We start from the raw sequence: 54,679 nt of genomic DNA, 5'->3' as shown, positions 1-54,679 counted from the left end.
AGCACAAGGCCCATTCCGACGCCATGTTCGATGGTGACGACAGCGAAATCCGACAGCCTGCGCCCGGCGCCGAACCAAAGCTCGGCCAGCGTCACGAGGTTTGCATCATTGTCGACATGAACAGTGAGACCGATGCGCGCGGCGACCGCCTGACCGAGCGGCACTTCGCGCGCGGAGAGAATCGGCGACCAGTGGACCACGCCGCTTTGACTATCGACAAAGCCCGGTACGCCGAGGCCAACCGCCGTCAGGGCGGCGCGATCGACGCCTGCCTTGGCGCAGACTTCAGCCAGCAGCGTCTCTGTCGACTCCACGATTGCCGCCAGCTCCAGCGGTCCGGGACGGCGCGGAACGGCGACATCGGCCAGCAGGTTTCCGGCGAAATCGACGATCACGGCGGTATGTTCGCGGTCCGACAGCTTGATCCCGGCAACGTGATGCGCGTCGGCCCGGACGCCCAGGGCCACGGCGGGTCGGCCACGTCCGCCGTCGCCGCCCCCGGCGGTGGTTTCCTCGAGCAGACCGAGGTCGATCAGTTCCGACGTCAGGGTCGTGACGCTCGCCGGGCTGATCGCCAGTTCGCGCGCCACCTGAACGCGCGGCATCGAGCCTGCCGCACGCACCCGCTCGAATATCTGCTGGCGCAGCGGGCGACCGGATTCGGAGAGGGGTGGAATCAGCGGGCCGCAGCCGGCCTTTTCCGTTCCCATCCGCTTGCGGCCGACTCGCTGCGCTGTCATTTGTTCTTCTCCCGAAGAAAATTTATGCCGATTGGCGTCCGACCAGCCGTTCCGACGGGCCTGACCGCATGAATCTTCGGCCCTCAGCCCCACAAACTGACATTGTGCGATGTTTTTTAATTTGACAACTGAATTTATTGACGCCAACTTTGCTGCATTCGGCCAGTCGCCGAACGGGCAGTTGCCCGAAAACGGGAGGATCATATGCACAAGACTGTTCTGGCCGCCGTAATGGCGGTCGTCGGGTTTTCGTCCTCGGCACTTGCCGAGGGCAAGGTTATCGGCGTCAGCTGGTCGAACTTCCAGGAAGAGCGCTGGAAGACCGACGAGGCGGCGATGAAGGCCGCGATCGAAGCCGCTGGCAACACCTATATTTCGGCTGACGCGCAGGCTTCGGCCGCCAAGCAGCTGACGGATGTGGAATCGCTCATCGCCCAGGGCGCCAACGCGCTCGTCATCCTCGCGATGGACAAGGACGCGATCGGCCCGGCCGTCGACAAGGCCGCTGCCGAGGGCATCGCGGTCGTGGGCTATGACCGTCTGATCGAGGACGAGCGCGCCTTCTATCTGACCTTCGACAACAAGGGCGTGGGCCGCATCATCGCCGAAACCGTCAAGGCCGCGAAGCCCGACGGCAATTACGCGATCATGAAGGGCGACCCGGGCGACCCGAACGCCGCCTTCCTTCTGGAAGGGATGATGGAAGTCATCGGCGCCGATGTCGACGCCGGTACGATCAAGATCGTCGGCGAAGCCTTCTCGGACGGCTGGAAGCCGGAGAATGCCCAGGCGAACATGGAGCAGATCCTGACCGCCAACAACAACGCCGTTGACGCCGTTCTGGCCGAAAACGACGGCATGGCCGGTGGCGTCATCGCCGCACTCTCGGCTCAGGGCCTGAACATCCCGGTCGGCGGCCAGGACGGCGACCTTGCCGCGCTGAACCGCGTGGCGCGCGGCACCCAGACCGTGTCGGTCTGGAAAGACTCGCGCCAGCTGGGCGACGCGGCGGGCAAGATCGCCTCGGCGCTGGCCGAAGGCACCGCGATGGACGCGGTCGAGGGCGCGACCAAGTGGTCGGGCGGCGAGAAGGGTGTTGAAATGAACGCGATCTTCCTTGCGCCGACCCCGATCACCAAGGACAACCTCCACATCGTGATCGATGCCGGCCACATCTCGAAAGAGCAGGCCTGCGAAGGCGCGATGGAAGGCGTCGCTGCTTGCCAGTAAGGCGAACAACGCCCGGTGCCGCCTGTGACGGCGCCGGGCATCCCCCTGCGCGATCCGGCCGCCAAACTGCGCCGACGCCTGACCCCTGAAAAGCCGGTTCCGCCCCTGGTCGCAGGCCTTTGCCTGTCGGCACCGTCTCACCCCGACAAAGCTGGATGAGGACATGACCCAGACAACAAGCCCCCATACCCCCACCAATCCCAATGCCGGGATTGTCGAACGCTTCCTGAGAGCGACCGAAATCGACACGCGCCTTCTTGGCATGGTCGGAGCGCTGTTCCTGATCTGGGTCGGGTTCGAACTCTACGTCGCCTTCTGGCTTGGCCGCGCGTCGATCTTCTCGGGCTTTGCCGCGATTGAATCGACCGGCTTCCTGACGCCCCGGAACCTGTGGAACCTGTCGGTTCAGGTCACGTCGATCGCGATCATGGCCACGGGAATGGTGCTGGTGATCGTCACCCGCCACATCGACCTTTCGGTCGGGTCGGTCCTGTGTGTCGTGGCCGTGATCATGGCGATGCTGCAGTCCTGGGTGCTGCCCGGCTGGCTTGGGCTTGGTCATCCGGCGATCTGGATCATCACCGTCTTTGCCGGGCTTCTCTGCGGCACGCTGATCGGCGCCTTCCACGGCACGCTGATCGCCTACCTGGGCATTCCGTCCTTCATCGTGACGCTTGGCGGGCTGATGGTCTGGCGTGGCGTCGCCTTTCTTCTGTCGCGGGGCGAGACGATCACGCCGCTCGATTCGACCTTTCTACTGCTTGGCGGCGGGCCGCTTGGCGCCATCGGATCGGTCGGCAGCTGGATCGTCTGCCTTCTGGCCTGCGCGGGCATCCTGTGGATGCTGGTCTCAGGCCGTCGCAGCCGGGTGAAGCATGGCTTCCCGCTGCGCCCGATGTGGGCGGAATATACGCTTGGCGCCATCGGTTTCGCGCTGGTGGTCGGGGCGACGCTGGTGGTGAACGCCTATCCCTGGCCCAAGGGCATCGTCGAGAAATATGCCAGCGAAAACGGCATCGCCGTCCCCGAGGAGGGCCTTTTCATCAGCCATGGCTGGGCTATCCCGGTGATGATGCTCATCGTCGTGGCGCTGGTGATGACCATCCTGATGACGCGGACCCGTTTCGGGCGCTATGTCTACGCGATCGGCGGCAACCCCGACGCGGCGGAACTGTCGGGCATCAACACCCGCTGGATGACCGTCAAGATCTTTGCGCTCATGGGCTTCCTGGCCGGGCTTTCGGCCATCGTCTCCTCGGCCCGTCTGACTTCAGCCTCGGCCCAGCTTGGTGAACTTGACGAACTGTTCGTCATCGCCTCGGCCGTCATCGGCGGCACGTCGCTTGCGGGCGGCGTCGGCACGATCCACGGCGCGATCCTTGGCGCCCTGATCATGTGGTCGCTGCAGCAAGGCATGGTGCTGATCGGCTTCGGGGACGGGTCTTACCAGAAGATCGTCGTCGGCGCGGTTCTCGTGCTCGCCGTCTATCTCGACATCCTCTACCGCAAGCGCGTGAAGTAAGGAGACCGGACCATGAACCCGACAAAGGGAACCCCTCTGGTCGAGATGCGCGACATCTCGATTTCCTTCGGCGGCATCCGCGCGGTGGACCACGTCACGGTCGATCTTTACCCGGGCGAGGTCGTCGGGCTGCTGGGCCATAACGGCGCGGGCAAGTCGACGCTGATCAAGTGCTTGTCGGGTGCCTATCGGCCCGACAGCGGCGACATCTTCATCAACGGTGAAAAAGCCACGATCACCAATCCCCGCGATGCGCGCAGCTACAATATCGAGACGATCTACCAGACGCTGGCGCTGGCCGATAACCTGAATGCCGCCTCGAACCTGTTCCTCGGGCGCGAACTGGTGACATCGGCAGGCTTCGTCGACGATGCTGCGATGGAGGCGGAGACGCGCAAGATCATGGCGCGTCTCAATCCGAACTTCCGCAAGTTCAACGTTCCGGTCTCGGCGCTTTCCGGCGGTCAGCGCCAGTCGGTCGCCATTGCGCGGGCGGTCTATTTCAACGCCAAGATCCTGATCATGGACGAACCGACCGCCGCCCTTGGGCCCCACGAAACGCAGATGGTGGCCGAGCTGATCCAGGAGCTGAAGGCCCAAGGGATCGGCATCTTCCTGATCGAGCATGACATCCACGCGGTGATGGACCTCTGCGACCGGGCGAGCGTGATGAAGAACGGCCAGCTTGTCGGCACGGTGAATGTCAACGAGGTGACAGACGAGGACATCCTCGGGATGATCATCCTTGGCAAACAGCCCGGAAAGGCCGCCTGATGTATCTGGGGCTCGATCTTGGAACATCGGGCCTCAAGGGCGTGGTGGTGGACGCGGCGCAAAGGATCGTCGCCGAAGCCGCCGCGCCACTGACCGTTTCGCGCCCGCACGATGGCTGGTCGGAACAATCCCCAGCCGACTGGATTGCGGCGGCAGAGGCGGTGTTTGCCGCCCTGCCCGCCGAGGTTCGGGTGGGCGTGAAAGCCATCGGGCTTTCGGGTCAGATGCATGGCGCGACGCTTCTGGATGCGGCGGACAATGTGCTGCGCCCGTCGATCCTGTGGAACGATACGCGCGCGCATGCCGAAGCCGCGATGCTGGACGCGGACCCGCGCTTTCGGGCGCTGTCTGGCAATATCGTCTTTCCCGGCTTCACCGCACCCAAGCTTCTGTGGGTCAGGGCGCATGAGCCGGAAATCTACGGCCGTGTGGCAAAGGTTCTGCTGCCGAAGGATTATCTGCGCCTGTGGCTGACAGGCGAGCACGTCGCCGAAATGTCGGATGCCGCCGGGACGAGTTGGCTTGATACCGGCGCGCGTGACTGGTCGGACGATCTGCTGGCGGCGACCGGGCTGGGCCGGGACCACATGCCCCGGCTGGTCGAAGGGTCGGAGGTTGCAGGCAGGCTAAGGCCCGAAGTCGCGGGACGGTTCGGATTTGCCCCCGGGATCGTGGTCGCGGGCGGGGCAGGCGACAATGCGGCGGCCGGGATCGGGGTTGGGGTGGTGAAGGCCGGGCAGGCCTTCGTTTCGCTTGGCACCTCGGGTGTTCTGTTTGCGGCGAACGACGGCTACCACCCGGATGCGGCGACGGCAGTGCATACCTTCTGCCACGCGCTTCCCGGCGCCTGGCACCAGATGGGCGTGATCCTGGCCGCGACCGATGCGCTGAACTGGTTCGCGCGGCTTGCGGGGGCGTCGGCTGCCGACCTGACCCAATCGCTCGGCCCGCTTCAGGTGCCCGGAAAGACCCGTTTCCTGCCCTATCTCGGCGGCGAACGGACGCCGTTGAACGACGCCTCGATTCGCGGCGCCTTCATCGGGCTGGAACATGCGACCGACCGCGACGCGGCGGTGCGTGCGGTGCTGGAGGGCGTGACCTTCGCGATCCGCGATTGCCGTGATGCGCTTGCGGCGACCGGCACCCGGATATCGCGGCTTTTGGCAGTGGGTGGCGGGTCGCGTTCGGATTACTGGCTGAAGGCCATCGCAACCACACTTGGAACGCCCGTTCAGGTGCCGGTCGCGGGCGATTTCGGCGGCGCATTCGGCGCGGCGCGGCTTGCCATTATGGCCGCGACCGGCGCGGGCGCCGAGATCGCCACGCTTCCGGCCATTGACCGGACCATCGACCCGGACCCCCGGCTTTCCGCGGCCTTCGATGAGGGCCACGCCCGTTACCGCGCCGCGCGCGATGCGATCAGAGGACTGACATGAGCGACTTCTTCAAAGGCATTCCGCAGGTCCGCTACGAGGGGCCGGACAGCACAAACGAATTCGCCTTCCGCCATTACAATCCCGACGAACTTATCATGGGCAAGCGGATGGAGGACCATCTGCGCTTCGCCGTCGCCTATTGGCACTCCTTTGCCTGGCAAGGCGGTGACCCGTTCGGCGGCCAGACGTTCGAACGTCCCTGGTTCGGGCCGACGATGGCGGATGCGAAACTGAAGGCCGATGTGGCGTTCGAGATGTTCGATATCCTGAACGCGCCCTTCTTTTGCTTCCACGATGCCGATGCCCGCCCCGAAGGGGCGACCTTTGCCGAAAGCCTGCGCAATCTGGAAGAGATCACCGACCATTTCGCGCAGAAGATGGAGACATCGCGCACCCGGCTTCTTTGGGGGACGGCAAACCTTTTCTCGCACCGCCGCTTCATGTCGGGCGCCGCGACCAACCCCGACCCGGAGGTTTTCGCTTACGCCGCCGCGACGGTGAAAAGCTGCATCGACGCCACGCACAAGCTTGGCGGGCAGAATTACGTCCTGTGGGGCGGGCGCGAGGGGTATGAAACGCTTCTGAACACCGACCTGTCGCGCGAGGCGGAGCAGGCGGGCGCCTTCCTGCGCATGGTCGTTGATTACAAGCACAAGATCGGCTTCAAGGGCGCGATCCTGATCGAGCCCAAGCCGCAGGAACCCTCGAAGCATCAGTATGATTACGATGTGGCGACCGTCTACGGATTCCTCAAGCGCTTCGGGCTGGAAGGCGAGGTGAAGGTCAACATCGAACAGGGCCATGCGATCCTGGCGGGTCATTCCTTCGAACATGAACTGGCGCTCGCCGCCTCGCTGGGCCTTTTCGGGTCGATCGACATGAACCGCAACGATTACCAGTCGGGCTGGGACACCGACCAGTTTCCCGACAATGTGCCGGAAATGGCGCGCGCCTATTACGAGGTGCTGAAGGCGGGCGGCTTTACCACCGGCGGCACGAATTTCGATGCGAAGATCCGCCGCCAGTCGCTGGACCCGGCCGACCTGATCCTGTCGCATGTCGGTGGCATGGACGTCTGCGCCCGGGCACTGAAGGCAGCGGCGGCGCTTTTGCAGGACGGATCGCTCGAACGGGCGCGTTCGGATCGTTACGCGGACTGGGACAGGCCGGCGAATCGGCAGATGCTGTCGGCCTCGCTGGAAACTGTCGCACAACGTGTGCTGGACGAGACTATCAACCCGCAGCCGAAATCGGGGCGCCAGGAACGGCTGGAGAACCTCTGGAACCGGTTCGTCTGACAAGACCTGCGGCAAAAAGGCGTCAAAGCGCCCGAATCTGGCAAAATTCGGAAACGATCATCACGATTGGGCCAAACAGCCGTCGTGGTTTGAACAAGCCTTTTTGCAAGATGCAGCTAAGGGCGTCTGTTTACGAACAGTTTACCAAGCGCCCGTAGCTTGCCTGTGTCGGCCTGGGGGCGGGGTCCGGCGATTGAGTTAGACCGGAGTTCCGCATCGTGACTGTTCCCTATGCCGACTTCTCAGCCCCCCTACAGGTTCGCGCCGGGCGCACATTCTATGAGACCGCGGGTAAACGCTGTTTCGATATTTTCTTCGTCGTTCTGTCGCTTCCGGTGGTCCTGCCGGTGCTTCTTCTGATTGCCGCGCTGATCTGGGTCGAAGGCGGACGGCCCTTCTATATGCAGGAGCGCGTCGGGCATGGCGGCCGGACCTTCCGCTTCTGGAAGATCCGCACGATGGTTCTCGACGCCGACGCCGCGCTCGCGCGGCTGATCGCAGAAGACCCGGCGGCAGCGGCGGAATGGGCAGCGAACCAGAAGCTCGCGCGCGACCCCCGCATCACCCGGTTGGGTCGTTTCCTGCGCCAGACAAGCCTTGATGAGCTGCCCCAGATCTGGAACGTGCTCAACGGCACCATGTCGCTCGTGGGTCCGCGGCCCTTCACGCCCGACCAGCGCGCGCTTTATCCCGCTGACAGCGCATCGGCCTACTACCGGCTGCGGCCCGGCCTGTCCGGCCTGTGGCAGATCAGCCGCCGCAATGCGGGTTCGTTCGTCGAACGGGTGCATTATGATGAAGATTACGGTATGCGGGTCAGCCTGATGCTCGACCTCAGGATCATCTGGCGGACATTCTGGGTGATGATGCGGGCGACCGGTCTTTGACGGCAGCCCGGGTTCAGCCGAACCGCTTCCACAAGGATTTTTCGCCAAGCCCCTCGACGAAGGCTCGGTGCGCGGCTGCCTCCTCCTCGGTGATGCGCGGAGCCAGGGGTGCGGGCCTGCGCGGCGCGGTCCAGGCGCCGGTATCCACCCCGGCGCCGTCGCCCGACTTGTGATCCAGCGTCGAGAGGCCGAAGTCGGGCTGACGGCCGCCGATCAGTTCCAGATAGACCTCTGCCAGCAACTCGCTGTCGAGAAGCGCGCCGTGCTTTTCGCGGGCGGAATTGTCGATGCCGAACCGGCGGCAGAGCGCGTCGAGCGAGGCGGGGGAGCCGGGAAACTTGCGCCGTGCAAGCGCCACCGTGTCGAGCGCGCGTTCCGGCCCCAGGGTCGGAAGATTGGCCCAGTTCAGCTCGGCATTGAGGAATTTCATGTCGAAGGCGGCATTGTGGATCACCAGCTGGGAATCCGTGCCGATGAAATCGAGGAAAGCCGCGCCGATTTCCGCGAAGCGGGGCTTGTCGCGCAGGAAGTCGTCGCCAAGGCCGTGCACCTCGAACGCCTCGGGCGGCATGCCGCGGTCGGGGTTGATATACTGGTGGTAGGTCCGCCCGGTGGCGACGTGATTGAAAAGTTCCACCGCGCCGATTTCGACGATCCGGTGACCTTCGGCCGGTTCGAAGCCGGTGGTTTCGGTGTCGAGCACGATCTCACGCATGGTCTGACCTCAGGTCCTTCAGCAGTGCCCTGACGGCGGCGCGGGCGCCCTCTTCCGTCAGCGTCTCTATCACATAAGTCGCGCGACGGCGCTTTTCTGTATCCGGCATCTGGCGGGCAAGGATCATCTCGAAGTCAGCCGAGCTGACGCCGCGCGCCAGCACGCGGGCGCGCTGAACTTCGGGCGGCACGGAAACGACGAGCGTCGCATCGCAAAGCGCATCAGCCCCGGTCTCGAACAAGAGCGGAATGTCGAGGAGCAGAAGCGGTGCGGTGCGGTGCGCCGCGATGAAAGCCGCGCGGTCGGCGGCGGTCAGCGGGTGGACGGTCGCATTCAGCCAGTCGAGCGCCGCCGGGTCTGCGGCGACCAGCGCCCTGAGCCGGGACCGGTCGACGCCGCCATCCGGCGCCATCACTTGGGGAAATCGCCCCGCGATGGCCTGCGCCGCCGGTTGGCCTGCGGAATAGAGCCGGTGAACCACGGAATCCGCGTCCCAGACCGGCACGCCTTCGGCGGCAAACATCGCGGCGGTCGTCGATTTTCCCATACCGATGGAGCCGGTGAGGCCGAGAAGGAACGGGCGCGTCATGCGCCCAGAACCGCGTCGCGCAGCGCCTGATCGACCTCGGGCCGCAAGCCGAACCAGCGTTCAAAGCCAGGAACCGCCTGGTGCAGCAGCATGCCAAGGCCATCGACGGCCGTGCAGCCCATTGCCTCGGCCGTTTCCAGAAGATGGGTGCGCAGCGGCGCGTAGACGAGGTCGGTCACCACGGCCTTCGGCGACAGGGCATCGAGCGGGATGCGGAAATCGGGCTTGCCGACCATGCCAAGCGCGGTGGTGTTCACCACGGTCGCCGCATCCTCGAGCATGTTCGCGGCCTGCACCCAGTCATAGACCACGACACGCGCACCAAACTCGGCGCGCAGCGCCTCGGCCCGGGCCTTGGTGCGGTTGGTCAGCCGGATTTCCGGCGCGCCAACCTCGAGAAGCGAGGCGATGACCGCCCGCGCCGCGCCGCCTGCGCCGATCACGGCCGCCGGTCCGGCCTGCGGCTGCCAGCCGGGGGCGTTCTGGGTCAGGTTGGCGGTAAAGCCGTAGCCGTCGGTATTGTCGGCATGCACCCGGCCATCAGGTCTGAAGATCAAGGTGTTGGCCGCCCCGATCAGCGCGGCACGGTCGGTCACGACATCGGCCAGTGCGAGTACGCTTTCCTTGTGCGGGATCGTCACATTGGCGCCGACGAACCCGGCCTTCGGCAAGGCGCGGATCACGTCGGGCAGATCCTTCTGTGCGACATCAAGCGGGATGTAATGCCCGGCGATCCCGTATTTCTTCAGCCAATAGCCATGCAGCCGCGGCGATTTCGAATGCGCCACGGGCGAGCCGATCACACCGGCGAGCGGAATGCGGGGATTGTCCGTCATGGGGCGATGTCGCCGCGAATCCGAAGCCAGGTCAAGAGCTCGATCAGGGGCAGGCCGAGGATGTGAAAGAAATCTCCCTCGATCCGGCTGAAAAGCCGCACACCTTCTTCCTCGATCTTGTAGCAGCCGACGGAATGGCGGACGGACTCCCATGTCCGGGTCAGGTAAGTGTCGATTTCGCCGGGGCCGAGCGCGTGCATGGTCAGGCGCACCTGGCCGGTATGGCGCCAGACAGGTTTGCCGCCCTCGACGACGACGGCGGCCGAAAACAGGCGGTGTTCCTTGCCGGAAAGGAAGGAAAGCTGCGCGCGCGCCTCCTCGATGCATTCGGCCTTGGCGAAGATCCGGCCGTCGCATTCCAGCACCTGATCGGCGCCGATGATCCGCGCCTCGGGCCGCCGGTCGGAGATTTTCGTGGCCTTCAGCTCTGCCAGCAAATCGGCCAGATCGCGCGCCTTGCCGCCTTCGGCGATCAGGCTTTGCCGCACCGCTTCCTCGTCGATCCGGCCGGGGAGGATTTCGAAGGCAAGGCCGGCATCTCGAAGCAGCCGGGCGCGGATGTCAGAGGCGGAGGCCAGGATCAGGGAAGGGGTCATGGGGACGGCTCTGTGGACAAGCGGGGCCGAGGGCGCCGGATGATCCGGGGGCTGATCGGCATGGCGCCGAGGAGTGTGGGAAAGGGCGGGGTTGTCAAGATGCAGGGGGCGGCTCTTCCCGATGTGCATGGCATCGGCGTGGGGCTGTGAAAGATGCGACGATGCGGCGCATTTGTGGACAACGCCAGAAGATCACATGCATATCACATTTCTTATCTTATTGAATTTAAAAGATATACTATTGTTCATCCCGGATTGTTCGCCTTATCCCCAGGCTTGTCCCGCTGGGGAAACTGGCAGGGATAAGATGCGATATCCCGATCTCCACAGGGCCAAGATCATCATCATCTTTTTCTTTGTCTTAATCTTGTTTAGGGAAGAGGCGGAGACGTGGAGCATGCGCGATGGGTGATTTTCTGGCCTCGGTCTATCTCTGGACCAAAGCTTTTCACGTGATCTCGGTCATCGCCTGGATGGCTGGCATCTTCTACCTGCCGCGGCTGTTCGTCTATCACGCCGAGAGCGTTGAGCAGGGGTCTGCAACCGACCTTCTGTTCCAGACGATGGAAAGGAAACTTTTGCGGCTGATCATGAACCCGGCGATGGTGGCGACCTGGGCCTTCGGCCTGGCGCTGGTCTTCACGCCGGGGATTGTCAGCTGGTCGGAAGTCTGGCCCTGGACCAAGGCGGCGGGCGTGATCGGCATGACCTGGTTTCACCATTGGCTGGGCTACCGGCGGAAGGACTTCCTTGCCGGCGCCAACCGGCGGTCGGGGCGAACCTACCGGGTGATGAACGAGGTGCCGACGGTGTTTCTGGCGCTGATCGTGATTTCGGCGATCGTGAAGTTCTGACCCGATGCTGATTGACTCCGGGCGGTTCGCGTTGATAATGCGCGGCAACCTTCCGTCCGGAAGGATCTTTCCCTTCTTACATCGCGATCACGCCGACCGCAGGATATGCCCGCATGACCAATGAGCGTCTGAACCTTGCCGATCTGAAACTCAAGAGCCCCGCCGACCTTCTGGCGATGGCGGAGGAGCTGGAGATCGAGAATGCCTCGACCATGCGCAAGGGCGAGATGATGTTCTCGATCCTGCGCGAATATGCCGACGAGGGCTACGAGATCGGCGGCGATGGTGTGGTCGAGGTGCTGCAGGACGGGTTCGGTTTCCTGCGGTCGGCGGCGGCGAACTATCTGCCGGGGCCGGATGACATCTACCTCAGCCCGGAAATGCTGCGGCAATACTCTCTGCGAACGGGCGATACGGTCGAAGGCGTGATCCGGGCGCCGGGCGAGAACGAGCGCTATTTCGCTTTGACCAAGGTCACCAAGATCAATTTCGAGGATCCGGAGAAGGCGCGCCACAAGGTCGCGTTCGACAACCTGACGCCGCTTTACCCCGACGAACGGCTGAAGATGGAGATCGAGGATCCGACGATCAAGGACCGGTCGGCCCGGATCATCGACCTCGTCAGTCCGATCGGCAAGGGCCAGCGCGCGCTGATCGTGGCGCCGCCCCGGACCGGCAAGACGGTGCTTCTGCAGAACATCGCCCATTCGATCGAGAAAAACCATCCGGAGTGTTATCTGATCGTTCTTCTGATCGACGAACGGCCCGAGGAGGTGACCGACATGCAGCGGTCGGTGAAGGGGGAGGTTGTATCCTCGACCTTCGACGAACCTGCGACGCGGCATGTGGCGGTTTCGGAAATGGTGATCGAGAAGGCCAAGCGCCTGGTCGAGCACAAGCGAGATGTTGTGATTCTACTCGACTCGATCACAAGACTTGGTAGGGCTTTCAACACCGTCGTGCCGTCTTCGGGCAAGGTGCTGACCGGCGGTGTCGATGCAAATGCGCTGCAGCGGCCAAAGCGGTTCTTCGGTGCGGCGCGGAATATCGAAGAGGGCGGGTCGCTGACCATCATCGCCACCGCGCTGATCGACACCGGCAGCCGGATGGACGAGGTGATCTTCGAAGAGTTCAAGGGCACGGGTAACTCCGAGATCGTGCTCGACCGCAAGGTCGCCGACAAGCGCGTCTTCCCGGCGATGGATATCCTGAAGTCCGGGACGAGGAAGGAAGACCTGCTGGTTGACCAGAAGGATCTGCAGAAGACCTATGTGCTGCGCCGCATCCTGAACCCGATGGGCACGACGGATGCGATCGAATTCCTGATCTCGAAGTTGAAGCAGACCAAGACAAATTCCGAGTTCTTCGAGTCGATGAACGCCTGATTGTTCATGTAGAACAAGAGCTTGCCATGGATACGATCTTCGCGCTCGCTTCTGCGCGCGGCAAGGCCGGTGTCGCTGTCGTGCGGCTTTCGGGGCCGGGGGCACATGGTGCGGTTTCGGACCTGTGCGGATCGCTGCCAGAGGCGCGTCGGGCGTCGCTTCGCCGGCTGAACTGGCGAGGCGAGGTGCTGGACGAGGCGCTGGTACTGGTCTTTGACGCGGGGGCGAGCTTTACCGGTGAAGCGTCGGCCGAGCTGCATCTGCATGGCGCGACAGCAGTTGTCAGTGCGGTCTTGAGGGCGCTGGGCACACGGCCGGGCCTGCGTCTGGCGGAGCCGGGAGAGTTCACGCGCAGGGCGCTGGAGAACGGGCGGCTTGATCTGGCGCAAGTCGAAGGGCTGGCCGATCTGATCGAGGCGGAGACCGAGGCGCAACGTCGCCAGGCGCAGCGGGTCCTGTCGGGCGCGGTGGGTCGCCGGGCCGAAGGCTGGCGGCGCGACCTGATCCGGGCGGCGGCGCTTCTTGAGGCGACCATCGACTTCGCCGACGAGGATGTGCCCGTGGATGTGGCGCCGGAGGTTCTGCATCTATCGGAACGGGTCTTGCAGGAGGTGCGACGCGAAGCGGAGGGAGTCGGCGCGGCCGAACGGATTCGCGATGGGTATGAAGTGGCGATAGTGGGGAGGCCGAACGCCGGAAAGTCTACGCTTCTCAATGCTTTGGCCGGTCGCGAGGCCGCGATTACCTCGGAGGTCGCCGGCACGACGCGGGATGTGATTGAGGTCCGGATGGATCTTGGCGGCTTGCCGGTGACGCTGCTGGATACAGCGGGATTGCGCGACAGCGACGATCGGATCGAGGCGATCGGGATCGAGAGGGCGTTGGAGCGGGCGCGGGCGGCGGACCTGAGGGTGTTTCTTCTCGACGGCGAGGACGTACCGCTCTTGCCGCCAGAAGATGCGGACCTGCTGGTTCACGGTAAGGCCGACCTGTCCCCCGCGAAGGGGGTTGCGGTGTCGGGCAAGACGGGCGCGGGCATTGATCAGCTGATTTCGTTGGTGACAGAGCGCCTGGGCGCGCGGGCCCATGGTGCCGGGCTGATGATCCGGGAGCGGCATCGCATCGCGGCGGTTCGTGCGATCGAGGCTTTGGAATCGGCGCGAAATGAGGTAAGGGCAGGGTCCGGGCGGACGGAGCTTGCGGCAGAAGATTTGCGGCGGGCGATCCGGGCGCTGGATTCATTGGTCGGAAGGGTGGATGTCGAGGATCTTCTGGACGAGATATTTGCCAGCTTCTGCATCGGGAAATAGGCGATGTTTCACGTGAAACATTTCGACGTGGTGGTGGTCGGTGGCGGCCATGCGGGCGCCGAGGCGGCGCATGCAGCGGCGCGCATGGGCGCGCGGACCGCCCTGCTGACCATGCGCGCTGACACGATCGGCGTTATGTCATGCAACCCGGCGATAGGCGGATTGGGCAAGGGGCACCTGGTGCGGGAAATCGACGCGCTGGACGGGGTCATGGGCCGCGTTGCCGACCGGGCGGGGATCCAGTTCCGGTTGCTAAATCGCCGCAAGGGGCCGGCTGTTCAGGGGCCGCGCGCGCAGGCCGACCGCAAGCTGTATCGCGAATCAATGCAGGCAGAGATGGCAGCGTCGCCCCTGCTAGATATTGTTGAGGGAGAGGTTGCTGACCTCATGATGGAGGGCGGGGCTCTCTCCGGCGTTCGTCTTTCAGACGGGTCGGAGGTGCGATGCGCCGCCGTTGTCCTGTGCACCGGAACCTTCCTGCGCGGCGTCATCCATGTGGGCGACCAACGGCGCGAGGGCGGCCGAGTTGGCGACCGGCCATCGGTTCCGCTGGCCGAGCGTCTGCGCGCGCTCGACCTGCCGATCGGCAGGCTGAAGACCGGGACGCCGCCGCGCCTTGATGGCCGGACCATCGACTGGGGCTGTCTGGAAAGCCAGCCGGGCGACGACGTACCGACGATGTTTTCCTTCCTGCACGACCACCCGTTCGCGCGCCAGATCGCCTGTGGCATTACCCACACCAACGAACAGACGCACGAGATCGTCCGCGCCAACCTGTCTCGGTCGGCGATGTATGGCGGCCATATCGAGGGCGTCGGGCCGCGCTATTGCCCGTCGATCGAAGACAAGATCGTGCGATTCGCGGACAAGTCTTCGCACCAGGTGTTTCTGGAGCCTGAGGGCCTCGATGATCCGACGGTCTACCCGAACGGCATCTCGACGTCTCTGCCCATCGACGTGCAGGAGGCCTATGTCCGTTCGATCGCCGGGCTCGGATCGGTCACCATAACGCAACCGGGCTATGCGATTGAATATGATTATGTCGACCCCCGAGCCCTGACCCTGTCGTTGGAGCTGAAGGCGCTGCCTGGTCTATATCTTGCAGGTCAGATCAACGGAACCACAGGATATGAGGAGGCGGCGGCCCAGGGGCTGGTTGCCGGGCTTAACGCGGCGCGGCGGGCGCTGCAGGGCGAGGCGATCACCTTCAGCCGGACTGACAGCTATATCGGCGTGATGATCGACGATTTGACGCTCCGCGGTGTGTCGGAGCCGTACAGGATGTTCACCTCGCGCGCGGAATATCGCCTGTCGCTCAGGGCCGACAACGCCGATCAGCGCTTGACCGAGCAGGGGATTGCGCTGGGTTGTGTGGGGGAGGTGCGCCAGCGCCGTTTTGCGGAACGTATGGAGGCGCTTGACGCCGGGCGTAAACTTTTGGAATCAATCAGCTTTTCGCATAGAGATGCCGCCGCGGCGAATATACATCTGAATCAGGATGGCAAGCGCCGGACCGCCTATCAGCTGCTATCCTATCCCGACGTGACCTTCGATCAGCTCTGCGATTCGCAGGCCGAACTCTCGTCCATCGAACCCGTGATTAGGGACCAGCTGTGCCGCGACGCGCTTTATGCCCCCGTCATCGACCGCCAGGCAGAGGATGCGGAACGTCTGCGTCGCGATGAGGGACAGGCGATTCCGGAGCGCTTCGACTATGAGCGGCTCGACGGACTTTCGGCTGAGCTGAAAGCCAAGCTCGGTCGCATCCGACCTGCGACATTGGCCCAGGCTGGACGGGTCGAGGGCATGACGCCAGCGGCGCTTACGCTGATTCTCGCGGTCCTGCGCCGCGATGCGCGCGTCCGGGCCACCGGATGACCGAAATGGTCGCGGGGATGGGCGATGTTTCACGTGAAACATCGGAGCGGCTGCAAGCCTTCCAGGCGCTGGTCCGCAAATGGAATTCCGCGATCAACCTCGTCTCGCGCAGTAGCCTCGACCAGATTTGGGAACGTCATATCGTTGATTCCGCACAGATATTTGTATTGAGCGACCAGAAGTCCGGCCTTTGGGCGGACCTTGGGTCTGGCGGCGGCTTCCCGGGGTTGATCGTCGCGATTCTTGCCGCCGAACGGGCGCCCGATTTGCGCGTGGCGCTGGTGGAAAGCGATCAGCGCAAAGCGGCCTTCCTTGCGACAGCCGTGCGCGCGCTTGGACTTCAGGCCGCGGTCCATGCGGCGCGAATCGAATCGCTCCCCGCGCTCGACGCCGATATCCTGTCCGCCCGCGCCCTGGCGCCGCTCACCGACCTGCTCGCCCATGCCGAACGCCATCTCGCCCCGCCGGGAACCGCGCTGTTCCCGAAAGGCGCGAATCATGCGGCAGAGCTGCGTCAAGCCCTTGAAAGCTGGCGCTTTTCGTACCAAACACATGCCAGCGCGACCGATCCGGACGCGGTCATCTATTCTATCCGAGGGCTTTCCCGTGCCTGATCCGACGCGCCCTTCCGGCCCCCGCATCATTGCCATTGCCAACCAGAAGGGCGGGGTGGGCAAGACCACGACCGCGATCAACCTCGCGGCCGCGCTGGTCGAGCAGGGCAAGCGCCTGCTGCTCGTCGATCTCGATCCCCAGGGCAACGCCTCGACCGGGCTGGGGTTCGAGCCGCAGTCGCGCGGGCTGACGACCTACGATCTGCTGATCGAGGATGCCGACATTCTCGACGTCATCCGCCCCTCGTCGATCGAGAATCTCTATCTCTGCCCGGCAACGACCGATCTGTCTTCGGCGGATATCGAGCTGGTGGCGAACGAGAAGCGCTCGTTCTTATTGCATGACGCTCTGATCCAGCCGGCGATCGACGCCTATGAGTTCGATTATGTGCTGATCGATTGTCCGCCGTCCTTGTCGCTTCTGACCGTGAATGCGATGATCGCCGCGCAATCGGTGCTGGTCCCGCTGCAGGCGGAATTCTTCGCCCTGGAAGGGCTGTCGCAGCTGATGCTGACGATCCGCACCGTGCGCCAGTCGGCGAACAAGGACCTGCGCATCGAAGGTGTTGTGCTGACCATGTATGACGGCCGCAACAACTTGTCACAGATGGTCGAATCGGATGCCCGGAGCAACCTTGGCGAACTGGTCTTCAAGACCGTGATTCCGCGTAACGTTCGTGTGTCTGAGGCGCCGAGCTATTCCGTTCCGGTGCTTGCCTATGACAGCGCCTCGAAAGGGTCGGCGGCCTATCGGGCGCTGGCGCGGGAGCTTCTGGCGCGGCATGAGAAGAAAGAAGGAAAGGGCTGAACCTTGGCTGACAAGAAATCCGAACGTCGCGGTCTTGGCCGGGGTCTGTCCGCCCTGATGGCCGATGTCGCGCCGGCCGAAGAGGCCAGGCCCCGCCGCCCGGACCTGATGGTTCCGGTCGAGCTTGTCGAACCGAACCCCGACCAGCCGCGCCGGGATTTCCCGCGCGACGCGCTGGAGGAACTGGCCGCATCGATCCGCGAGAAGGGCATCATCCAGCCACTGATCGTCAGAGAAAACCCAAGAAAATCAGGTGGTTATGAAATCGTCGCAGGCGAAAGGCGCTGGCGCGCGGCGCAGCTCGCGCAGCTGCATGAAGTGCCGGTCCTTGTCCGCGAGGTCAGCGATGGCGAACTTCTTGAGCTTGCGATCATCGAGAATATCCAGCGCGCCGACCTCAATCCGGTGGAAGAGGCGATGGGCTACCGCCAGCTGATGGACCGGTTCGGCCATACGCAGGAACGCCTCGCCGGGGCGCTCTCGAAGAGCCGCAGTCATATCGCCAACCTTCTGCGCCTTCTGTCGCTTCCCGATCAGGTTCAGGTCTGGCTGCGCGAGGGCAAGCTGACCGCCGGTCATGCGCGCGCGCTGATCACCACGGAAAACCCGGTGGCACTTGCCCGCCGGGTGATCGACGAGGGCTTGTCGGTACGCGAGATCGAGCGGCTGGCGCAGGCGCCCAAGACGAAGGTCGGGCAGGGCACCAGCACGACGCAGACCCGCCGCGCGCCGGAAAAGGATGCCGATACCAGGGTGTTGGAGCAGGATCTGTCCGCCAATCTCGGCATGAAGGTGGTGATCGACCACAAGGGCCACGACGGCGGCCATCTGACCATCACTTACAAGACGCTCGACCAGCTTGACGAGCTTTGCCAGCTTCTGTCGCAGCTCCGCTGATCAGCGGTCCGGCCGCGTCCAGATGAAAAGGCTCACGCAGACGAGCGTGATCGCCTGGATGACCAGCACACGCGCGCCAAAGCCCATGAACCAAGATATTGAAAAGGCAGCCAGAATAGACAGGCTCGCCAATAGTTTGGCCCTGCGCGAAATCGCGCCGCGCTCGTTCCAATCGTGAATCGGCGGCCCGAGCCGCGGATGCGCCAGAAGCCAGCGATGCAGCCGCGCCGAGGATTTGCCGAAGGCAAAACCGGCGGCCAGCAGGAAGGGAACCGTCGGTAGAAGCGGCAGGAAGATCCCGACGACGCCGAGCGCCAGTGCCAGAAAACCCACAACCATCCAGATCGCCCGAATCACGCCAGAAGCTCCCTGAGAAGCGCGTTCAACACCGGTCGTCCCGCGCGTGTCGCGCCGATCCGGCCGCAGCTTTGCCAAAGGACGCCCAGGTCAACCAGTGCATCGATCCGTGCCGAAGGAAGCTCGGACCCCCGCAGCGCGCGCCAGCGATCAAGCGCGACGCCCTCCGACAGCCGCATCCCCATCAGCAGGAACTCCGTTGCCTGATCGGCGCCGGAAAGCCGCTCGCGCGCTGCTTCACCGTTTCCCCCGGTTTCCACCCGCGTCAGCCAGTCTTGCGGACCGCGCGGCGCCTCGGTTGCATGGCGCCCCGTCGGGCCGGTCACGCGGCCATGGGCACCCGGGCCGATCCCTGCGTAATCGCCGTAGCGCCAGTAGATCAGGTTATGGCGGCTTTCCGCCCCCGGCCTTGCATGGTTTGAAACCTCATAGGCGGGCAGGCCCGCAGCCTCGCAAATCTCTTGCGTTATCAAATACATATCCGACGCGCGTTCCTCATCTGGCAGGCCTTTCAGATGCCCGGCCGCCGCGCGCGCGCCGAAGACGGTGCCCTCCTCGACCGTCAGCTGGTAAAGCGAGAAATGATCGACCGCCATCGACAGGGCCTCGGTCAGCTCCCGCCGCCAATCCTCGACGCTCTGATCTTGCCGGGCGTAGATCAGGTCGAAACTCACACGTCGGAAGGCGTCGCGCGCGATATCGAAGGCCCGGCGCGCCTCGGCCACCGAATGCATCCGCCCCAGCCGCCTGAGGTCGCGGTCGTTCAGCGCCTGAACACCCATCGACAGCCGGTTCACCCCCGCCGCGCCATAGGCCCGGAAGCGCCCGGCCTCGACCGAGCCGGGATTGGCCTCAAGCGTCACCTCGAAATCGTTCGCACGCCGCCAGCGCGCGCCGATCCGCTCAAGGATCGCTGCAACCAGGTCGGGGTCCATCAAGGATGGCGTGCCACCCCCGAAGAAGACCGTGTTCAGGACGCGGTCGCGGGTCTCCTCCGCAATCCGGTCGATCTCGGCCAGATAGGCGCGCTGCCAGCGGGCCTGATCGATACGCGCCGCGACATGGCTGTTGAAATCGCAATAGGGGCATTTGGACGTGCAGAACGGCCAGTGCAGATAAAGGCCGAAGCCGCCGTGACGCCAATCGTCCATATGCCCACTTTCTGCAGGAACAGTCTCTATTCCTTAAGCGCCGTGACCTCGATCTCGATCTTCATCTCGGGACGGATCAGCCCGGCCACGACCATGGTCGCCGCCGGCCGTATCTCGCCGAGGAACTCGCCCAGGACCGGGGTGATCGCATCGACGAAGGCAGTGTCGGTGATCGTATATTGCACCCGCACGATATCGGTGAGCGCAAAGCCCCCCTCGTTCAGCGCCCATGTGATCGTTTCGAAACAGTTGCGCGCCTGTTCGGCGACGTCGGTCGGAATGGTCATCGTGCCGTAGTCATAGCCGGTGACGCCTGAGACAAAGCACCAGGGGCCCTTCACCACCGCGCGGCTGTAACCCATCTTCTTCTCGAAAGGGGATCCGGTGGAAATCAGCTTCATGTCCTGCCTCCGAAAGCGGCTGAGAGTTTGCGGAACGCATCCGCGCGGTGGGATATCCGGTTCTTCTCGGCCGGATCCATCTCTGCAAAGGTAATCTCATGGCCGTCGGGCTGGAACATCGGATCGTAACCATGCCCCTGAATGCCGCGCATCGGCCAGACGACCTGCCCCTCGACCTTGCCCTCGAACACTTCGTCATGCCCGTCGGGCCAGGCCAGAACCATCGTCGCGCGAAAGCGCGCGTGACGCGGGTAGGGGGCCGAAACAGTCTCTAATTCGGCCCAGGTCCGGCGCATCGCCTGCACGAAATCCCGCCCGGTGGGCGTCATCGCCCAGTCGGCGGTATAGACGCCCGGCGCGCCATTCAAAGCGTCAACCTCGATACCGCTGTCGTCGGCCAGCGCCGGCAGGCCCGTCGCCCTGGCCGCCGCATGTGCCTTGATCCGCGCATTGCCGACGAAGGTCGTCTCGGTCTCTTCAGGCTCCGCCAGCCCCATCTCGCCCGCGCTCACGCAAGTGATGCCGAACGGCCGAAGCAGCGCGGCGATCTCTTCCAGCTTGCCAGCATTATGTGTCGCGACCAGAAGCCGGTCGCCAGCAAAGCGCCTCATACTGCCGCCTTCTGCGCGGCGACCAGCGCGGCGATGCCGCCCTCGGCGAGGTCGAGCAAGCGCCCCATCTCATCGCGCGAGAAGGTCGCGCCCTCGGCCGACATCTGAACCTCGATCAGCCGCCCGCGCCCGGTCAGGATGAAATTGCCGTCCGTCCCCGCTTCGCTGTCCTCGGCATAGTCGAGATCGACAACCGGCTGGCCCGCATAGATGCCGCAACTGACCGCCGCCACATGATCGACGATCGGATCGCTGGTCACGAGTCCTGCCTTGATCAGCTTGTTGACCGCGAGCCTCAGCGCCACCCAGCCGCCGGTGATCGAGGCGCAGCGCGTGCCGCCATCGGCCTGGATCACATCGCAATCGACGACGATCTGTCGTTCGCCCAGGGCCACGCGATCCACGCCCGCCCGCAGCGCGCGCCCGATAAGCCGTTGAATTTCCTGTGTCCTGCCAGATTGCCGCCCGGTTGCCGCCTCTCGCTTGTTGCGGGTATTGGTCGCGCGCGGCAGCATGCCATATTCCGCCGTCACCCAACCAAGCCCGGTACCCTTCAGGAACGATGGCGCCTTGTCCTCGATCGTCGCGGTACAGATCACCTGGGTTTCGCCGCAGCGGATCAGGCATGAGCCTTCGGCATGTTTCGTAACGCCAACCTCGATCGAGATCGGGCGCATTTCGTCGAGTTTCCGGCCAGAGGGGCGCATCGGCGGTCCTTCCTAGAGTGGTTGCGCCAATTAGAGGGGGCGACTGCCCCGATGCAACCCCGATTGACGCAGCACTCGCCCGCTCTTTATTCAAGGGTATGAGCGACGGCCACAAAATCCTGTCCCAGATGAACGACCGCTCGCGCGAGGTCTTCCGGCGCGTGGTCGAAGGCTATCTGGAAAGCGGCGATCCGGTCGGCTCGCGTTCGCTCACCCGCACGATGAGCGAGAAACTGTCGGCCGCCACGATCCGCAACGTGATGCAGGATCTGGAATTCCTCGGCCTTCTCGACAGCCCGCACATCTCGGCGGGCCGCATCCCCACGCAGCTTGGCCTCAGGATGTTCGTCGACGGGATCATGGAGGTTTCGGCCGTCACGCTTGCCGACCGGCAGGCGATCGACGCCACGCTCGGTGCGCCCGAACAGGATGTGGGCACGATGCTCGACCGGGTCGGCGCGGCGCTTTCGGGCATCACCCACGGCGCGAGCCTGGTGCTGACGCCGAAGCGCGAGGCGCCGATCCGCCATATCGAATTCGTGTCGCTGGCGCCCGACCGGGCACTTGTGGTGCTCGTCTTCGCCGACGGACAGGTAGAGAACCGGCTTTTCTCCCCGCCTCCGGGCCAGACGCCCGCCTCGCTGCGCGAGGCTGCGAATTTCCTCAACGCGCTTGCAGAGGGCCGGACCCTGTCGGAACTGCGCGGTCACATCGCGCGCGAGATTGCCGCGCGGAGGCAGGAGCTGGACCAGCTGGCCCGCGACCTTGTCGAAAGCGGCTTCGCGCTCTGGGATGCGCCGGGCGATTCGCAGGAAAGACTGATCGTGCGCGGCCAGTCGAACCTTCTGGATGCGGCGACCGAGATGGACCTTGCACGCGTCCGCAGCCTTTTTGACGATCTCGAACGCAAGCGCGATATCGCCCAGTTCCTCGAACTGGCGGAAACCGGCGAAGGGGTGCGCATTTTTATCGGGGCAGAGAACAAACTTTTCTCACTTTCGGGTTCCTCTCTGGTGGTTTCTCCCTATATGAACGCGGATCGTAAGATCATCGGCGCCGTGGGCGTGATCGGACCGACGCGGCTGAACTACGGGCGCATCGTGCCGATCGTCGATTACACGGCGCAGCTTGTGGGCAAGCTCCTGTCCGGCGAGCGTCAAGGGTAGAACTGATGAACGACATGAAGAAAGACGAACTGGCCGAAGACCAGGCCCTGATGGGCGACGAGTTTCTGGACGACCCGCTTCTGGCAGAGGTCGAGGCGCTGAAGGCCGAGCGCGACGAGATGAAGGACCGCTTCATGCGGGCCCTGGCGGACGCCGAGAACATGCGCAAGCGTAGCGAGCGTGACCGGCGCGAGGCGGAACAATATGGCGGCTCGAAGCTCGCCCGCGACCTCCTGCCGGTCTACGACAATCTCAGGCGCGCGCTCGATGCCGCGGGCGATGAACAGCGGGCAGCCGCCCAGGCCTTGATCGAAGGGGTGGAACTGACGCTGCGCGAGCTGACGAATGTGATGACGCGGCATGGCGTCACGCCGATCTCGCCCGCCGTGGGCGACGCCTTCGACCCGCAACTGCATCAGGCAATGTTCGAGGCGCCGCTGCCCGGTACCAAGGCCGGCGACATCATCCAGGTGATGACCGAAGGTTTCATGCTGCACGACCGGCTTCTGCGTCCCGCGCAGGTTGGCGTGAGTTCCACGCCGAAATCCTGATCCCGGCTACGGAGCGGGGGTTTCACACCCCCGCGCCCCCGTGGAGTATCTTGACGACACTGAAAGCAGGTAGGCAGGATACATTTCCCTTGCCGCGCCTCTCGGCGCATCAGGCGACAGAAACCGACTCCGCAATCATGTGACGGCGCAGCAGCCGCCTCAGCTCTGACTGAACCGAAGCGCGCCGTGGTGACGTGGTCTTGATCAGGAGCTCGTTGGAACCCCCGTCGACAGCGGCGAGGTCGACCGTCACGGCCGGATTTTCCAGAAAAGCGCGTGCGACATCTTCGGCGAAATTGCCGAACTTGTGGCGCTCAGCGCCGTTTCCCAGGTGGAGGCAGGTTATGACAATGTCCCGGGCCATGTCAGTCGGATTTCAGCGCCCGCTTCAGATCATAAAGCGCCGCCAGCGCCTGCAGGGGCGTCATCTCGTCGGGATGCAGCGCGCGGATCTGGTCTTCGAGCGGTGAGGGGCCCTTGGGTGCCCGGACCGGCGCCGGGGCGGGCGTGGTGCTGAAAAGGGGCAGGTCGTCGATCAGCGCATGTTTGCGTGTGCCGCCTTCGCGCTCGCCTTTCTCCAGCGCCTCCAGCACGATCTTCGCCCGCTCGACCACCGCCGCGGGCAGCCCGGCAAGGCGCGCAACCTGCACGCCGTAGCTGCGGTCGGCGGCACCCTTGCGGACCTCGTGCAGGAAGATCACCTCGCCCTGCCATTCCTTCACCGTGACCGTCGCATTCTCGACGCCCGCAAGCTTCGCGGCGAGCGCCGTCATCTCGTGATAATGGGTGGCGAAGAGCGCCCGGCAGCGGTTCATGTCGTGAAGGTGCTCCAGCGTCGCCCAGGCGATGGAGAGGCCGTCATAGGTCGCGGTCCCGCGCCCGATCTCGTCCAGGATCACCAGGGCCCGGTCGTCGGCCTGATTGAGGATCGCCGCGGTTTCCACCATTTCGACCATGAAGGTCGAGCGGCCGCGCGCCAGATCGTCGGCGGCGCCGACACGGCTGAATATCTGGCTGACAAGGCCGATATGGGCGCGGGTCGCAGGCACGAACGACCCGGCCTGCGCCAGAAGAGCGATCAGCGCGTTCTGGCGCAGGAAGGTCGATTTCCCCGCCATGTTCGGGCCGGTCAGAAGCCAGATCGCCGGTGTGGCGCCACCGGTCAGCGCGCAATCGTTGGCAACAAAGGGCTCGCCCGCACGCCTGAGCGCCCGTTCCACCACCGGATGCCGCCCACCCTCGATCTCGAAGGCACGGCTGTCGTCCACTTGCGGTTCGCTCCAGTCATCGCCCCGGGCCAGATCGGCGAAGGCCGCCGCCAGATCAATCTCGGCCAAGGCCCGCGCCGCGCCGCCGATCAGGGCGGCCGCATCCAGAATCGTGGCTTTCAGGCCGTCATAGAGCCTTTTTTCAATCTCCAACGCCCGGTTTCCGGCATTGAGGATCTTCGTCTCCATCTCCGACAGGGGCACAGTGGTGAAACGGATCTGATTGGCAGTGGTCTGCCGGTGGATGAAGGTTTCGCTCAAGGGCGGCGCCAGCATCCGCGCCGCATGCGTGTCGGTCGTCTCGATGAAATAGCCCAGCACATTATTGTGCTTGATCTTCAGGCTCGGCACCTGGGCGAGGTCTGCATAGTCCGCCTGCATGCCCGCGATCACTGACCGTCCGTCGTCGCGCAGCGCCCGCGCCTCGTCCAGGGCACTTTCATAGCCGCGCGCGATGAAGCCGCCGTCGCGGGCGAGCAGCGGCGGTTCCTCCACCAGCGCCCGGTCGAGAAGCGCGACAAGATCGTCGAAGCCGATCAATCGCTCGGCCGCGTCCTTCAGCCGCTCCGGCGCATCCTCCGGCAGCCGCTCCGCGATTTTCGCCGCACCTTTCAATCCGGCCCGGATCGCCGCCAGATCGCGCGGCCCGCCGCGGTCGAGCGCGAGGCGCGACAGCGCCCGGTCCATGTCCGGCACCGTTTTCAGCGCGGCGCGCAGGTCCTCGGTCAGGCGGGACGTGTCTGCGAGATAGCGCACCGATGCCAGACGTGCGTGAATTTCGGCAAGGTCGCGCGAGGGCGCGGACAACCTGCGGTCCAGAAGCCGCGCGCCCGCCGCCGTCACCGTCCGGTCGATGGCCGCGATCAGCGACCCGTCGCGCCCGCCCGACAGGCTTTGCGTGATCTCCAGATTGCGCCGGGTCGCCGCGTCGATTTGCACCTTGCCGCCCGCAAGTTCCCGCACCGGCGGGCGCAGGAGCGGCAGCTTGCCGCGCTGCGTCAGATCGAGGTACTCGACAATGCCGCCCATCGCCGACATCTCGGCCCGGCCAAAGGCGCCAAACGCATCGAGAGAGCCGACCGCGAACAGGTTGCAGAGACGTTTTTCCGCCCCTTGGCTGTCGAACGACGCGCGCGACATAGGTGTCAGCGCGACGCCCAGATCAGAGACTATTCCGGTGCAATCCGCTTCCTTCGCCTCGCTTACCACAAGCTCGCGCGGGGCCAGCCGCGCCAGTTCCGGCGCAATCCGCGACAAGGGGCAGGGCACCACCCGGAACTCGCCGGTCGAAATGTCGGCCCAGGCCAGCGCCGCCTCGTCCCGCACCTCGGCCCAGGCGGCGAGGAAGTTGTGGCGCCGCGCCTCCAGCAGCGAATCCTCGGTCAGCGTCCCCGGCGTGACCAGCCGCACCACGTCACGCGCCACGACCGATTTCGACCCGCGCTTCTTCGCTTCGGCCGGGTCTTCCATCTGTTCGGCGATGGCGACGCGAAAGCCCTTGCGGATCAGCGTCAGCAGATAGCCCTCGGCCGCATGGACCGGCACGCCGCACATCGGGATGTCCTCGCCCAGATGCTGGCCTCGCTTGGTGAGAGCGATGTCCAGCGCCGAAGCCGCCGCCTCGGCATCGGCAAAGAACATCTCGTAGAAATCGCCCATCCGGTAGAAGAGGAGCGCGTCCGCATAGCGCCCCTTGATCTCCAGATATTGTGCCATCATCGGCGTGACCTGCGGGTCGTTCTTGCTCACACCAGCCTCCGAATTCCGGCGCGACCCTAGCGAAGCCGGTCCTTCAGGAAAAGCCGCAAGTGCCGCGGCAGCTTTAGTCACCTGCTCCTCCGCGGCCACGAATTGTGTGACCAAACTAGCCGATTTCCTGATGGTCTTTAGTCCACCGCAAGCCGACAAAGCAGGCAAAGGCAGCTCTCTCGGCTGAATCGGCTTTCCAAAACGCTTGCAGCCTCGACTCAACTTTTTCGAGATCATTCCTGACGATCGAGACGGCGAACTTGTCGAGAGGATCGTAATCGGCGCTCTCCCGCTTGTTTTTTAGTTCGATGAACAGCTTTGCAAAGCGCGCTATTTCGGCGGAGAACTCACCGCCTTGCGCAACCGCCTTGCAGCGCCGCTCTGCGTAGCCGTGATTCAACTGTCGATAAAGCTTAGTGTAAGTCTCGACAAACGCCTTGTTCGCCGGGCCGGCACGAAACATAGGCTCTACCAATGCTTCGCAGATCGTATGAAAAGCCACATAATAAAGATCGCTGGTCGCGCGTCTCAGACTTGCTTCGTTACGGACGGCTTTGTCGCCGATCCTCGCCTTGGCGACAAGAAGAAGCTGTTCACTCAGCCGCGAGGAACTCACGGTCGGTATCCGCCTGGAAATCTATGACGGGGAAAGGAGCCGCGCCGTCGTTCTGCGACCAAATGGCATCGGCAGTTCGATCCATGTCCTCGACGCTCATCCCCTGTGATGCGTCATAGACAACCCTCACCCTGACAATAGCCGCGCCATCATCGTTGGTCCGCAGCTCGCTTGAGACCGAGCGGACGCGAATTGCTCCAAGAGCGTCGTGCACCGCGCGTTCAATTGCCTGTGCGTCTATCGAACGAACACTGTCCATGACTCACTGAATCACAGGCTGGAGCATATTGGAATCCCTTATTTCAAAGAATGATCGCCGTTGTGGGCCGCAGGCCATGTCGCTATGACGACCGAAAGCGAGAGGAAAGCGACATGGCCCCGAAGAACCGCGTCACGCCGGAAGAGGCGCTGGCCTATCACCTGAACCCGGTGCCGGGAAAATATGAGATCAACGCGACAAAGCCGATGGCGACGCAGCGCGATCTGTCGCTGGCCTATTCGCCCGGTGTGGCCGTCCCGGTCGAGGCGATCGCCGCCGATCCGGGAACGGCATACGATTATACGGTGAAGGGCAACATGGTTGCCGTCGTGTCGAACGGCACGGCGATCCTCGGCCTTGGCAACCTCGGTGCGCTGGCGTCGAAGCCGGTGATGGAGGGCAAGGCGGTTCTCTTCAAGCGCTTCGCCGATGTGAACGCCATCGACATCGAGTTGGATACCGAGGACCCGGACGCAATCATCCAGGCGGTCCGCCTGATGGCGCCGACCTTCGGCGGCATCAACCTGGAAGACATCAAGGCGCCCGAATGTTTCATCATCGAAAGTCGGCTGAAGGAAATCTGCGATATCCCGGTCTTCCATGATGACCAGCACGGTACGGCGGTGATCTGCGCGGCGGGTCTGATCAATGCGCTGGAACTGTCCGGCAAGCGCATTCAGGATGTGAAGATCGTGCTGAACGGTGCGGGTGCCGCCGGGATCGCCTGTCTGGAACTCCTCAAGACCATGGGCGCGCGCAATGAAAACTGCATCATGTGCGACACCAAGGGCGTCATCTGGCAGGGCCGCACGGAGGGGATGAACCAGTGGAAGTCGGCCCATGCGGTCAAGACCGACCTCAGGACGCTCGAAGAGGCAATGAAGGGCGCGGACGTGTTCCTCGGCGTCTCGGCGAAGGGCGCGGTGACGCAGGACATGGTGCTTTCCATGGCGGAAAACCCGGTGATCTTCGCCATGGCCAACCCCGACCCCGAGATCACGCCGGAAGAGGCGCATGCCGTGCGCCCCGACGCGATCGTCGCCACGGGCCGCAGCGACTACCCCAACCAGGTGAACAACGTCCTCGGCTTTCCCTATCTGTTCCGTGGCGCGCTCGACATCCATGCGCGTGCGATCAATGACGAGATGAAGATCGCCTGTGCCGAGGCACTGGCGAAACTGGCGCGCGAGGATGTGCCGGACGAGGTTGCCATGGCCTATGGCCGCAAGCTGACCTTCGGGCGCGATTACATCATTCCAACGCCCTTCGACCCGCGCCTGATCCATGTCATTCCGCCCGCCGTCGCCAAGGCGGGGATGAAGACCGGTGCCGCCCGGCGCCCGATCGTCGATATGGGCGCTTATGAGCTGAGCCTCAAGGCGCGGATGGACCCGACGGCGACCATCCTGCAGGGCATCCACGCCCGGGCGCGCGCCGCCCAGGCACGGATGATCTTTGCCGAAGGCGACGATCCGCGCGTGCTGAAAGCGGCCGTCGCCTACCAGCGCGCCGGCCTCGGCAAGGCTTTGGTCGTCGGCCGCGAGGCAGACGTGACGGAAAAGCTCGTCGCCGAGGGCCTTGCCGATGCGGTGCGCGAGATCGAGGTGGTGAATGCGGCGAACACCCGCCATCTGAGCGCTTACAAGGATTTCCTCTACCAGCGCCTGCAGCGTCAGGGCTTCGACCGGACGGACATTCACCGGCTTGCCGCGCGCGACAGGCATGTGTTTTCGGCACTGATGCTCGCGCACGGTCACGCGGACGGGATGGTAACCGGCGCCACCCGGAAATCGGCGCATGTGCTGCAGCTCGTGAACCATGTCTTCGACGTGAAGGCCGCCGACGGCGCGGTCGGCATCACCGCTGTCGTCCATCGCGGGCGGATCGTCTTCATCGGCGATACTCTGGTGCATGAATGGCCCGACGAGAACGATCTCGCCGACATCGCGATGCGCGGCGCCCATGTGGCGCGCGGCCTCGGGATCGACCCGCGCGTCGCCTTCCTGTCCTTCTCGACCTTCGGCTATCCTGTCTCGGAACGCGCCACCAAGATGCATCAGGCGCCGCGCGTCCTGGACGAGCGCGGGGTTGATTTCGAATATGAGGGCGAAATGACCGTCGATGTGGCGCTGAACATGGACCAGATGGCGCATTACCCCTTCTGCCGCCTCACCGGCCCGGCAAACGTTCTGGTGGTCCCCGCCCGCCATTCCGCCTCGATCTCGGTCAAGCTCATCCAGGAAATGGCGGGCGCCACTGTCATCGGCCCGATCCTGACCGGCGTCGACCGACCGATCCAGGTCTGCTCCACCGGCTCGACGGTGAACGATATCCTGAACATGGCAGTCATCGCCGCCTGCAAGCTCGGCCAGACGGCATGATCTACAATCTCGGTTCGATCAATATCGACCATTTCTATTCCGTCCCGCACCTGCCCGGCCCGGGCGAGACGCTGGCGGCGACCGCCTACCGCATGGGCCTCGGCGGCAAGGGCGCCAATCAGTCGGCCGCCGCCGCGAAGGCGGGCGCCCGCGTTGCCCATATCGGCGCCGTCGGCCCCGAGGGCGGCTGGACGGTCGAGCGGCTGGCGGGCTGGGGCGTCGATACGACGCATATCGCGAAACTCGACACCGCCACCGGTCATGCGATCATCAATGTGGACGCCTCGGGCGAGAACAACATCGTTCTCTTCCCGGGCGCGAACTGGGCCATGCCCGCCGCATTGGTCGAAACGGCACTCGCCGAAGCGCAGGCTGACGACCTGCTGATCCTGCAGAACGAAACCGCCCATCAGGTCCTTGCGGCGAAGATCGCCCGCGCCCGGGGCATGTCGGTCCTCTATTCCGCCGCACCGTTCGATCCGGGCGCCGTCCGCGCCATCCTGCCCCATGTCACGATCCTCGCGCTCAACGCCGTCGAGGCCGCGCAGCTTGCCACTGCGCTTGGCAGCGATCTGGCCGCGCTCGACGTGCCCGAAATTCTCGTGACCCGCGGCGCGGAAGGCGCGGACTGGCGCGCGAAATCGGGTGAAACCGCCTTCACCCCCGCGCTTAAGGTCACGCCCGTCGACACGACCAGCGCAGGCGACACGTTCACCGGCTACTTCGCCGCCGGGCGCGACAAGGGCCTCGCACCCGCGGCCGCCCTCGCCTGGGGCGCCCGCGCCGCTGCCCTGAAAGTCACGCGCCGGGGAACTGCGGATGCAATCCCCTCGGCGGACGAGGTCGAAGCATTCCGGACCTGATCTGTCTTCCGTTCGCAAATATCCCGGGGGAGCGCGAGGGGGCAGCGCCCCCTCGCACGGGTCGACACGCGAAGCGTGGCGAAAATCAGTGGGCGAATTCCGCCTTCGCCCCCCAAAGCGCCTCCACCCGCTGATCGCGTCCGCAGGCATTGCGGTAAAAGGCATAGGCCGAGGCCTTCGATTTCGGCCCCCGCCGCGTCAGCACGATGGAACTGCCCTTGTAATAATCCTGGTGATACTCCTCGGCGGGCCAGAACTTCACCGCGTCGCGAACGGGCGTCACGATCTTCCGGCCCAGTTCCTTTTCGGCCTTCGCGACCTCCGCTTCCGCCGCCGCGCGCTGGGCGGCGTTTCGCACGAAGATTGCGGACGTATAGCTTTCGCCCCGGTCGCAGAACTGCCCGCCCGCATCCAGAACATCGGTCGAATGCAGGAACAGCCGCACGATCTCGGCATAGCTCACCTTGCCCGGATCGAAGGTGATCTTCACCGATTCGAGATGGCCTGACGTTTCCGAGGTCACATCGTCATAGGTCGGGTTCTGCAGATGCCCGCCGGTATAGCCGGAGACGACCGCGCTCACCCCCGGCACGCTTTCGAAATTCGACTCGACGCACCAGAAACAGCCACCCGCGACGATCGCGGTTTCGGCCCGGGCCGTCAGCGGGGCGAGGAAGACAGAAATGAAGACAAGGAACGCGCGCATGAAACCCTCCGTTTGCCAAGCGATGCCCCGTGGCACCGCTCACGGGCAAGTCAGTTTCCCGTGAGCGGCACGAACAGCTGCCCGCTGCCAAGGGGACGCGCGGCGGGAGGTCAGCCCAGAAGCTTCGCCAGCCCCATCGCGACAGTCAGATCGCCCGAGACCTTCAGCTTTCCGGTCATCACTCCGACCATCGGATTGAGCTTGCCGGTCAGAAGCTTCACCAGATTGTCCTCGCTGATCTTCAGCGTGCAATCGGTCGCGCGGTCGGCGGTGGTCGCCGTGCCGTCGGCCAGCACGATCACCCCCGCCGCGCCGCAATCGAACTTGAGCGAACCGGTGAAGGGCCGCGTCTCCAGCGTCCTTGCGATATCGGCGGCGATGGCATCCAGCGGCATAAGGTCCTCCCTTGTGCCGACCGGGCTATGCGGCATTCATCGCATCGGCAAGACTGGCGTTGCGTCACTCGCCTGGTTGATTCTCCGAGGTTCGGAAGGGTTGGAAATGATAGGTTCACTCGTCCGGGCGGTGCTTCTGCCCATCGCGGTTGCAGTCTTGGCGGTTTCGCTGATGTTCCTCTTCTACGGCTATCGGTCGATCCGCAGCGATATGACAGGTGAGGGGCGCGTCACGGTATCCGACGCCCTCAAGGCAGCCGCAAAGGCTGAACCTGCCCTCTATTCCGTTGCAGCGAAACCGGGCAATGGAGCCGACAGGACGGAATACCTCCTGAGATGGACGAGCGGCGCCGCGTGGCTGTGGTTGTTCTGGTCGCGCGACGAGGTTGCCGAGCTGGCGGTCAACAGGCTTTGGTACTTGCCGAACGCGACGACGGTGGCGGATGTGACCGAGACTTGCTTCGGCGTCGGACCCGCCGAGGTCGATTATCCTCAGGCAGCAACCCTTTTGGAGATCGCGCGCGCGCCGTCGCGTTATGCGCGGGGCGCCAATGCCGACAGGCTGTTGGAGGCGCGCAATCGCCTGCTTGAAAGATTGTCCTCGGCGGGCGCCGTTGGCCCGGGCCGCCTGCAGGATTTGGCGGCGCAGCCCCTTGATAGCTGTTGGGACTGAGCCGGTCTTGGATCACTTGACCCGCGCATTCCGCGTGGCGATCAGCTTCAGCCTCAGCGCGTTCAGCTTGATGAAGCCTTCGGCATCCTTCTGGTCGTAGGCGCCCGCGTCCTCCTCGAAGGTCACGTGCTTTTCGCTGTAGAGCGAATGGTCCGACCAGCGGGCCACGGTGCGGGCAGAGCCCTTGTAAAGCTTCACGCGCACGGTTCCGGTGACATGTTCCTGGCTCTTGTCGATCAGCGCCTGCAGCATCTCGCGTTCGGGGCTGAACCAGAAGCCGTTGTAGATCAGCTCCGCATAGCGCGGCATGATCGAATCCTTCAGATGCCCCGCGCCCGCATCGAGCGTGATCTGCTCGATGCCGCGGTGCGCTTCCAAAAGGATCGTGCCGCCGGGGGTTTCGTACAGGCCGCGCGATTTCATGCCGACGAAGCGGTTTTCCACCAGATCGAGGACGCCGACCCCATGCCTGCCGCCGAGTTCGTTGAGGCGGGTAAGGATCGTCGCGGGCGACAGACGTTCGCCGTTGATCGCGACCGCATCGCCCTTTTCGAAGGTGATTTCCACCATCTCGGGCGTGTCGGGCGCCTTTTCCACCGGCACGACGCGCTGATAGACGAACTCCGGCGCCTCTTCGGCGGGGTTTTCCAGAACCTTGCCTTCCGAGGACGTGTGCAGAAGGTTTGCATCGACGCTGAACGGCGCCTCGCCCCGCTTGTCCTTGGCGATCGGGATCTGGTTTGCCTCGGCGAATTCCAGAAGCTTCGTACGCGATGTCAGGTCCCACAGGCGCCAGGGCGCGATGACCTTGATAGACGGGTCGAGCGCCAGCGCCGACAGTTCGAACCGCACCTGATCGTTGCCCTTGCCGGTCGCGCCATGGGCGACCGCATCGGCGCCGGTTTCATGCGCGATGCGGACGAGGTGCTGCGAGATCAGCGGGCGGGCGATCGAGGTGCCGAGAAGGTAGAGCCCTTCGTAAAGCGCGTTCGCCCGGAACATCGGGAAGACGAAATCGCGCACGAACTCCTCGCGCACATCGACGATATGGATGTTTTCAGGCTTGATCCCCAGAAGCTCTGCCTTCTTGCGCGCCGGTTCAAGCTCCTCGCCCTGGCCGAGGTCGGCGGTGAAGGTCACCACCTCGCAGCCATATTCGGTCTGCAGCCATTTCAGGATGATCGAGGTGTCGAGACCGCCGGAATAGGCGAGAACGACTTTCTTCGGGGCGGCGGGCGCAGGCATCGGGTTCCTCCGGGTCAGCTGTCGCGCCGGGGGATAGTGCGAAACGGCCTTCCCCACAAGCCCGTGCCCGGATTAGGGTGCGCCCAGCAACAAGGAGGGCCCATGAAAGGCTGGCAGATTTTCACCCATTCGGTCCGGCAGGTGTTCGGCAACCTGGACGCGGCGCTGAGAATATCGGGACCGCTCTATCTGGTTCAGATGGCTGTCGCCCTGTTCTTTGGCTTCAACGTCTTTGCGGGCGTCGATCTGACCGATCCGGGCGCGGCTATCCCATGGGGGCCGCTGCTTCTGGTGATTGCTATCGTCTGGACGACCAGCCTCTGGATTGCCGTCGCCTGGCACCGTTTCGTTCTGCGCGTCGAGCGGCCAAGATCGCTCTTGCCGGACTTCAACGGCGAACGGATCATGGCCTATTTCGGCCGTTCGGTGATCATTGCGCTTCTTCTGATCCCGGCGGCGCTTCTGATGGGGGTGGCTGCATCCATCTTGTCCTATGCCTTCATGCCTTTTGGTGTCGGCGTGATGGGGTTCGCGGCTACGATCCTGCTGCTGGTTCCGACGATCTACATGGCGCTCAGGCTCTCGGTTTCCTTGCCGGCGGCCGCACTGGGCGAGGCGCCGGGTATCGGCGACGGCTGGCGGGCCACGATGGGGCAGGCCGCTGACCTACTGGTTCTGGCGGCGATCCTGTTGTTCGCGGGCAGTCTGCTTGCGCTGCCCGAAAAGCTTCTGCTGCCGCAGGGTAGCGTGATCACAATGGTCTGGACCGCGCTGACCGGCTGGGTTCAGATGATGGTGGGCGCAAGCGTGCTGACCACGCTTTATGGCCATTACATCGAGGGCCGGGCTCTCGGCTGACCTCAGGCGTCGAACGGCCCTGCTGGCTCGGCGCCGACGCGCCCGCGGCGGGAATGGTGGACCTGCAGCCGCTCGGCCCGGTGAGGGGCAAAGCGGACGAGGGTGGCGCCGCGTGGGAGAGGCTGCACCGTGCAGTCGAGCTGCCGCCCGCCCGCAAGCGTGACGGCGCCTTCCCAGTCCACCCGGTCCTCGTGGTTGCGCACGAACGCACGGATGTCGGCCCAGAGGCCGGTGGGCAGGCAGCGGTCCTGCCAATGACCGGTCGCATCCGCGATCGTAAGGATCCCGAGTGTCGGGCGGGGATCGACCTCCCACAGATCGGCATAGGCGCGGTTCGACATGATCAGATCACCGCTTTGGGCAAAGACCGCCACCGCATCGTCAAGCGCGTCGACAACCGATTGCGCCAGCTCGATTTCTGCCCGGAAGCGCCGCGTCAGCGAAACCTCGGCGCTGATATCCTCGAAGAGGAAGGCCACCGCCCCCTCGGGGTGCGGCCGCCCGGTGATCCTGTAGGTCAGGCCGGAGGGCAGCGTCCAGGTTTCCTGATATTGGCCGCTTGAGGCTGCCTTTTCCAGATCGACCATCTCCTGCCGCCAGAGCGCATAGTTCTTCGGCTCGGGCAGAAGCCGCACATCGCGCAGCCGGTCGAGGAAGGCGAAAAGCGTGGGCCGCCCGATCAGAAACTCGCTGTCGAGCGTTGTCAGATCGACAAGCGCGGGGTTGAAGAGCGCGAGCTGGCGGTTGCGGTCGAAGATCGCCAACCCGATCGGCAGGTCGGCGAAAGTCTTGGTCAGCGTCTGGATGAAATCGCGCAGCGACCGCTCCGCCCTGACCACCGCATCAGCGGGAATGGCGAAACCGAGGCTGCCGTCGCCCGACGGAATATGCTGGCAATCGTACCAATGTTCCTGGCCGGATGTATCGCGGATGCTTTGACGCCGCGACTGGCGCCCGGGCCCGCCGCTGGGGTCCTGCGGGAACAGGTCGGGCAGCGGCCAGACCAGATCGGGCTCGCCCGCCGTGCTGGCGGCCAGCGCCAGATAGGTCGAGTTCGACCAGGCAACCGTGCCATCGCCGCTGCGCCGCCAGGCCGGGACCGGCAGGCTGGCGAGCATATCCCTGAGCGCCGAGAGCTCCTCTTCCTGTGCATGCTGGCTGAGGCTGTCCATCATCACGAACTGGCCTTCGGCCTTCAGATCGACGAGCGTCAGCCGCAGCCTTTCGCCCAGATGCTCGGCCACAAGCGACAGGCTCCCATCCTCGCCGCCGGACAGGGCCACGCTGCCAGCACTTTCAGCCTCTGCCTCGATCCGGTCGAAGCCGGGAATGCGGGGACCGAGATAGGCGGCCAGGCGGTTCCACTCCTCCCCCGGGCCGGGCAAGAGCGACAGAAGCGCGCGGGCGGGTGCGGTGGCATCCACAAGGTCGCGATGTTCGAAGAGGAAAATCGTCGGCTCCGCTTCAAGAAGCGCCTCGGCCCGGGCCTGATGGCGTGCCGCCGCCCGGCGATGCAGCAAGGTCAGAGCCAGAAGCACCAGCAGGGCCGAAACAACCGACGCCATCGCGTAAATCGCCGCAAGAACCAGTGTTGCCAGCATGGCAAGACCTTTCCCGAACGTATCGCCCCGGGACCGATCCTTCGCCCAACTGGTTAATCCGAAGTTAAGCGAATCCATAAATGTCAAACGGTTGGCCGCTTGCCCTTGCGTCAGAACCGCTGGTTCTGCCCGGATATGTCATGTTGGGCCATTTCGACCCGGTCGCGCGGCCAGCTTACCCGCACACGCGCACCGCAGCGCGCCGGGCGTTCCTCGGCGGCGAGAAAGGGGTCGGAGGCGTTGGTGAACTCAAGCCGCGCGCCCGTCCGTTCCAGAAGCGTCTTGGCGATGAAAAGGCCAAGGCCCATGCCTTCATATTGCGGCCGACGTTCGTCGGAACGGGCGCGGTCGCGCACGAACGGGTCGCCGATCCGGCCGAGGAGCGCGGGCGGAAAACCCGGCCCGTCGTCGGTTATGACAAGCGATACGCGCTCCGCCGCCCAGTCGAGGTCGATCCAGACGGCGCCGTTCGAGAAATCGACGGCATTCTGGATCAGATTTCTGAGCCCGTGGATGATCTCCGGGCGGCGTGCCAGCACCGGCTGCGGGCGCCCGCCACCCCTGGTCGCGACGGTGATCCTTGCCTTGCGGTCGCGGTGGGGTTCGGCCGCCTCTTCGACAATGGCCTGAAAGGGCGCAGCCCGCATCTGCAGATCATCCTTCCCCGCCCGGCCCATGGACCGCAGGATGTCGCGGCAGCGGTCTGCCTGCGCGCCGATCAGCACCGCGTCCGCCTGCTGGTCCGGCCGGTCGGACAGATCGTCGGCCAGCTCGCCCGCGGCGAGCTTGATCGTGGCGAGCGGCGTGCCCAGTTCGTGTGCCGCCGCGGCGACGACGCCGGACAGGTCGGTCAGCGTCTGTTCGCGAGCCAGCGCCATCTGGGTGGCCAGAAGCGCATCGCTCATCGCATGGAGCTCGCCGCTGACCCGCCGCGTGTAGAGCGCCATGAAGGCGACGCCGATCACGATGGCCAGCCAGAAGCCGTTGGCGAGGATCGCGGGAACCACGATCTCGGCCCCGTTCAGATAGCGCAGCGGCAGGTGAAGTACCGCGAGGAGCGAGACGAGAAGAACCGTCAGCCCGCCGAGGATCGCGATGGAAAGCCCGTTCAGCGCCGTCGCCGCGATGGTCGCGGGCACAAGGAGGAGAAGCGCGAACGGATTGCCCAGGCCCCCGGTCAGATAGAGAAGTGCCGTAAGCTGGCAACTGTCGAACGCCAGAAGCGTCAGCGCCTCGCCCTCGGTCAGGCGGTGGTTTTCGGCGTAGAGGAGGCTGGAGGCGAGGTTCACCGCCACCGACAGGCCGACGATCGCCAGGCAGGGAGCGGCGGGAATGTCGATCCCGTAGAAGCGCCAGGCGGCGAACAGCGCCGCAAGCTGGCCCGCGACCGCCGTCCAGCGCAGGATCACGAGCGTCCTCAGCCGCACCCAGTCGCTGCGCGAGGCGAAGGCGTCTTCCGCCGCCGACCGGACGGATATGTCGCTCATGCCTTCCATCCTTCCTGCGGCTACATGCCCCGCTTCACGTTCAGGCGATCCGATTGAACCCGGTGCCAAGATAGGCGATCTATGGCACAGACGAAAAGCGCAACGGGATGGTGTGATCATGGCGGCATCGGGCAGACTGGCAATCGCGGCGACCGCGACCGTGGTGATCGCGCTTGTCGCAACCTACAGCCTGACCCGGAAGCAGGAGCTGGACGGTTTTGCGAGCTGCCGGGCGACGAATGTTATCGGCGGGTCGGGCGCGATCGGCGGTGCATTCACCCTGACGGATGAAAACGGCAGCCGCGTTACAGACAAGGAGGTGCTGGCGAAACCGGCGCTCGTCTATTTCGGTTATACCTATTGCCCCGACGTCTGCCCGACCGACAGCGCCCGCAATGCCGAGGCTGTCGATATTCTCGAGGAGAACGGCCATGAGGTGACGCCGGTCTTCATTTCGGTCGATCCGCGCCGCGATACGCCAGAGGTGTTGAAGGAATGGACCGATTATCTGCATCCGCGCATGATCGGCCTGACCGGCAGCGAGGATGAAATCAAGGCCGTCGCGAATGACTACAAGACCTATTACAAGGTGCCCGATGCGCCTGCCGACGACAGCTATCTGGTCGACCACATGACCCAGACCTATCTCATGCTGCCCGGGTACGGGTTCGTCGAATTCTTCAGCCGGGATGAGACGGCCGATCAGGTCGCCGAGCGCACAGCCTGTTTCATGGATGCGGCGCAGTCGGAAAATTGACCCTGCCGCCAGCCTTGTCTAGGGTTCCGTCCCAAGAAAATGCGCGAGGATTGTGATGGCGGATATTGATATGGCCGAGCTTGGGCCGGACCGGACGCTTCTGCTTGTCGATGACGATGCGCCCTTCGTTGCCCGGCTCGCGCGCGCCATGGAAAAGCGTGGCTTCCTGCCCGAAACCGCCGAAAGCGTCGCCGCCGGAAAGGCCGTCGCTTCAAGCCGCCCGCCCGCCTATGCGGTCGTCGATCTCAGGCTTGAGGACGGCAACGGGCTTGAGGTCGTCGAGGCGCTGCGCGCGAGCCGCCCCGCCTGCCGCATCGTCGTGCTGACCGGATATGGCGCGATCGCAACGGCAGTTGCGGCGGTAAAGTTCGGCGCGACCGATTATCTGTCGAAACCCGCCGATGCCAACGATATTACCAATGCGCTTCTGTCGCGCGGCGAAGCGCCGCCGCCGCCGGAAAACCCGATGTCGGCTGACCGGGTTCGTTGGGAACATATCCAGCGCGTCTATGAATTGTGCGACCGGAATGTATCGGAAACCGCGCGGCGATTAAGCATGCACCGCCGCACGCTTCAGCGAATATTGGCCAAGCGCAGCCCTAAATAAGAATTGCCCGGCCTGCACTAAAAGCCAGCCCAATACGGGCTTGTGGCCTTTGGTGTTTTGTGCTGTTTATTCTGGGGAACCAAAAACAGGACAGGCATATGAAAATCAATCTCGACGCGATGTCGCTGAAAGAGCTGAAGGATCTTCGCTCTCAGGTCGAAAAGGCTATTTCCTCGTTCGAGGCGCGCAAGAAACAGGAAGCCCTGTCGGCGCTGGAAGAAAAGGCGGCCGCGCTTGGGTTTTCGCTGAGCGAGCTTATGGCCGCCGCGCCGGTCCGCAAGCGCAAGCCCGCGAAGGCAAAATATGCCAACCCGGCCGACAAGTCGGAAACCTGGACCGGTCGTGGCCGCAAGCCGCGCTGGGTCGAGGCGGCGCTGAAGGCCGGCAAGAAGCTGGACGATCTTCTTATCTGATCCTTTCGACCGGGTGCCCCCTGGCGTGCCCGGGCGTGGAACCAGAGAAAACGCGCCGTGTCAGCGACTGCTGCGCGGCCCGTTTTCCTCGATGAACTCCGCCTCATAGACAGCGCCGGTCTGCGGCTCTGCCGCCGCGTCCGGCGGATCGGCTGGCGCGGCAGGTTCAGCGGCGGCTGCTCCGCCGACAACCAGCGGCAAGAGATCGGTTGCGGTTGGCCCCGAGGGGGTCTGCGACTGTTCACGCCAGGACAGGGTGTCGAAGCTGCCGCAATTGTCGCAAGTGGGTGACCAGACGGCATTCACATGCTGGCACTTGTCGCAGATCCATTGCGGCCCCCGGCTTGCCGACAGCGCGCGGGTCAGCCAGCCGCGCACCACCGCATCCTCTTCGCCCTCGCCGCGTTCGATCGCCGCCATGATCGTCAGGGCGCGCGTGGTCGGATGGCGTTCGGGCAGATCGCCAAGCGCCCGGCGCGCCGCCGGAAATTCTTCGGCCGCGATGTTCAGCTCTGCCTTCAGCAGACGGGTTTCCTCGTGCTCGGGACTGGCAGAGAAAAGCTGGTCGAACCGTTTCAGCCGCTCGCGAGGGGTCTCGGTCGGCTCCAGCGCCGCAAAGGCTGCGGCGAGGTCGGGGTGCGGTTGAACCTCCCAGGCCTTCTTCAGGATGCGCACGGCATACTTGGCCTTGCCCTGGGCCTGATAGCCGTGGGCTGCCAGTACGGCTGCCGGGATGAGATCGGGCGACTGCTTGTTCGCCGCAATCGCAGCCTCGCGCGCCTCGACCGGCAGGTCATCCTCGAAGACCGCCCGCGCCTCCTGCAGCGCCAGGATCGCATCGCGGCGGCGGTGGACATCCTTGGGCAGGTGACCGTGTTTCAGCTTCGCGCCCAGAACCTTGCGCGCGCCCGCCCAGTCGCCGCTTTCTGCCTGCAGATCGAACAGCGCATCCTGCACCTCGGGGCTCGACGGCCGCATCAGGAAGGCCTTCTCGGCCAGCTTCAGCGCTGTCGCGCGGTCCCCCTCGGCCAGCTTCTGTTTCAGAAGGCCGCGCACCCCGGCGAACCGGGTCCGGTCGTCCGCCAGAAGCCGCTTGTAGGCCTCGGTCGCCTTGCGCCCGTCGCCCGCCGTCTCCGCCGCCTGGGCGGTAAGGAGGTTGGTCAGCGCCGGCCGGTCGAGGTACTTGCCCGCCCGCGCGGCGTGGGAGAGCGCCGCCGTCCCGTCGCCCGCCGCCAGGGCCATCATGCCCTCGGTCAGCGCCTCATAGCCCTTGCGTTCGCGGTTGCGGTCGAAATAGCGGCTGATCGCGGTTTCATCGCCATTGATGAAGCGCAGGATGGCAAGCGCGAAGCCGATGATCTTGAGCGTGAGCCACAGTGCCAGCAGCGCCAGCAGGATGCCGACGACCGACTGCACCGGGCCAAGCGTGAATTCCTGATGGGCAACCGCAATGCGGATGCCGCCGCCCTGATCGGCGAAATAGCCTGCCGTCAGCGTCAGCCCGGCGACAAGCGCAACGAAGATCGCGATCTTTGCGAAGGACCAGATCATTGGCCGACCTCCGCCCTGAGGGTGGCAGCGGCCTTCAGCGCCTCGGACCGTCTCGTCGCGAGCCCGACCCACTCGCTCATCCGCGCCTGCCCGGCTTCCGGCAGAGCGGATATTTCGGCAACCGCCGCCATCAGGTCGCCCGCACCAAGTGCTGCCTCGGCCCGGCTGAGGATCGCGTCAGGATCATCGCCTGCGCGCGGCGACAGCGACCGGGCGCCGGTCTGGCTGCGCAGGAAGGCAGAGACGCGATCCCAGGTGCTGCCCTTCGGCAGGGCGGCAAGCGAAAGGGACAGGGCATCGCGCGCCGCTGCCGGGAAGCTGTCGCGCAGCGCAGCGAGCGTCGGCGCCCCCTGATCGACGGCGGCGAGCGCCTCGGGGATTGCAATACCCAGATCGCTGAGCGCCTTGAGCGACGGCGCAAGCGCTGCGCCGCTTTCAAGACCCGCATCGATCTGACCAAGTGCGGAGCCGATGGCGGCCTTGCGGGCGATCACCTCGGCTTCCTGCCTGAGGCGCGCGGCCTCCGCCTCTGCCGCTTTCGCGGCGGCAACCGCTTCGCTCGTCGCGGCGCTGGTTTCGCCAGGAGCTGCAACCGGACGGCTTTCCACTGCCGCAAGGCGGGCCTGCAGATCGGCAAGCGCGCTCTCCAGCTGATCAAGGCGTGCGGTCAGCGGGTCGATCAGCGGCTGGACGTCTATGGTGGCCGCAGGCGCGTCGGCTGGGGCGGCGGCGAGTTTGCTGGCAAGGTCCGAAAGCCGCTTGTCCTGATCCGACAGGCGTTGCTCCAGCCCGGCGGTGCTAGGCGGCGGCATGAGGCCGGGATTGGCCCTAAGAACAGCGATCGTGCCACCTGCCCCGAGGGCCGCAGCGACCGCGCCGCCAAGCGCCAGGGGCCAAAAACGCGGGCGGCGCGGGGCTTGAGGCGCCGCCTCTGCCTGCGGCTCCGGCGGCTTTGCCTGCGGCTCCGGCTCAACCGTCTCGTCGGCGCCCGGCATGGCCAGCGCGACGGGTTCGTCTGCCAGAGCCTCAGGCCCGTTTTCCTGGGCTTGCGCCAGGCCTTCGTCCTGGGATGCACCGGCTTTGCCTCGTCGCGCCATGTCGCCCCCTCCGGACCAGACAGAATCTTCTCAAGGACCAATCTAGTGACCCCGGGCCGCCGCCTCAACCTTCCGGCGCCGTTCCCAAAGTCGCAGCCAGACAGGCGAGCAGGCTTTCGCCGTCGGGTCGCGCTGCAACGCAGATCGTTGCACCCTCCGCCTCGACCAGTTCTGCGGCGATGGCCGGGCTGAGTGCCGCGAGCCGGAGCGGTGCCCTGTGCCCCCCGGCAGCCGCAAGGAAAAGCCGCGCCGAACGGGGCGAGAAAATGGGAACAAGCACCGGTCGGTCGGCGGCGAGCAGTGCCTGTGCCTCCGCCGAAAGCGGGACGGGGTCCTGACAGTAGGTTTCCACAGAAATCGTCTCTATTCCGGCAGAAACCAGCAATTCCGGCAGATCGACCGCCCGCTCGCGACCATGTGGCCAGAGCAGCCGCCGACCGGCGGCTTCCTTGCGCAGGACGGCGGCAAGGCGCTGGGCATCGCCGGGGCCCGGGTGCGCGTCGAAGCCATGTTTGACAGCAACCTCGGCCGTGCGTTTGCCTACACACCAGGCGGGCAGATCGCGTGCGGGGCTGATCCGGCAGAAGGCCTCGACCGCGGTCTCGGAGGTGAAGATCACACCGTCTATGGCGCTCAGGTCGATCCTGGGCGACAGGTAGCGAACATTCATCAAAGGCGCGATCACCACGGGCCAATCCGCCCCGAACCGCGCGCGGAAGGCCGCAGCGAAGCGGCGCGAGGCGGCTTCGGGCCGGGTCAGCAGCACTGTCGGGCGTGGCCGCTCTGTCATCCTAGTGGGTCATCCATTGCGCGATGGTTCGGCATTGTCGGATCGCCGCCCCGGTGTTACCTGCCGGGGGACCGGCTTGCAACGATGGAGCCATGGCAGAGACGCTGACATATCTCGGCATCGAAAGCAGCTGCGACGATACCGCGGCGGCTGTCGTGCGCCTTGAGGATGACCGTGGTGCGGTTCTGGCGTCGGTCGTGCAGGGCCAGACCGCGCTTCATGCCGATTTCGGCGGCGTGGTGCCTGAGATCGCGGCGCGCGCGCATGCCGAGCGGCTGGATCTGGTAACCGCCGAGGCGCTGGAAGCGGCGGGCGTGAGACTGGCGGATCTGGACGGGATCGCGGTGACGGCCGGGCCGGGGCTGATCGGCGGGGTGATGTCGGGCGTGATGTTCGCGCGCGGGCTTGCCGCCGGGTCTGGCCTGCCGCTTCTGCCGGTCAACCATCTCGCGGGCCACGCATTAACCCCGCGCCTGACCGACGGGCTGGCCTTTCCTTATCTGATGCTTCTGGTTTCGGGCGGGCATTGTCAGTTTCTGATCGTCCGGGCGCCGGACCAGTTCACGCGCCTCGGCGGCACGATCGACGATGCGCCGGGCGAGGCGTTCGACAAGGTGGCAAAGCTTCTGGGCCTTGGCCAGCCGGGCGGACCACTGGTCGAGGCGGAAGCCTCGCGCGGCGACCAGGGCCGCTATGTCTTTCCGCGCCCGCTGCTGGACCGGCCGGGGTGTGACATGTCCTTTTCCGGCCTCAAGACCGCGATCCTGCGCGCCCGCGATGCGATCGTGGCCGACAAGGGCGGACTGACCCTTCAGGACCGCGCCGACCTGTGCGCCGGTTTTCAGACGGCTGTCGCGGCGGTCCTGACCGAAAAATCCCGCCGGGCGCTGGCGGTCTATCTGGCCGAACAACCCGCCCAGCCCGCTTTCGCGGTTGCGGGCGGCGTCGCCGCCAATGGGGCGATCCGCATGTGGCTGACCGATCTGTGCGCGGGCCTCGGCGTCCGCTTCACGGCGCCGCCCTTGTCGCTGTGCACCGACAATGCGGCGATGATCGCCTGGGCGGGGATCGAACTGCACCGAATTGGCCAGCGTCCCGCGGGCGAGATCACGGCCCGTCCGCGCTGGCCGCTCGATGACAGCGCGCCCGCGATGCTCGGGTCCGGCAAGAAGGGGGCGAAGGCATGAGGATCGCGGTTCTGGGGGCGGGGGCCTTCGGCACGGCCCTGGCGGTGGCGCTGGCGCGGGGCGGTGAAAGCGTGGGCCTCTGGGCGCGGAATGAGGGCCAGGCGGCGGCGATGAAAGCCGGGCGCGAAAACGCGGGCCGCCTGCCGGGGGTGAAAATACCAGAAACAGTGTCTGTTTCTGCTGAAATCGCCGATTTTCGCGCCGCGGATACCCTGCTGTTGGCAGTTCCGATGCAGTCGCTCGCGGGCTTCGTGGGCCGCCATCGAGATGCACTTGCCGGACGCGCGCTGGTGGCCTGCGCCAAGGGGATCGACCTGACGAGCCTGCGCGGGCCGACCGCGATACTGGCCGAGCGCTTCGCGGGCAGCCACCCCGCCGTCCTGACCGGGCCGAGCTTTGCCGCCGACATTGCGCGCGGCCTGCCCACCGCGCTGACGCTCGCCTGCGCCGATGAGGTGCGGGGCGCGGCGTTGCAGGACCAGCTTTCGACCCCGGTCCTGAGGCTCTACCGCACGACCGACGTGACCGGGGCGGAACTGGGCGGCGCCCTGAAGAACGTCATCGCCATTGCGGCGGGGGTGATCGCGGGCGCGGGGCTGGGCGATAGCGCGCGCGCCGCCCTGATGACGCGCGGCTTTGCCGAGATCGTGCGGCTGGCCGAACGGCTGGGGGCACGGGGCGAAACTTTGATGGGTCTGTCCGGGCTTGGCGACCTGATCCTGACCTGCACCTCGGATCAGTCGCGGAACTTCCGCTATGGCCGGGCGCTCGGCGCCGGAACCGCCTTTGACACGCGAACCACCGTCGAGGGGGCGGCCACGGCGAAAGCTGCGCTGGCATTGGCGCAAAAGCTCGGCATCGACGTACCCGTGACTGCGATGGTCGCGGCGCTGGTTGACGGTCGCGTAAGCGTCGGGGAAGCTATGGCGGCGCTGATGGCGCGCCCGTTGAAGAAGGAATGATGATGCGTTTCGCCGTGATCTGCCGCGACAAGCCCGGTGCGCTTGAGCTGCGCCTTGCCAACCGCGCCGCCCACCTTGCCTATATCGAGGAAACCGGCGTGGTCGAGATGGCCGGTCCGTTTCTGGACGGTGGCCAGATGGTCGGTTCGCTGGTGATCCTGACGACCGACAGTCTTGAGGCAGCGAACGCCTGGGCGGCGGGCGATCCCTATGGCAAGGCAGGGCTTTTCGACAGCGTCGCGGTCATCGAATGGAAGAAGGTGATCGGCTGATGGCCTACTGGCTTTTCAAATCCGAACCCGACACCTGGAGCTGGGACCAGCAGGTCGCCAAGGGCGCCGCGGGCGAGGAATGGCACGGCGTGCGCAATTATCAGGCCCGCAACAACATGCGGGCGATGAAGGTGGGCGAGCGCGGCTTTTTCTACCATTCCAATATCGGGAAAGAGATCGTCGGCGTGGTCGAGGTCAGCGCGGAAAGCGCGCCCGACAGCACCACCGATGATCCGCGCTGGGACTGCGTCCATATCCGCGCGGTGAAACCCTTCGCGCGGCCGGTGACGCTTGAGGATTGCAAGGCGCATCCGGGTCTGTCGCAGATGGTGCTGGTGAACAACATGCGCCTGTCGGTCCAGCCGGTTACGGACGAGGAATGGCACATCATCTGCGGGCTGGGCGGGATCGAGGCCTGAGATTTCGCTTGGCCGCGCGGCGGTTGCAGGCCATCCTCCCGCCCGCGTGAACCGAGGGAGGACGCGATGGAACTTCTCAATGTGCTGGCGGCGGCGGTCGGCGCCTATGTCTTCGGTGCGGTCTGGTACATGAGCCTCAGCAAGGCCTGGATGGCGGCCTCCGGCGTTCAGGCCGGGCCGGACGGACGGCCCGCGAACGGGTCGAGCCCGATGCCCTATGTCACCGGCTTTCTGGCGATGGTCGTGGTCGCCGGCATGATGCGGCACATTTTCGCGATGGCGGGCATCGATACGGTCGGCAAGGGCATTCTCGCGGGCCTGGGAATCGGCGCTTTCTTCGTCATGCCGTTCCTGGCGATGAACTATGCGTTTGCGATGCGCACGTCGAAGCTGACGCTGATCGACGGCGCCAATGCGACGATCGCCTGCGCGATCATGGGCGCCATCCTGATGCTGTTCTGAAAGAAAAAGGGTCCCGGCGCCGCTGGCCGGGACCCTTTCCACCCGAGTGCACCCCTGCACCACGTGAAATCCGGGTCTCGGCCATCCTGGCCTGACAAGGGAAACATACCCCGCATCACCCTGCCCCCGCAAGGGCAGAGTGTCTAAAATTTCAAGAGAAACAGCGGGTTACATAAACTTTCCGTTAGGAAATACGGAAAGGGAACGCGATATTACTTGTAAACTTTCTCTTTGCCGAAATGCTTGGTCAGCATGTAGTAGATCACCGGGCGGTACTTGTTGCGCTCGGACTTGCCATAGGTTTCGATCACGGCATTGATCGCCGCCATCAACTCCGGCCCGTCCTTGAGGCCGAGCTTCTTGATGAGGAAATTGGTCTTCACCAGCTCAAGCTCGGACGACTGGCTTGCCGCGACGGTTTCGGAATCGGCGCTGTAGATCGCCGGACCGCAGCCGATCGTGACCTTGGTCAGAAGATCCATGTCTGGGGTCATCTTGCATTTGTTCTTCAGATCGTCCGCATATTTGGCGATCAGTTCATCTCTCTTTCCCATCTTACATCCACCCGTTCCGATTTATGTTGATCTTCAAGACGGCCGCCGCCGCCCGGGCGAAAGCTTACGGTCGGTTCCGCCTTCTTGGCAAAGTGAAAGATCGGGCTTTTTTCACCCCAAAAGGAAAAAGGGGCGGAAAACCGCCCCTTCTCCAGACCTTTCCGGAAGGTCAGTAGCGATAATGGTCCGACTTGAACGGGCCCTCGACAGTCACGCCGATATAGTCGGCCTGGTCCTTGCGCAGCTCGGTCAGCTTCACGCCGATGCGCTTGAGGTGCAGGCGCGCGACCTTTTCGTCGAGGTGCTTGGGCAGGATATAGACGCCAGGGGCATAGTCCTTGCCCTTGGTCCAAAGTTCGATCTGCGCCAGCACCTGGTTGGTGAAGGAGGCCGACATCACGAAGGACGGATGGCCCGTGGCATTGCCAAGGTTCAAGAGCCGGCCCTCGGACAGGAGGATGATCTTGTTGCCCGACGGCATCTCGATCATGTCGACCTGATCCTTGACGTTGGTCCATTTGTGGTTCTTCAGCGCGGCCACCTGAATTTCATTGTCGAAATGGCCGATGTTGCCGACGATGGCCATGTTCTTCATCGCGCGCATATGCTCGATGCGGATCACGTCCTTGTTGCCGGTCGTGGTGATGAAGATGTCGGCGCTGGCGACCTCATCTTCCAGAAGCGTGACCTCATAGCCGTCCATCGCCGCCTGCAGCGCGCAGATCGGGTCGATCTCGGTCACCTTCACGCGGGCCCCGGCACCCCGCAGCGAGGCGGCAGAGCCCTTGCCCACGTCGCCATAGCCGCAGACGACCGCGACCTTGCCCGCCATCATCGTGTCGGTGGCGCGGCGGATACCGTCGACCAGCGATTCCTTGCAGCCGTACTTATTGTCGAATTTCGACTTGGTGACAGAATCGTTCACGTTGATCGTGGGGAAGGGCAGAAGACCTTTCTTGTGCAGATCATACAGGCGGTGAACGCCGGTCGTGGTTTCTTCCGACACGCCCTTGATCGCGGCGCGCTGCTTGGTGAACCAGCCGGGGCTTGCCGCCAGACGCTTCTTGATCTGGTTGAAGAGGCAGACCTCTTCTTCCGAGGTCGGAACCTCGATAAGGTCTTTCTCACCGGCTTCGACGCGGGCGCCCATCAGGATGTAGAGCGTCGCATCCCCGCCATCGTCGAGGATCATGTTGCAGGTGCCGCCTTCGCCGCCGAACTGGAAGATCTTGTCTGTATATTCCCAGTATTCCGCCAGCGTTTCGCCCTTGATCGCGAAGACCGGCGTGCCGGAGGCGGCGATGGCCGCTGCGGCATGGTCCTGGGTCGAGAAGATGTTGCACGAGGCCCAGCGCACGTCGGCGCCAAGCGCGGTCAGCGTTTCGATCAGCACGGCGGTCTGGATCGTCATGTGCAGCGATCCGGCGATCTTCGCGCCCTTCAGCGGCTGGGCCGCGCCATATTCCTCGCGCAGGGCCATCAGGCCCGGCATTTCGGTTTCCGCGATGTCGAGTTCCTTGCGGCCGAAGGCGGCAAGCGAAATGTCTTTGACGATATAGTCCTGAGCCATCAGGCCGTGCTCCTCAATCAAGATTTGCGGTCAGATAGCATTCCCTTCCCCTCGGAGCAATCAACCCTGTGGGCTGGGTGAATTTGCCCGAAATATCCGCCCGCGAAGCGCGATTTGTAGAAACGGCGGCAACCGGTCGACCAGTTGCCCGGCCTGAACGGCCAGCACCATGCACAATGGCGGCATGGCAAGGAAGAAGAGAAGGTAGGACGGGTCATGTTCCGACCCGGCGATCCGCGACCAGGGCAGCCAGAAAACCCCGATGACGCAAGCGTGCGACAGATAGGCAAGATAGCTGTGCCGCCCCCATTCTGCGACGCTTCGGGCGGTCGGATTTTCGACCAGCGCATAGGCGATGGCGACGATCAGGCAGCCGATACCCGCGCGGCGCAGAAGGTCATGGATGATCTCGAACGGGAAACCGCGGCCCGGATAGAGGTGGTAGAGCAAGGTTGCGGCGATGCTGAAGCCGAACCCCCAGACGAGGGAGAAGCGCGGTTCGGCAAGGCGCGCGATCGTCCAGCCGCTTCGGGCGCAGGCGGCACCCAGAACCATGAACGTAAAAATCTGGGGCCGGAACAACAGCGGTTCCGTGTGGGGCAGAAAGTTCACCCCGATCGCGATCAGGACGCTCAGCACCGGCGACATCCGGACGAGTGGCGCCATGAGCCGCAGCATCAGCGTCGCCGCGATCAGGTCGCGCACAAAGAACAGCGACTGGTTGGCGGTGCGCCCGGCAAGGCCGGTCCAGCCGTTGAGCCAGCCAATCCAGCCCTCGCCGACCAGCGCCACCGCGTTCGACGGCGCGCCGATCCGGCCGCGCAGCCAGGCCATCACGAGGAAGATCGCGCTCCAGACCAGCATGGGCAGCAGGATCGAAAAGCCGAGGCGGCGCGCGATATCGGGCAAGGGCTTGGTGACGCCGGTGGACCAGAAGAGATAGCCCGACACGAAACTCAGAGTCGTGACACTGACCCTGCCGAGCGTCTCACCGAAGAAAACCCCGGCGGCAGCGCCCGGCCCGTCGCTGATGTAAGACGCCACGGCAAGACCCGGCGTGACATGGACCCACATCATGCAGGTGATGCAGATCACGCGCACAAGTTCGATCTGAATGCTCTCGTCCCGGGTCACGCTGCTGGGGCTCCGCACAGCCGTTTGATTGACGAACCCGTCCCGGCACTCGTAAGGAACGGTTCAGAGCAACATCCACGAACCCCGGCCGGTCAAGCGGCCGCCGCGCGGGTCGTGCGGTTTCGGGTGAACTGTGGCCAATAAGCGTGCATGGCAGAGAATGCTGTCGGGGCGGCGGCTGGACCTTCTGGACCCGACGCCCATGGATATCGAGATCGCCGATATTGCCCATGGGCTGGCCTTCGTCGCGCGCTGGAACGGGCAGACGGTCGGCGACTGGCCCTATTCGGTCGCCGAACATTCGCTGCTGGTCGAGGAGATATTTTCGCGCCTCAATCCCGGCATCGGCGCGCGCTGGCAATTGGCGGCGCTTTTGCATGATGCGCCGGAATATGTGATCGGCGACATGATCAGCCCGGTGAAGGCCGCCGTCGGGCCGGGCTACGGGCTTCTGGACGAACGGCTGACGGCGGCGGTCCATCTGCGTTTCGGCCTGCCCGCGAGCCTGCCCGTCGCGATCAAGAAAGAGATCAAGCGCGCCGACCGGATTTCGGCCTGGGCCGAGGCGGTGCAGATCGCGGGCTTCACGCGGGCGGAGGCCGACCGGTTCTTCGGCCGTCCTCCGCATCAGGATCTTCCGGCAATCGACATCCGGCTGCGGCCGCCGGCCGAGGTGCGCGCCGCCTTCGTCGCGCGTCACAGCGATCTTCTCGGGGCGGCCTAGCCAAGGATCCCCGCGAAGGAAAGCCAGCGGCGGCGGCGGCGAGGCTCGCGCGCTTCGAGTATCTGGCGCGCGCGCCGTTCCTCGGGCCAATCCGCCTTGCGATGGGGCAGATCCTGGAAGGTGGCGACATAGAGGGTATCGGCGAGTATGTTCAACATTTTCTTCTCCATTCGTCGAAGTTTCTGATTGAAAACTACGCGCCATTGAAGAAAACTCCCAATCAATTGGATTTCCTGTATGTTAGGAAAACTAACATATGTCGCAGATCGACTGGCTGAATTTCCCGCCGCTCTCTGCCCTGCGCGCGCTTGAAGCGGCCGTGCGCCTTGGCGGCTACAGCGCCGCCGCGCGGGCGCTGAACGTCACCCATGCCGCGATCGCCCAGCAGGTTCGCGGGCTGGAGGAGTTCCTCGGTCGCCCGCTTGTCCATCGCGAGGGCCGCCAGCTGGTCTTCTCGGACGAGGCGCAGGAACTGGCCGCCGCCGCCAACCGGGGGTTCGCCGAAATGCAGACGGCGCTGATGGCGCTCAGGGCGCGGCAGAAGCCGAATGCGCTCTCGGTGACCACGACGCCGATCTTCGCCGAACGCTGGCTGATGCCACGCCTGCGCGATTTCTGGATGCGCCATCCCGACATCACCCTGACGCTGCGGGCCGAACAGGATGTCGTCGACCTCCGGCGCGAAGGCATCGATGTCGCGATCCGTTACGGGCTCGGGCACTGGCCCGGCGTCGAGGCAGAGTTCCTGACCTCGGCGCGGATGATGGCGGTCGGCGCCGAAAGCCTGTTGCAAGGCCGCGCTGACCCTTCACCCGGGGACCTGAAGGACCTGCCGTGGGTGCTGGAACAGGGCTGGCCGGAAACGGAGCAATGGCTGGCCTGCAGCGGCGTGGACTTGTCGGGCAGCGCCAAGAGCTATTTCCTGACCGAGGAACTGATGCTGGCCGCGGGTCGCGCCGGGCTTGGCCTGTTCGTGGCCAGCTCGGCCATCGTCGAACAGGACATAGCCGAGGGTCGCCTGCGTCTGCTGCTGGACGACTGCAACGATACCCACAGCGGCTATTTCATCGTGACAGCGCCGGGGCCGCTGACGGTTGCAAAGCGGACTTTCATCAAATGGCTGCGCGCGCAAGCGCAGGGCGGGCCGTCATGACGCCCGGCTTGCAGGTCACCCCATCTCGGGCGTGCCGCCCCTTTGGCGGATGCGGCGCGCATCGACCCGGGTGATCCATATCGCAAGCCCGATCCAGCTGACGACATAGATCAGCCCTCCGGCCAACACGACCTCGCCCGGTATCGGGCCGATATCGGCGCGGTTCACGAAGCCCGCGAAGCTTTGCACCGGCACCGGATGGACAGTGATCTTGCCGCAATAGGCCAGGGTCTGGATCAGGAGGATCCAGAGGTAGTTCGACCGAACCCGCCGCGCGACCGCCACCAGATAGGAAACGTGATAGCGAGGGTGGGCATAGTCATCGGCGAGGATGCGCTGCCAGTTCATCTCGGTATGCAGATCGCCGTCCTGCAGCATCGGCACGTAGAAATTCCGCTCCAGCCAGCGCGAACGGGCGCGCCAGACGCTGAAATAGCGGTAACGCCGCGCCTCGAGCGCGAGGAAGAGCATGATCAGGATGCCGACCAGCACCAGCGGCAAGGGCGAGGCGCCGGGCGAGGAATAGGTGATCGACAAAGCCACGCCGAGCGTGACCACCGACCAGTTGGTGGTCGTGTCGAGCCGCGTCCGCCAGATGGTGGAGCGGTAGACCTCGCCCCGATACAGATGCGCAAGCGCGCCGATCTCGGCGGCGGAAAATTCGTTCGCATCGCTCGCGCGGCGTTTTTCCGACATGGCCCCTCCCTCGCGCGCCTTCGCGGACCCTGGAAGGGACCGGCGCGTCTTGGTTCTATCAGGCGCCCGCCGAACCCTCGTGGCAAGTCTCAATCGCAGGAAATTTCGGCGATCTTCGCATAATCGGGCGGATAGCGGCCCGCGCCCATCACCCAACCGAGTCTTTCGGGGTCCCATTCGTTCACGAACTGCCAGACCGGCTTGCCGTCAGGCGTTACCTCGAACACCCTCCCGCCGTCGGTCTCTGTGATCAGAAGGTTGCCGTTCGGCTCCAGCTCCTGCTTGCCACGGAAGGGCGTGTAGAAAATGTTCCGCGCGTCGGACTGATAAGCCACGCGGCTGGCGCCGCTTGCGGGATCGATGAGCAATATGCGTGAGCCACCAAGTCCACCCAGGTGATTGTTCGATGCCCGCGCCACGCCCGCGGGCCGGTTGTCGAGCGCCGAGATCGTGCCGTCGGGGCGGAAATCGGCGTCGTGCTGCGAACGAAGCGGTCCGGCGAACCACCATTTCACGGCATGGCTCTCGCGGTCGATCACCCAGAGCTGCGAGAGGTTGCGGCTGGAGACGAGCACATCGCCTGCCTTGAACATCGGAAAGGCGGGGGCAAGCGCGTCGGACAGGACCTCGACATCGTTGATGTGCAGGACATCGTCGAGATGGGCGAAGTCGGCTTGCACCAACCCCGGACCCGGCCCTTTCAGAAGCGCGTCGAGGAGATTGATCTCCTCAAGCTTGGCGCCGGTGTCAGGGTCGAAACGGGCCAGATGGTCGAAGGCGAATGGCATCGGCGCGATCCTGAGTTCGCGGACCGGATCGGCGCCGATCGGCGTCCAGATGTCACCCTTGTCATCGACGAAGATCGCGTGATGGCTCCGGTCATGATTGCGCCATCTGATCTCGCCGCAGGCATCGAAGCGGACAAGCCCGCGCCCGTCGAGATTGGCCAGAACATCGCCGTTCGGAAAAAGGAAATCGCCGTGGATCAGCGCGTGATAGCGGTGCTTCATCTCGTCGGGGGCGATCTTGAAGAAATCGGTCGGCCATTCCTTCAAAAGAGTGCCGTCGGCGGCATAAAGCCGGAAACCCAGCACCTGCCCGAAAAGGCCAGCGACGAAGGTGACACCGGGCTGCATTTCGTCGGGCAGCGACAGCGTGACACCCGCGCCATCGTGGAAGCCGTCGCGCGGACGATCGACGATATGCTGGGACGGCCGGGCAAGGAGTGCATCGCGCGAATAGCTGTAAACCTCGGAGGCGCCCGAGATGGCATTCTTCAGGAGACCGGCGGGCGGCTTGCCGGTGACGCCCAGCCCGAGCCCGCCCGCGAAGGCAAGAAACAGGGCGCCAATCGCGGGAATGATCCACGCCTTTCCGCTGTTCGGTTCCGACACGGTTCCTCCCCGCAGCCCATTCGCACCTGTCCCAGTTAACCCCAAGCCGCCCGTCTAACCAAGTCTGCGGCGATTTGACGGCTCACGCGCGAACGATTGTTGACCTACATCAAAGCCCGGCGGCACCCTTCTCCGCATAAGCAACAGGACGCGAACAGTGAACAGGCGGCCCGAATGAGCGCCAACGACAGCCCTCCATCGCTTTATGCGGTGCATGAACCGGTGTTTCCGCGCCGGGTCAAAGGCACGTTCCGCAATCTGAAATGGATCATCATGGCGGTGACGCTGGGGATCTATTACATCACGCCCTGGCTCAGATGGGATCGCGGACCTTCGCTGCCCGATCAGGCGGTGCTGGTCGATCTGGCGAACCGGCGCTTCTTCTTCTTCATGATCGAGATCTGGCCCGACGAGTTCTATTTCGTTGCGGGCCTGCTGATCATGGCGGGGCTTGGCCTGTTTCTCTTTACCTCCGCGCTGGGCCGGGTCTGGTGCGGCTACGCCTGCCCGCAGACGGTCTGGACCGATCTTTACATCCTTGTCGAACGCTGGATCGAGGGCGACCGCAATGCCCGCGTCCGGCTGTACCATCAGAAATGGAACGCGCAGAAAATCCGGCTTCGCGCGATCAAGTGGGTGGTCTGGTTCCTGATCGGGCTCGCGACCGGCGGGGCGTGGATTTTCTATTTCACCGATGCGCCGACGCTCTTCTGGAACCTTCTGGACGGCACGGCCCATCCGGTCGCCTATGTCACGATGGGCCTCCTGACCTTCACCACCTTCTTCTTCGGCGGCTTCGCACGCGAACAGATCTGCATCTATGCCTGTCCCTGGCCCCGCATCCAGGCGGCGATGATGGACGAAGATACGCTGGTCGTCGCCTATCGCGAATGGCGGGGTGAGCCGCGCGGCAAGCTCAGGAAACCCGATGATCCAGAAGTTGAGAAGCAGGGCGACTGCATCGACTGCATGGCCTGCGTGAACGTCTGCCCGATGGGGATCGACATCCGCAAGGGCCAGCAGCTGGAATGCATCACCTGTGCCTTGTGCATCGACGCCTGCGACGAGGTGATGGACCGGATCGGCAAGCCGCGCGGCCTGATCGACTATATGGCGCTGAAGGATGAAACGCTCGAACGCGCGGGCGGCACGGCGCGCAATATCTGGAAACATATCTTCCGGCCGCGCACCCTGCTCTACACAGCACTGTGGGCCTCGGTCGGCGTGGCGATGATCGTGGCTCTGTTCCTGCGTTCGCCCATCGGCCTCAATGTCACGCCGGTTCGCAATCCCCTCTACGTCACGCTGAAGGACGGCACGATCCGCAATACCTACGAGGTGCGCCTTCACAACAAGCATGGCGAGGAGCGTCCTTTCCACATATCGGTGACGGCCGAGGAGGCGCTGGAGATTTCGCTCGAAGGGCGCGACAATACGGTGGTGAACGTCCCCGCAGACGGCACCCTGACCCAGCGCATCTATGTCACCGCCGCGCCCGGGTCGAAGGCGGCCGAGGGCGGGCT

General features: G+C 64.6%; 58 protein-coding genes (2 of these 58 running past the window's edge). 30 read left to right on the top strand and 28 right to left on the bottom strand.

All coding sequences use genetic code 11. From position 1 onward, the window contains the following. Positions 1-740 carry the 5' portion of an ROK family protein gene (locus P0645_RS14335; protein ID WP_284165268.1) on the bottom strand. 535 nt of this gene lie to the left of the window's left edge, so the window shows 740 of its 1,275 coding nt (coding positions 1-740); the start codon lies at positions 738-740; its stop codon lies beyond the left edge, outside the window. Positions 741-944: 204 nt separating this feature from the next. Here P0645_RS14335 and P0645_RS14330 point away from each other — a divergent pair, with 204 nt between their 5' ends. The 6 genes from P0645_RS14330 (at position 945) to P0645_RS14305 (ending at position 7,887) form a co-directional block, all read left to right on the top strand. Further along, positions 945-1,970 carry a substrate-binding domain-containing protein gene (locus tag P0645_RS14330; RefSeq protein ID WP_284165267.1) on the top strand — a complete coding sequence of 342 codons (1,026 nt, stop codon included), beginning with the start codon at positions 945-947 and terminating at the stop codon, positions 1,968-1,970. 163 nt (positions 1,971-2,133) lie between these two features. Next, the gene (locus tag P0645_RS14325; protein WP_284165266.1) at positions 2,134-3,492 is read left to right on the top strand and encodes a sugar ABC transporter permease; all 1,359 of its coding nucleotides are present in this window, start codon (positions 2,134-2,136) and stop codon (positions 3,490-3,492) included. 12 nt (positions 3,493-3,504) lie between these two features. After that, on the top strand, positions 3,505-4,266 hold the full coding sequence (locus P0645_RS14320; RefSeq protein ID WP_284165265.1) for an ATP-binding cassette domain-containing protein: 762 nt from the start codon (positions 3,505-3,507) through the stop codon (positions 4,264-4,266). After that, the gene (gene xylB, locus P0645_RS14315) at positions 4,266-5,702 is read left to right on the top strand and encodes a xylulokinase (RefSeq protein ID WP_284165264.1); all 1,437 of its coding nucleotides are present in this window, start codon (positions 4,266-4,268) and stop codon (positions 5,700-5,702) included. The genes P0645_RS14320 and xylB overlap by 1 nt, the downstream gene beginning before the upstream one ends. Continuing rightward, positions 5,699-7,000: a xylose isomerase gene (gene xylA / locus P0645_RS14310; protein ID WP_284165263.1), complete on the top strand. Its 1,302-nt coding sequence runs from the start codon at positions 5,699-5,701 to the stop codon at positions 6,998-7,000. Before xylB ends, xylA begins: the two co-directional genes overlap by 4 nt. Positions 7,001-7,218: 218 nt before the next feature. Beyond that, entirely contained in the window at positions 7,219-7,887 is a 669-nt protein-coding gene (locus P0645_RS14305; RefSeq protein WP_284165262.1) for a sugar transferase, read from the top strand. A 13-nt stretch (positions 7,888-7,900) separates the two neighbouring features. Here P0645_RS14305 and dnaQ read toward each other — a convergent pair whose 3' ends face one another. Genes dnaQ through P0645_RS14285 form a run of 4 tightly spaced genes read right to left on the bottom strand, consistent with a single transcriptional unit; the run spans position 7,901 to position 10,623 of the window. After that, positions 7,901-8,602, bottom strand: coding sequence for a DNA polymerase III subunit epsilon (gene dnaQ / locus P0645_RS14300; RefSeq protein ID WP_284165261.1), 702 nt, complete (start codon positions 8,600-8,602; stop codon positions 7,901-7,903). Then, a complete protein-coding gene (gene coaE, locus P0645_RS14295) occupies positions 8,595-9,191 on the bottom strand; it encodes a dephospho-CoA kinase (protein WP_284165260.1) in 597 nt (198 codons plus the stop codon). Before coaE ends, dnaQ begins: the two co-directional genes overlap by 8 nt. Continuing rightward, positions 9,188-10,027 (bottom strand): shikimate dehydrogenase, encoded by an 840-nt coding sequence (locus P0645_RS14290; RefSeq protein WP_284165259.1) that lies wholly within the window; start codon positions 10,025-10,027, stop codon positions 9,188-9,190. Before P0645_RS14290 ends, coaE begins: the two co-directional genes overlap by 4 nt. Further along, a complete protein-coding gene (locus P0645_RS14285) occupies positions 10,024-10,623 on the bottom strand; it encodes a Maf family protein (RefSeq protein WP_284165258.1) in 600 nt (199 codons plus the stop codon). The genes P0645_RS14290 and P0645_RS14285 overlap by 4 nt, the downstream gene beginning before the upstream one ends. A 404-nt stretch (positions 10,624-11,027) precedes the next feature. On the opposite strand from P0645_RS14285, the gene hemJ reads away from it, so the two are divergent. The 7 genes from hemJ (at position 11,028) to P0645_RS14250 (ending at position 18,369) form a co-directional block, all read left to right on the top strand. Further along, positions 11,028-11,477, top strand: coding sequence for a protoporphyrinogen oxidase HemJ (gene hemJ, locus P0645_RS14280; protein WP_284165257.1), 450 nt, complete (start codon positions 11,028-11,030; stop codon positions 11,475-11,477). 113 nt (positions 11,478-11,590) lie between these two features. Further along, a complete protein-coding gene (rho, locus tag P0645_RS14275; protein ID WP_284165256.1) occupies positions 11,591-12,862 on the top strand; it encodes a transcription termination factor Rho in 1,272 nt (423 codons plus the stop codon). 26 nt (positions 12,863-12,888) lie between these two features. After that, positions 12,889-14,172, top strand: a complete 1,284-nt coding sequence (gene mnmE, locus P0645_RS14270) for a tRNA uridine-5-carboxymethylaminomethyl(34) synthesis GTPase MnmE (protein WP_284165255.1) — start codon at positions 12,889-12,891, stop codon at positions 14,170-14,172. Positions 14,173-14,175: 3 nt separating this feature from the next. Continuing rightward, on the top strand, positions 14,176-16,050 hold the full coding sequence (gene mnmG / locus P0645_RS14265) for a tRNA uridine-5-carboxymethylaminomethyl(34) synthesis enzyme MnmG (RefSeq protein WP_284165254.1): 1,875 nt from the start codon (positions 14,176-14,178) through the stop codon (positions 16,048-16,050). Then, complete coding sequence (rsmG, locus tag P0645_RS14260; RefSeq protein ID WP_284165253.1) at positions 16,047-16,664, top strand: 16S rRNA (guanine(527)-N(7))-methyltransferase RsmG; 618 nt, start codon at positions 16,047-16,049, stop codon at positions 16,662-16,664. The genes mnmG and rsmG overlap by 4 nt, the downstream gene beginning before the upstream one ends. Next, on the top strand, positions 16,657-17,472 hold the full coding sequence (locus P0645_RS14255) for a ParA family protein (protein WP_284165252.1): 816 nt from the start codon (positions 16,657-16,659) through the stop codon (positions 17,470-17,472). The genes rsmG and P0645_RS14255 overlap by 8 nt, the downstream gene beginning before the upstream one ends. A 3-nt stretch (positions 17,473-17,475) precedes the next feature. Continuing rightward, entirely contained in the window at positions 17,476-18,369 is an 894-nt protein-coding gene (locus P0645_RS14250; protein ID WP_284165251.1) for a ParB/RepB/Spo0J family partition protein, read from the top strand. On the opposite strand, the gene P0645_RS14245 is transcribed toward P0645_RS14250, so the two are convergent. From P0645_RS14245 to rph, 5 genes are read right to left on the bottom strand one after another with little or no spacing between them, the layout of a single operon-like run. Then, positions 18,370-18,723, bottom strand: coding sequence for a YbaN family protein (locus P0645_RS14245; protein ID WP_284165392.1), 354 nt, complete (start codon positions 18,721-18,723; stop codon positions 18,370-18,372). It lies immediately after the preceding gene. Further along, the gene (hemW, locus tag P0645_RS14240; RefSeq protein ID WP_284165250.1) at positions 18,723-19,877 is read right to left on the bottom strand and encodes a radical SAM family heme chaperone HemW; all 1,155 of its coding nucleotides are present in this window, start codon (positions 19,875-19,877) and stop codon (positions 18,723-18,725) included. The genes P0645_RS14245 and hemW overlap by 1 nt, the downstream gene beginning before the upstream one ends. A gap of 26 nt (positions 19,878-19,903) precedes the next feature. Next, a complete protein-coding gene (locus P0645_RS14235; RefSeq protein ID WP_284165249.1) occupies positions 19,904-20,278 on the bottom strand; it encodes a RidA family protein in 375 nt (124 codons plus the stop codon). Continuing rightward, complete coding sequence (rdgB, locus tag P0645_RS14230; protein WP_284165248.1) at positions 20,275-20,889, bottom strand: RdgB/HAM1 family non-canonical purine NTP pyrophosphatase; 615 nt, start codon at positions 20,887-20,889, stop codon at positions 20,275-20,277. Before rdgB ends, P0645_RS14235 begins: the two co-directional genes overlap by 4 nt. Further along, entirely contained in the window at positions 20,886-21,596 is a 711-nt protein-coding gene (rph, locus tag P0645_RS14225) for a ribonuclease PH (protein ID WP_284165247.1), read from the bottom strand. The genes rdgB and rph overlap by 4 nt, the downstream gene beginning before the upstream one ends. Before the next feature lie 98 nt (positions 21,597-21,694). Between rph and hrcA the strand changes: the two genes are divergently transcribed. Continuing rightward, positions 21,695-22,762, top strand: a complete 1,068-nt coding sequence (gene hrcA / locus P0645_RS14220) for a heat-inducible transcriptional repressor HrcA (RefSeq protein ID WP_284165246.1) — start codon at positions 21,695-21,697, stop codon at positions 22,760-22,762. A gap of 5 nt (positions 22,763-22,767) precedes the next feature. Further along, a complete protein-coding gene (locus P0645_RS14215; RefSeq protein WP_284165245.1) occupies positions 22,768-23,313 on the top strand; it encodes a nucleotide exchange factor GrpE in 546 nt (181 codons plus the stop codon). Positions 23,314-23,422: 109 nt separating this feature from the next. Here the strand turns inward: P0645_RS14215 and P0645_RS14210 are convergent, their stop codons facing one another. From P0645_RS14210 to P0645_RS14195, 4 genes are all read right to left on the bottom strand, one after another. Further along, complete coding sequence (locus P0645_RS14210; protein WP_284165244.1) at positions 23,423-23,677, bottom strand: hypothetical protein; 255 nt, start codon at positions 23,675-23,677, stop codon at positions 23,423-23,425. Between the two features lies 1 nt (position 23,678). After that, positions 23,679-26,300: a DNA mismatch repair protein MutS gene (gene mutS, locus P0645_RS14205; protein ID WP_284165391.1), complete on the bottom strand. Its 2,622-nt coding sequence runs from the start codon at positions 26,298-26,300 to the stop codon at positions 23,679-23,681. Positions 26,301-26,445: 145 nt separating this feature from the next. Further along, positions 26,446-26,946, bottom strand: coding sequence for a hypothetical protein (locus P0645_RS14200; protein WP_284165243.1), 501 nt, complete (start codon positions 26,944-26,946; stop codon positions 26,446-26,448). After that, positions 26,924-27,205: a hypothetical protein gene (locus tag P0645_RS14195; protein WP_284165242.1), complete on the bottom strand. Its 282-nt coding sequence runs from the start codon at positions 27,203-27,205 to the stop codon at positions 26,924-26,926. Before P0645_RS14195 ends, P0645_RS14200 begins: the two co-directional genes overlap by 23 nt. A gap of 113 nt (positions 27,206-27,318) precedes the next feature. Here P0645_RS14195 and P0645_RS14190 point away from each other — a divergent pair, with 113 nt between their 5' ends. Together P0645_RS14190 and P0645_RS14185 are read left to right on the top strand one after the other, a co-directional pair. Continuing rightward, positions 27,319-29,586, top strand: a complete 2,268-nt coding sequence (locus P0645_RS14190; protein WP_284165241.1) for an NADP-dependent malic enzyme — start codon at positions 27,319-27,321, stop codon at positions 29,584-29,586. Continuing rightward, positions 29,583-30,449 (top strand): PfkB family carbohydrate kinase, encoded by an 867-nt coding sequence (locus P0645_RS14185; RefSeq protein WP_284165240.1) that lies wholly within the window; start codon positions 29,583-29,585, stop codon positions 30,447-30,449. Before P0645_RS14190 ends, P0645_RS14185 begins: the two co-directional genes overlap by 4 nt. 85 nt (positions 30,450-30,534) lie before the next feature. On the opposite strand, the gene msrA is transcribed toward P0645_RS14185, so the two are convergent. Then, positions 30,535-31,155 carry a peptide-methionine (S)-S-oxide reductase MsrA gene (msrA, locus tag P0645_RS14180; RefSeq protein WP_284165239.1) on the bottom strand — a complete coding sequence of 207 codons (621 nt, stop codon included), beginning with the start codon at positions 31,153-31,155 and terminating at the stop codon, positions 30,535-30,537. Positions 31,156-31,265: 110 nt separating this feature from the next. After that, positions 31,266-31,550, bottom strand: coding sequence for an SCP2 sterol-binding domain-containing protein (locus P0645_RS14175; protein WP_284165238.1), 285 nt, complete (start codon positions 31,548-31,550; stop codon positions 31,266-31,268). Here P0645_RS14175 and P0645_RS14170 point away from each other — a divergent pair. Next, positions 31,534-32,223, top strand: a complete 690-nt coding sequence (locus P0645_RS14170) for a transglycosylase domain-containing protein (RefSeq protein ID WP_284165237.1) — start codon at positions 31,534-31,536, stop codon at positions 32,221-32,223. The two genes, P0645_RS14175 and P0645_RS14170, sit on opposite strands and share 17 nt — an antisense overlap. Before the next feature lie 12 nt (positions 32,224-32,235). On the opposite strand, the gene P0645_RS14165 is transcribed toward P0645_RS14170, so the two are convergent. Next, entirely contained in the window at positions 32,236-33,468 is a 1,233-nt protein-coding gene (locus tag P0645_RS14165) for an argininosuccinate synthase (protein WP_284165236.1), read from the bottom strand. A 102-nt stretch (positions 33,469-33,570) separates the two neighbouring features. On the opposite strand from P0645_RS14165, the gene P0645_RS14160 reads away from it, so the two are divergent. Further along, positions 33,571-34,326 (top strand): hypothetical protein, encoded by a 756-nt coding sequence (locus tag P0645_RS14160; protein WP_284165235.1) that lies wholly within the window; start codon positions 33,571-33,573, stop codon positions 34,324-34,326. A gap of 2 nt (positions 34,327-34,328) precedes the next feature. Here the strand turns inward: P0645_RS14160 and P0645_RS14155 are convergent, their stop codons facing one another. Together P0645_RS14155 and regB are read right to left on the bottom strand one after the other, a co-directional pair. Continuing rightward, positions 34,329-35,927, bottom strand: coding sequence for a PAS-domain containing protein (locus tag P0645_RS14155; RefSeq protein WP_284165234.1), 1,599 nt, complete (start codon positions 35,925-35,927; stop codon positions 34,329-34,331). A gap of 110 nt (positions 35,928-36,037) precedes the next feature. Next, entirely contained in the window at positions 36,038-37,414 is a 1,377-nt protein-coding gene (gene regB, locus P0645_RS14150) for a sensor histidine kinase RegB (RefSeq protein WP_284165233.1), read from the bottom strand. A 118-nt stretch (positions 37,415-37,532) separates the two neighbouring features. Between regB and P0645_RS14145 the strand changes: the two genes are divergently transcribed. From P0645_RS14145 to P0645_RS14135, 3 genes are all read left to right on the top strand, one after another. Next, positions 37,533-38,171 (top strand): SCO family protein, encoded by a 639-nt coding sequence (locus P0645_RS14145; protein WP_284165232.1) that lies wholly within the window; start codon positions 37,533-37,535, stop codon positions 38,169-38,171. Positions 38,172-38,226: 55 nt separating this feature from the next. Further along, on the top strand, positions 38,227-38,778 hold the full coding sequence (locus P0645_RS14140; protein WP_284165231.1) for an ActR/PrrA/RegA family redox response regulator transcription factor: 552 nt from the start codon (positions 38,227-38,229) through the stop codon (positions 38,776-38,778). Positions 38,779-38,876: 98 nt separating this feature from the next. Beyond that, positions 38,877-39,191 (top strand): H-NS histone family protein, encoded by a 315-nt coding sequence (locus P0645_RS14135; protein ID WP_267633066.1) that lies wholly within the window; start codon positions 38,877-38,879, stop codon positions 39,189-39,191. A gap of 60 nt (positions 39,192-39,251) precedes the next feature. On the opposite strand, the gene P0645_RS14130 is transcribed toward P0645_RS14135, so the two are convergent. The 3 genes from P0645_RS14130 to P0645_RS14120 form a co-directional block, all read right to left on the bottom strand. Next, a complete protein-coding gene (locus tag P0645_RS14130; RefSeq protein WP_284165230.1) occupies positions 39,252-40,742 on the bottom strand; it encodes a heme biosynthesis protein HemY in 1,491 nt (496 codons plus the stop codon). After that, positions 40,739-41,839 carry a COG4223 family protein gene (locus P0645_RS14125; protein ID WP_284165229.1) on the bottom strand — a complete coding sequence of 367 codons (1,101 nt, stop codon included), beginning with the start codon at positions 41,837-41,839 and terminating at the stop codon, positions 40,739-40,741. Before P0645_RS14125 ends, P0645_RS14130 begins: the two co-directional genes overlap by 4 nt. Positions 41,840-41,903: 64 nt before the next feature. Continuing rightward, a complete protein-coding gene (locus tag P0645_RS14120) occupies positions 41,904-42,629 on the bottom strand; it encodes a uroporphyrinogen-III synthase (protein ID WP_284165228.1) in 726 nt (241 codons plus the stop codon). Positions 42,630-42,721: 92 nt separating this feature from the next. Between P0645_RS14120 and tsaD the strand changes: the two genes are divergently transcribed. The 5 genes from tsaD to P0645_RS14095 all read left to right on the top strand — a co-directional run bounded on the left by tsaD (position 42,722) and on the right by P0645_RS14095 (position 45,931). Then, positions 42,722-43,816 carry a tRNA (adenosine(37)-N6)-threonylcarbamoyltransferase complex transferase subunit TsaD gene (gene tsaD / locus P0645_RS14115; protein ID WP_284165227.1) on the top strand — a complete coding sequence of 365 codons (1,095 nt, stop codon included), beginning with the start codon at positions 42,722-42,724 and terminating at the stop codon, positions 43,814-43,816. Next, complete coding sequence (locus P0645_RS14110) at positions 43,813-44,778, top strand: NAD(P)H-dependent glycerol-3-phosphate dehydrogenase (protein WP_284165226.1); 966 nt, start codon at positions 43,813-43,815, stop codon at positions 44,776-44,778. Before tsaD ends, P0645_RS14110 begins: the two co-directional genes overlap by 4 nt. Positions 44,779-44,780: 2 nt before the next feature. Continuing rightward, a complete protein-coding gene (locus tag P0645_RS14105) occupies positions 44,781-45,050 on the top strand; it encodes a YciI family protein (protein ID WP_284165390.1) in 270 nt (89 codons plus the stop codon). Continuing rightward, the gene (locus P0645_RS14100; RefSeq protein WP_284165225.1) at positions 45,050-45,469 is read left to right on the top strand and encodes an EVE domain-containing protein; all 420 of its coding nucleotides are present in this window, start codon (positions 45,050-45,052) and stop codon (positions 45,467-45,469) included. Before P0645_RS14105 ends, P0645_RS14100 begins: the two co-directional genes overlap by 1 nt. 66 nt (positions 45,470-45,535) lie before the next feature. Then, the gene (locus P0645_RS14095) at positions 45,536-45,931 is read left to right on the top strand and encodes a DUF1761 domain-containing protein (RefSeq protein WP_284165224.1); all 396 of its coding nucleotides are present in this window, start codon (positions 45,536-45,538) and stop codon (positions 45,929-45,931) included. Between the two features lie 212 nt (positions 45,932-46,143). Here the strand turns inward: P0645_RS14095 and P0645_RS14090 are convergent, their stop codons facing one another. The 3 genes from P0645_RS14090 to P0645_RS14080 all read right to left on the bottom strand — a co-directional run bounded on the left by P0645_RS14090 (position 46,144) and on the right by P0645_RS14080 (position 49,189). Beyond that, entirely contained in the window at positions 46,144-46,485 is a 342-nt protein-coding gene (locus P0645_RS14090; protein WP_284165223.1) for a DUF2853 family protein, read from the bottom strand. 169 nt (positions 46,486-46,654) lie between these two features. After that, positions 46,655-48,055: an adenosylhomocysteinase gene (gene ahcY, locus P0645_RS14085; RefSeq protein WP_284165222.1), complete on the bottom strand. Its 1,401-nt coding sequence runs from the start codon at positions 48,053-48,055 to the stop codon at positions 46,655-46,657. Positions 48,056-48,115: 60 nt separating this feature from the next. Beyond that, the gene (locus P0645_RS14080) at positions 48,116-49,189 is read right to left on the bottom strand and encodes an acyltransferase family protein (protein WP_284165221.1); all 1,074 of its coding nucleotides are present in this window, start codon (positions 49,187-49,189) and stop codon (positions 48,116-48,118) included. 160 nt (positions 49,190-49,349) lie between these two features. Between P0645_RS14080 and P0645_RS14075 the strand changes: the two genes are divergently transcribed. Then, positions 49,350-49,913, top strand: a complete 564-nt coding sequence (locus P0645_RS14075; protein WP_284165220.1) for an HD domain-containing protein — start codon at positions 49,350-49,352, stop codon at positions 49,911-49,913. Here the strand turns inward: P0645_RS14075 and P0645_RS14070 are convergent. Beyond that, positions 49,910-50,071, bottom strand: coding sequence for a hypothetical protein (locus tag P0645_RS14070; RefSeq protein ID WP_284165219.1), 162 nt, complete (start codon positions 50,069-50,071; stop codon positions 49,910-49,912). The genes P0645_RS14075 and P0645_RS14070 overlap by 4 nt on opposite strands. A 98-nt stretch (positions 50,072-50,169) precedes the next feature. Here P0645_RS14070 and P0645_RS14065 point away from each other — a divergent pair, with 98 nt between their 5' ends. Beyond that, entirely contained in the window at positions 50,170-51,066 is an 897-nt protein-coding gene (locus P0645_RS14065; protein ID WP_284165218.1) for a LysR family transcriptional regulator, read from the top strand. 15 nt (positions 51,067-51,081) lie between these two features. Here P0645_RS14065 and P0645_RS14060 read toward each other — a convergent pair whose 3' ends face one another. Further along, positions 51,082-51,762 (bottom strand): DUF2270 domain-containing protein, encoded by a 681-nt coding sequence (locus P0645_RS14060; protein ID WP_284165217.1) that lies wholly within the window; start codon positions 51,760-51,762, stop codon positions 51,082-51,084. An 89-nt stretch (positions 51,763-51,851) separates the two neighbouring features. Further along, positions 51,852-53,156 (bottom strand): arylsulfotransferase family protein, encoded by a 1,305-nt coding sequence (locus P0645_RS14055; RefSeq protein WP_284165216.1) that lies wholly within the window; start codon positions 53,154-53,156, stop codon positions 51,852-51,854. Positions 53,157-53,330: 174 nt separating this feature from the next. Here P0645_RS14055 and ccoG point away from each other — a divergent pair, with 174 nt between their 5' ends. Beyond that, on the top strand, positions 53,331-54,679 hold the 5' portion of the coding sequence (gene ccoG / locus P0645_RS14050; RefSeq protein ID WP_284165215.1) for a cytochrome c oxidase accessory protein CcoG. It continues 88 nt past the right edge of the window; 1,349 of the gene's 1,437 nt are visible here — the first part of the coding sequence; the start codon lies at positions 53,331-53,333; the stop codon falls past the right edge of the window.

This window comes from Frigidibacter sp. SD6-1, assembly GCF_030143255.1.
GTDB lineage: Bacteria > Pseudomonadota > Alphaproteobacteria > Rhodobacterales > Rhodobacteraceae > TMP-24.
This window is presented reverse-complemented; position numbering and strand designations above follow the sequence as displayed.

Coding starts and splice junctions, on each gene's coding strand:
- P0645_RS14330 (WP_284165267.1), top strand. CDS start 945: ATGCACAAGACTGTTCTGGCCGCCGTAATGGCGGTCGTCGGGTTTTCG.
- P0645_RS14325 (WP_284165266.1), top strand. CDS start 2,134: ATGACCCAGACAACAAGCCCCCATACCCCCACCAATCCCAATGCCGGG.
- P0645_RS14320 (WP_284165265.1), top strand. CDS start 3,505: ATGAACCCGACAAAGGGAACCCCTCTGGTCGAGATGCGCGACATCTCG.
- xylB (WP_284165264.1), top strand. CDS start 4,266: ATGTATCTGGGGCTCGATCTTGGAACATCGGGCCTCAAGGGCGTGGTG.
- xylA (WP_284165263.1), top strand. CDS start 5,699: ATGAGCGACTTCTTCAAAGGCATTCCGCAGGTCCGCTACGAGGGGCCG.
- dnaQ (WP_284165261.1), bottom strand. CDS start 8,602: ATGCGTGAGATCGTGCTCGACACCGAAACCACCGGCTTCGAACCGGCC.
- coaE (WP_284165260.1), bottom strand. CDS start 9,191: ATGACGCGCCCGTTCCTTCTCGGCCTCACCGGCTCCATCGGTATGGGA.
- P0645_RS14290 (WP_284165259.1), bottom strand. CDS start 10,027: ATGACGGACAATCCCCGCATTCCGCTCGCCGGTGTGATCGGCTCGCCC.
- P0645_RS14285 (WP_284165258.1), bottom strand. CDS start 10,623: ATGACCCCTTCCCTGATCCTGGCCTCCGCCTCTGACATCCGCGCCCGG.
- hemJ (WP_284165257.1), top strand. CDS start 11,028: ATGGGTGATTTTCTGGCCTCGGTCTATCTCTGGACCAAAGCTTTTCAC.
- rho (WP_284165256.1), top strand. CDS start 11,591: ATGACCAATGAGCGTCTGAACCTTGCCGATCTGAAACTCAAGAGCCCC.
- mnmE (WP_284165255.1), top strand. CDS start 12,889: ATGGATACGATCTTCGCGCTCGCTTCTGCGCGCGGCAAGGCCGGTGTC.
- mnmG (WP_284165254.1), top strand. CDS start 14,176: ATGTTTCACGTGAAACATTTCGACGTGGTGGTGGTCGGTGGCGGCCAT.
- rsmG (WP_284165253.1), top strand. CDS start 16,047: ATGACCGAAATGGTCGCGGGGATGGGCGATGTTTCACGTGAAACATCG.
- hemW (WP_284165250.1), bottom strand. CDS start 19,877: ATGGACGATTGGCGTCACGGCGGCTTCGGCCTTTATCTGCACTGGCCG.
- P0645_RS14235 (WP_284165249.1), bottom strand. CDS start 20,278: ATGAAGCTGATTTCCACCGGATCCCCTTTCGAGAAGAAGATGGGTTAC.
- rdgB (WP_284165248.1), bottom strand. CDS start 20,889: ATGAGGCGCTTTGCTGGCGACCGGCTTCTGGTCGCGACACATAATGCT.
- rph (WP_284165247.1), bottom strand. CDS start 21,596: ATGCGCCCCTCTGGCCGGAAACTCGACGAAATGCGCCCGATCTCGATC.
- hrcA (WP_284165246.1), top strand. CDS start 21,695: ATGAGCGACGGCCACAAAATCCTGTCCCAGATGAACGACCGCTCGCGC.
- P0645_RS14215 (WP_284165245.1), top strand. CDS start 22,768: ATGAACGACATGAAGAAAGACGAACTGGCCGAAGACCAGGCCCTGATG.
- P0645_RS14210 (WP_284165244.1), bottom strand. CDS start 23,677: ATGGCCCGGGACATTGTCATAACCTGCCTCCACCTGGGAAACGGCGCT.
- mutS (WP_284165391.1), bottom strand. CDS start 26,300: ATGATGGCACAATATCTGGAGATCAAGGGGCGCTATGCGGACGCGCTC.
- P0645_RS14195 (WP_284165242.1), bottom strand. CDS start 27,205: ATGGACAGTGTTCGTTCGATAGACGCACAGGCAATTGAACGCGCGGTG.
- P0645_RS14190 (WP_284165241.1), top strand. CDS start 27,319: ATGGCCCCGAAGAACCGCGTCACGCCGGAAGAGGCGCTGGCCTATCAC.
- P0645_RS14185 (WP_284165240.1), top strand. CDS start 29,583: ATGATCTACAATCTCGGTTCGATCAATATCGACCATTTCTATTCCGTC.
- msrA (WP_284165239.1), bottom strand. CDS start 31,155: ATGCGCGCGTTCCTTGTCTTCATTTCTGTCTTCCTCGCCCCGCTGACG.
- P0645_RS14170 (WP_284165237.1), top strand. CDS start 31,534: ATGGCATCCAGCGGCATAAGGTCCTCCCTTGTGCCGACCGGGCTATGC.
- P0645_RS14175 (WP_284165238.1), bottom strand. CDS start 31,550: ATGCCGCTGGATGCCATCGCCGCCGATATCGCAAGGACGCTGGAGACG.
- P0645_RS14165 (WP_284165236.1), bottom strand. CDS start 33,468: ATGCCTGCGCCCGCCGCCCCGAAGAAAGTCGTTCTCGCCTATTCCGGC.
- P0645_RS14160 (WP_284165235.1), top strand. CDS start 33,571: ATGAAAGGCTGGCAGATTTTCACCCATTCGGTCCGGCAGGTGTTCGGC.
- P0645_RS14155 (WP_284165234.1), bottom strand. CDS start 35,927: ATGCTGGCAACACTGGTTCTTGCGGCGATTTACGCGATGGCGTCGGTT.
- regB (WP_284165233.1), bottom strand. CDS start 37,414: ATGAGCGACATATCCGTCCGGTCGGCGGCGGAAGACGCCTTCGCCTCG.
- P0645_RS14145 (WP_284165232.1), top strand. CDS start 37,533: ATGGCGGCATCGGGCAGACTGGCAATCGCGGCGACCGCGACCGTGGTG.
- P0645_RS14140 (WP_284165231.1), top strand. CDS start 38,227: ATGGCGGATATTGATATGGCCGAGCTTGGGCCGGACCGGACGCTTCTG.
- P0645_RS14135 (WP_267633066.1), top strand. CDS start 38,877: ATGAAAATCAATCTCGACGCGATGTCGCTGAAAGAGCTGAAGGATCTT.
- P0645_RS14130 (WP_284165230.1), bottom strand. CDS start 40,742: ATGATCTGGTCCTTCGCAAAGATCGCGATCTTCGTTGCGCTTGTCGCC.
- P0645_RS14125 (WP_284165229.1), bottom strand. CDS start 41,839: ATGGCGCGACGAGGCAAAGCCGGTGCATCCCAGGACGAAGGCCTGGCG.
- P0645_RS14120 (WP_284165228.1), bottom strand. CDS start 42,629: ATGACAGAGCGGCCACGCCCGACAGTGCTGCTGACCCGGCCCGAAGCC.
- tsaD (WP_284165227.1), top strand. CDS start 42,722: ATGGCAGAGACGCTGACATATCTCGGCATCGAAAGCAGCTGCGACGAT.
- P0645_RS14110 (WP_284165226.1), top strand. CDS start 43,813: ATGAGGATCGCGGTTCTGGGGGCGGGGGCCTTCGGCACGGCCCTGGCG.
- P0645_RS14105 (WP_284165390.1), top strand. CDS start 44,781: ATGCGTTTCGCCGTGATCTGCCGCGACAAGCCCGGTGCGCTTGAGCTG.
- P0645_RS14100 (WP_284165225.1), top strand. CDS start 45,050: ATGGCCTACTGGCTTTTCAAATCCGAACCCGACACCTGGAGCTGGGAC.
- P0645_RS14095 (WP_284165224.1), top strand. CDS start 45,536: ATGGAACTTCTCAATGTGCTGGCGGCGGCGGTCGGCGCCTATGTCTTC.
- P0645_RS14090 (WP_284165223.1), bottom strand. CDS start 46,485: ATGGGAAAGAGAGATGAACTGATCGCCAAATATGCGGACGATCTGAAG.
- ahcY (WP_284165222.1), bottom strand. CDS start 48,055: ATGGCTCAGGACTATATCGTCAAAGACATTTCGCTTGCCGCCTTCGGC.
- P0645_RS14075 (WP_284165220.1), top strand. CDS start 49,350: ATGCTGTCGGGGCGGCGGCTGGACCTTCTGGACCCGACGCCCATGGAT.
- P0645_RS14070 (WP_284165219.1), bottom strand. CDS start 50,071: ATGTTGAACATACTCGCCGATACCCTCTATGTCGCCACCTTCCAGGAT.
- P0645_RS14065 (WP_284165218.1), top strand. CDS start 50,170: ATGTCGCAGATCGACTGGCTGAATTTCCCGCCGCTCTCTGCCCTGCGC.
- P0645_RS14060 (WP_284165217.1), bottom strand. CDS start 51,762: ATGTCGGAAAAACGCCGCGCGAGCGATGCGAACGAATTTTCCGCCGCC.